At 33.0% G+C, this 57671-nt stretch carries 48 protein-coding genes and 5 tRNA genes; 42 read left to right on the top strand and 11 right to left on the bottom strand.

The window, feature by feature from the left end:
• Positions 1–23 precede the first annotated feature (23 nt).
• From Q0820_RS15615 to Q0820_RS15575, 9 genes are all read left to right on the top strand, one after another.
• On the top strand, positions 24–482 hold the full coding sequence (locus Q0820_RS15615; protein ID WP_298489007.1) for a hypothetical protein: 459 nt from the start codon (positions 24–26) through the stop codon (positions 480–482).
• An 80-nt stretch (positions 483–562) separates the two neighbouring features.
• Entirely contained in the window at positions 563–1102 is a 540-nt protein-coding gene (locus tag Q0820_RS15610) for a Crp/Fnr family transcriptional regulator (RefSeq protein ID WP_298489005.1), read from the top strand.
• A 46-nt stretch (positions 1103–1148) separates the two neighbouring features.
• Positions 1149–1868 (top strand): hypothetical protein, encoded by a 720-nt coding sequence (locus Q0820_RS15605; RefSeq protein ID WP_298489003.1) that lies wholly within the window; start codon positions 1149–1151, stop codon positions 1866–1868.
• 88 nt (positions 1869–1956) lie between these two features.
• Positions 1957–2385, top strand: a complete 429-nt coding sequence (locus Q0820_RS15600; protein WP_298489001.1) for a hypothetical protein — start codon at positions 1957–1959, stop codon at positions 2383–2385.
• Between the two features lie 116 nt (positions 2386–2501).
• The gene (locus Q0820_RS15595; protein ID WP_298489000.1) at positions 2502–3449 is read left to right on the top strand and encodes a tRNA-dihydrouridine synthase family protein; all 948 of its coding nucleotides are present in this window, start codon (positions 2502–2504) and stop codon (positions 3447–3449) included.
• 68 nt (positions 3450–3517) lie between these two features.
• A complete protein-coding gene (locus Q0820_RS15590) occupies positions 3518–3901 on the top strand; it encodes a hypothetical protein (RefSeq protein ID WP_298488999.1) in 384 nt (127 codons plus the stop codon).
• Between the two features lie 23 nt (positions 3902–3924).
• Positions 3925–4503: a DUF1287 domain-containing protein gene (locus Q0820_RS15585; RefSeq protein WP_298488997.1), complete on the top strand. Its 579-nt coding sequence runs from the start codon at positions 3925–3927 to the stop codon at positions 4501–4503.
• A gap of 133 nt (positions 4504–4636) precedes the next feature.
• Complete coding sequence (locus Q0820_RS15580; RefSeq protein ID WP_298488994.1) at positions 4637–5251, top strand: hypothetical protein; 615 nt, start codon at positions 4637–4639, stop codon at positions 5249–5251.
• A gap of 331 nt (positions 5252–5582) precedes the next feature.
• Complete coding sequence (locus Q0820_RS15575; RefSeq protein ID WP_298488992.1) at positions 5583–5855, top strand: hypothetical protein; 273 nt, start codon at positions 5583–5585, stop codon at positions 5853–5855.
• A gap of 6 nt (positions 5856–5861) precedes the next feature.
• Here Q0820_RS15575 and Q0820_RS15570 read toward each other — a convergent pair whose 3' ends face one another.
• The 10 genes from Q0820_RS15570 to Q0820_RS15525 form a co-directional block, all read right to left on the bottom strand.
• Positions 5862–6047, bottom strand: coding sequence for a hypothetical protein (locus Q0820_RS15570; protein ID WP_366941666.1), 186 nt, complete (start codon positions 6045–6047; stop codon positions 5862–5864).
• Positions 6048–6090: 43 nt separating this feature from the next.
• Positions 6091–6852: a tryptophan synthase subunit alpha gene (gene trpA / locus Q0820_RS15565; RefSeq protein ID WP_298488989.1), complete on the bottom strand. Its 762-nt coding sequence runs from the start codon at positions 6850–6852 to the stop codon at positions 6091–6093.
• Positions 6853–6859: 7 nt separating this feature from the next.
• Complete coding sequence (trpB, locus tag Q0820_RS15560; RefSeq protein ID WP_298488987.1) at positions 6860–8041, bottom strand: tryptophan synthase subunit beta; 1182 nt, start codon at positions 8039–8041, stop codon at positions 6860–6862.
• Positions 8042–8244: 203 nt separating this feature from the next.
• The gene (locus Q0820_RS15555; protein WP_298488985.1) at positions 8245–8919 is read right to left on the bottom strand and encodes a phosphoribosylanthranilate isomerase; all 675 of its coding nucleotides are present in this window, start codon (positions 8917–8919) and stop codon (positions 8245–8247) included.
• 5 nt (positions 8920–8924) lie between these two features.
• Entirely contained in the window at positions 8925–9707 is a 783-nt protein-coding gene (gene trpC, locus Q0820_RS15550; protein WP_298488983.1) for an indole-3-glycerol phosphate synthase TrpC, read from the bottom strand.
• Entirely contained in the window at positions 9707–10699 is a 993-nt protein-coding gene (gene trpD / locus Q0820_RS15545; protein ID WP_298488981.1) for an anthranilate phosphoribosyltransferase, read from the bottom strand. Before trpD ends, trpC begins: the two co-directional genes overlap by 1 nt.
• A gap of 86 nt (positions 10700–10785) precedes the next feature.
• On the bottom strand, positions 10786–11352 hold the full coding sequence (locus Q0820_RS15540; protein WP_298488979.1) for an aminodeoxychorismate/anthranilate synthase component II: 567 nt from the start codon (positions 11350–11352) through the stop codon (positions 10786–10788).
• A gap of 21 nt (positions 11353–11373) precedes the next feature.
• Positions 11374–12771 carry an anthranilate synthase component I family protein gene (locus tag Q0820_RS15535; protein ID WP_298488977.1) on the bottom strand — a complete coding sequence of 466 codons (1398 nt, stop codon included), beginning with the start codon at positions 12769–12771 and terminating at the stop codon, positions 11374–11376.
• A 256-nt stretch (positions 12772–13027) separates the two neighbouring features.
• Complete coding sequence (locus Q0820_RS15530) at positions 13028–13606, bottom strand: YceI family protein (protein WP_298488975.1); 579 nt, start codon at positions 13604–13606, stop codon at positions 13028–13030.
• Between the two features lie 30 nt (positions 13607–13636).
• Positions 13637–14047: a MarR family transcriptional regulator gene (locus Q0820_RS15525; protein ID WP_366941665.1), complete on the bottom strand. Its 411-nt coding sequence runs from the start codon at positions 14045–14047 to the stop codon at positions 13637–13639.
• 196 nt (positions 14048–14243) lie between these two features.
• Between Q0820_RS15525 and Q0820_RS15520 the strand changes: the two genes are divergently transcribed.
• The 27 genes from Q0820_RS15520 to Q0820_RS15390 all read left to right on the top strand — a co-directional run bounded on the left by Q0820_RS15520 (position 14244) and on the right by Q0820_RS15390 (position 38944).
• Positions 14244–15623, top strand: coding sequence for a DUF1800 domain-containing protein (locus Q0820_RS15520; protein ID WP_298488970.1), 1380 nt, complete (start codon positions 14244–14246; stop codon positions 15621–15623).
• Between the two features lie 14 nt (positions 15624–15637).
• Positions 15638–16825 (top strand): DUF1501 domain-containing protein, encoded by a 1188-nt coding sequence (locus Q0820_RS15515; RefSeq protein ID WP_298488968.1) that lies wholly within the window; start codon positions 15638–15640, stop codon positions 16823–16825.
• Between the two features lie 54 nt (positions 16826–16879).
• Positions 16880–17191, top strand: coding sequence for a rhodanese-like domain-containing protein (locus Q0820_RS15510; protein ID WP_298488966.1), 312 nt, complete (start codon positions 16880–16882; stop codon positions 17189–17191).
• Between the two features lie 79 nt (positions 17192–17270).
• Positions 17271–18554 carry a DUF2851 family protein gene (locus Q0820_RS15505; RefSeq protein WP_298488964.1) on the top strand — a complete coding sequence of 428 codons (1284 nt, stop codon included), beginning with the start codon at positions 17271–17273 and terminating at the stop codon, positions 18552–18554.
• Positions 18555–18563: 9 nt separating this feature from the next.
• Positions 18564–18791: a PspC domain-containing protein gene (locus Q0820_RS15500; RefSeq protein WP_121069260.1), complete on the top strand. Its 228-nt coding sequence runs from the start codon at positions 18564–18566 to the stop codon at positions 18789–18791.
• A gap of 2 nt (positions 18792–18793) precedes the next feature.
• Positions 18794–19801 carry a TrkA family potassium uptake protein gene (locus tag Q0820_RS15495; RefSeq protein ID WP_298488961.1) on the top strand — a complete coding sequence of 336 codons (1008 nt, stop codon included), beginning with the start codon at positions 18794–18796 and terminating at the stop codon, positions 19799–19801.
• A gap of 89 nt (positions 19802–19890) precedes the next feature.
• Positions 19891–21474, top strand: a complete 1584-nt coding sequence (locus Q0820_RS15490; RefSeq protein WP_298488959.1) for a sodium:alanine symporter family protein — start codon at positions 19891–19893, stop codon at positions 21472–21474.
• Between the two features lie 40 nt (positions 21475–21514).
• Entirely contained in the window at positions 21515–22180 is a 666-nt protein-coding gene (locus Q0820_RS15485; RefSeq protein ID WP_298488957.1) for a helix-hairpin-helix domain-containing protein, read from the top strand.
• 212 nt (positions 22181–22392) lie between these two features.
• Entirely contained in the window at positions 22393–23565 is a 1173-nt protein-coding gene (locus Q0820_RS15480) for an acyl-CoA dehydrogenase family protein (protein ID WP_298488955.1), read from the top strand.
• A gap of 86 nt (positions 23566–23651) precedes the next feature.
• Positions 23652–23846: a 30S ribosomal protein S21 gene (rpsU, locus tag Q0820_RS15475; RefSeq protein WP_291869014.1), complete on the top strand. Its 195-nt coding sequence runs from the start codon at positions 23652–23654 to the stop codon at positions 23844–23846.
• Between the two features lie 89 nt (positions 23847–23935).
• On the top strand, positions 23936–24826 hold the full coding sequence (locus Q0820_RS15470) for a tyrosine-type recombinase/integrase (protein ID WP_298488953.1): 891 nt from the start codon (positions 23936–23938) through the stop codon (positions 24824–24826).
• A 37-nt stretch (positions 24827–24863) separates the two neighbouring features.
• Positions 24864–25166 (top strand): ribosome-associated translation inhibitor RaiA, encoded by a 303-nt coding sequence (gene raiA / locus Q0820_RS15465; RefSeq protein WP_298488951.1) that lies wholly within the window; start codon positions 24864–24866, stop codon positions 25164–25166.
• Positions 25167–25267: 101 nt separating this feature from the next.
• Positions 25268–25341: transfer RNA gene (locus Q0820_RS15460), tRNA-Thr, on the top strand.
• A 28-nt stretch (positions 25342–25369) separates the two neighbouring features.
• Positions 25370–25451 (top strand) — tRNA-Tyr (locus Q0820_RS15455).
• Between the two features lie 150 nt (positions 25452–25601).
• A tRNA-Gly gene (locus Q0820_RS15450) sits at positions 25602–25674 on the top strand.
• Positions 25675–25777: 103 nt separating this feature from the next.
• A tRNA-Thr gene (locus Q0820_RS15445) sits at positions 25778–25849 on the top strand.
• 57 nt (positions 25850–25906) lie between these two features.
• Positions 25907–27094: an elongation factor Tu gene (gene tuf, locus Q0820_RS15440; protein WP_298488949.1), complete on the top strand. Its 1188-nt coding sequence runs from the start codon at positions 25907–25909 to the stop codon at positions 27092–27094.
• A gap of 66 nt (positions 27095–27160) precedes the next feature.
• Positions 27161–27233, top strand: a tRNA-Trp gene (locus tag Q0820_RS15435).
• Positions 27234–27296: 63 nt separating this feature from the next.
• Entirely contained in the window at positions 27297–27485 is a 189-nt protein-coding gene (secE, locus tag Q0820_RS15430) for a preprotein translocase subunit SecE (RefSeq protein ID WP_121069269.1), read from the top strand.
• Positions 27486–27493: 8 nt separating this feature from the next.
• Positions 27494–28045, top strand: a complete 552-nt coding sequence (gene nusG, locus Q0820_RS15425; protein WP_298488947.1) for a transcription termination/antitermination protein NusG — start codon at positions 27494–27496, stop codon at positions 28043–28045.
• Positions 28046–28112: 67 nt separating this feature from the next.
• Positions 28113–28550, top strand: a complete 438-nt coding sequence (rplK, locus tag Q0820_RS15420; RefSeq protein WP_121069271.1) for a 50S ribosomal protein L11 — start codon at positions 28113–28115, stop codon at positions 28548–28550.
• Positions 28551–28569: 19 nt separating this feature from the next.
• Complete coding sequence (rplA, locus tag Q0820_RS15415; RefSeq protein WP_298488945.1) at positions 28570–29259, top strand: 50S ribosomal protein L1; 690 nt, start codon at positions 28570–28572, stop codon at positions 29257–29259.
• A gap of 26 nt (positions 29260–29285) precedes the next feature.
• Positions 29286–29801 (top strand): 50S ribosomal protein L10, encoded by a 516-nt coding sequence (gene rplJ, locus Q0820_RS15410; RefSeq protein ID WP_298488943.1) that lies wholly within the window; start codon positions 29286–29288, stop codon positions 29799–29801.
• A 50-nt stretch (positions 29802–29851) separates the two neighbouring features.
• Entirely contained in the window at positions 29852–30229 is a 378-nt protein-coding gene (rplL, locus tag Q0820_RS15405; protein WP_298488941.1) for a 50S ribosomal protein L7/L12, read from the top strand.
• A 133-nt stretch (positions 30230–30362) separates the two neighbouring features.
• Positions 30363–34172, top strand: coding sequence for a DNA-directed RNA polymerase subunit beta (gene rpoB / locus Q0820_RS15400; RefSeq protein ID WP_298488939.1), 3810 nt, complete (start codon positions 30363–30365; stop codon positions 34170–34172).
• A gap of 58 nt (positions 34173–34230) precedes the next feature.
• Positions 34231–38526, top strand: coding sequence for a DNA-directed RNA polymerase subunit beta' (gene rpoC / locus Q0820_RS15395; protein ID WP_298488937.1), 4296 nt, complete (start codon positions 34231–34233; stop codon positions 38524–38526).
• Between the two features lie 109 nt (positions 38527–38635).
• Positions 38636–38944 (top strand): DUF3467 domain-containing protein, encoded by a 309-nt coding sequence (locus tag Q0820_RS15390; protein WP_298488935.1) that lies wholly within the window; start codon positions 38636–38638, stop codon positions 38942–38944.
• A gap of 51 nt (positions 38945–38995) precedes the next feature.
• On the opposite strand, the gene Q0820_RS15385 is transcribed toward Q0820_RS15390, so the two are convergent.
• Positions 38996–40585, bottom strand: a complete 1590-nt coding sequence (locus Q0820_RS15385) for a peptide chain release factor 3 (RefSeq protein WP_298488933.1) — start codon at positions 40583–40585, stop codon at positions 38996–38998.
• Between the two features lie 378 nt (positions 40586–40963).
• On the opposite strand from Q0820_RS15385, the gene Q0820_RS15380 reads away from it, so the two are divergent.
• From Q0820_RS15380 to Q0820_RS15355, 6 genes are all read left to right on the top strand, one after another.
• Complete coding sequence (locus Q0820_RS15380) at positions 40964–43984, top strand: gliding motility-associated C-terminal domain-containing protein (RefSeq protein ID WP_298488931.1); 3021 nt, start codon at positions 40964–40966, stop codon at positions 43982–43984.
• A gap of 5 nt (positions 43985–43989) precedes the next feature.
• On the top strand, positions 43990–44943 hold the full coding sequence (locus tag Q0820_RS15375) for a type IX secretion system membrane protein PorP/SprF (RefSeq protein WP_298488929.1): 954 nt from the start codon (positions 43990–43992) through the stop codon (positions 44941–44943).
• Positions 44944–44953: 10 nt separating this feature from the next.
• Positions 44954–46885, top strand: coding sequence for an OmpA family protein (locus tag Q0820_RS15370; RefSeq protein WP_298488927.1), 1932 nt, complete (start codon positions 44954–44956; stop codon positions 46883–46885).
• Positions 46886–47151: 266 nt separating this feature from the next.
• Positions 47152–51192: a Calx-beta domain-containing protein gene (locus Q0820_RS15365; RefSeq protein ID WP_298488925.1), complete on the top strand. Its 4041-nt coding sequence runs from the start codon at positions 47152–47154 to the stop codon at positions 51190–51192.
• Between the two features lie 184 nt (positions 51193–51376).
• Entirely contained in the window at positions 51377–56791 is a 5415-nt protein-coding gene (locus Q0820_RS15360) for an FG-GAP-like repeat-containing protein (protein ID WP_298488923.1), read from the top strand.
• Between the two features lie 295 nt (positions 56792–57086).
• Positions 57087–57671: hypothetical protein (locus tag Q0820_RS15355; RefSeq protein ID WP_298488921.1), on the top strand; the 585-nt coding region annotated here is incomplete at its 3' end.

Here is a 57671-nt window from a genome sequence, read left to right as displayed (position 1 = left end):
ACAGGCTTAAAATACATAGCGTTATGAAAAAAAGAGCCTTTAAAAAAATTGTTTTTGCAAACCTATGTATACTTGGGTTACTGTATAGTTCTTGTGCTCCCAAAATGAATACAAAAAGCTCTAATGCTAAAAATACGATGGATGGGGTTTGGAAATTAAGCCATTTTTATCAGGTAGCAAACGCAGATACGCTTATTACCAATACCAATAAAGTACAGCATAAAATATATTTAAATGGTTTTGTAATTTGGAACACAGACCCAGCACCAGATGCATCGGAATGGCATGGGTTTGGAACCTATACTTTTAAAAATGATACTATTACAGAAGTATTAACATCTATGTCTACCTCTATGAAGAGTGATGTTAATACCTATGTTATTCCTATAGAACATAACGGAAAAACCTATAAGCAAGTAAATACGTATACAAGAAACGATACTATTTTTAAAAATATTGAGGTGTATAAAAAGTTAGATTAGGGTATGAAATTTATACGAGAGGTTATATACTTAAGGGTGGTAAAATGAAGCTTCAAGACTACTTAAAAAATATAAAAACAATGTCAGACGAAAAGGCTGACTTAATCTCTTCTTATTTTATAAAAAAATCTTTCCCAAAAGAAACAATTCTTATACAAGAAGGGAAGACCAGCAAACACTCTTATTTTTTAGAATCGGGGATAATAAGATGTTATATCATAGATTTAAAAGGGAATGAAGTTACAACTAGGTTTTTTTCTGCTCCAGATTTTTTAAATGATTATTTATCTTTTTTTGAGCAAAAACCAAGCGAAGAAAATTACGAACTACTAACAGACTGTACTCTTTATAGTATTAGCTATGATAACGTGCAACATTGTTTTCATACCATACCAGAGTTTAGAGAGTGGGGCAGAATGCTTTTAACTTTAAACTATACTTTTATAAACCAAAAAATGATTTCTCTTTATAAAGAAACAGCGCAAGAACGTTATCTTAATTTAGAAAAAAAGAACCCAGAAATTATAGAAAAAGTTCCCTTACACATTATTGCATCTTACTTGGGTATCACTAAGTTTTCTTTAAGTAGAATTAGAAAAGAAATTCAAGAATTGCCATAGGGCAATTTATAATTGTTTGTAGTTCTACATCTTTGTAAAAAAAAAGATGGATGTAGCAATAACACAAGTGCCTATTTGGTTGTCAATACTTTTTATAATTAGCTTTAGTACTATACCTGTTTTTTTAATAAACAAAGCAGTAAAATCTGCTTATGAAAACGGTAATTATAATACGAGTTATTTGGTAAGAAAAAAGATTACTGTGTTTTATATACTTTATCTTATAATAGTAGGTATGGTATCATTAACAGGCTTTTTTACAAAAAATGTGTTACCGCCAAGAATATTTATAGCGACTGTTATACCACTTTTTTTGTTTTACGTAGGGTATGTGCAAAGAACTAAATGGTTTGCTATAGTTTTAAAAAATATTAAATTAGAGCAGTTAGTTTTTATCCATATTTTTAGATTCGTAGGAGTCTTTTTCTTTTTAGTTTATTTTTATAATGCAATACCTAAAGAATTTGCATTTATAGGAGGCGCAGGAGATATTATTACGGCTATCTTAGTTTTTCCAGTTGTAATAGCATTAAAAAAAGGATATTCATTTGCAAAACTAGTAACCTATATATGGAATATTATAGGACTAATAGATATAATCTTAGTACTAGTAACAGCTGTAGTCTTAACGAACGAAGCTGTTCGGAATACTACAGAAGCAGTAGAGCAATTTGGGACTTTCCCTTTTAGTTGGATTCCTGCTTTTGCACCAGCAACCATAATTTTCTTGCATATATTGGTTTTTAAAAAATTAAAAGAAGAGTAATTAAGAAACACGTATTGTAAAGCAACCATTTTAAACTAGTAGCATCTTTTTCTAAAGAGTTTTATAAAACATTTATAGGAAAAATACTATGATGAAAGCAAAATGGATTTTAATTCTGGTTTCTTTATTTTTAATAAACTGTAATATTGGGGATGCTTCTAAAGAAGATTGTTCCACTGTATCCTGTCTAGAAATGGGGTATAGTATAGAGTTGATAAGCAAAGATTCTGAGGCGAATTGGATTATAGAAAAGGTATATACAGAAGAAGATATACAGGTGCTTAACGCAGAAGAAGAAATAGTTCCTTTTAGCCTTCATAACGGTAATATTTGGATTCCCGCATCTAATAGTAATCATGGTATGCATACCCTAATAGTGGATGAATTAGAGATTCCTTATAGCTATGATTTTACAGAGCCAGATGGCAGTTGTTGCGATTTTGGAGATTTAAAGGATGTTATAGTTCCTAACAATGAATTTAAGGTGAGTGACTTTCAATTAGAAATCTTTTTATAATACTATTCGCAATTTCCTCAATAATCGGAGATTTTTATTTTCTTAGGTTTGTACGGGTGTATCTATTTAACCAAAAACAAGATATTCTACTATCTTTGCCACTTCAAAACATAGGAATGTCTTACAAACTATTAGCTTCTCCTTTACAAGGTTTTACCGATTTTAATTTTAGAAATGCACAGCAGCATTTTTTTGGTGGAATAGATACGTATTATGCGCCTTACATTCGGTATAATAAAAAAATGATTATTAAAGGGTCGTATCAAAGAGATTTAGACCCAGAGGTAAATACAGCTTTAGAGGTAATTCCGCAAGTAATGACGGCTGATGCCGATGCTTTTATATTCACCATAAAGTATATAGAATCTTTAGGGTATAAAGAATTAAATTGGAATTTAGGTTGTCCGTATCCTATGGTTACTAATAGCGGAATGGGTTCTGGTCTTATTTGTAATACCGAGAAAATAGACCATATTTTGGAGCGTGCACATAACGAGACCAATGTTACTATTTCTATGAAAATGCGTCTAGGATATGAAACTGCAAATGAGATATTAGAGGCTTTTCCTATATTAGAAAAATATCCGCTTAAGAATGTCGCTATACATGCTCGTCTTGGAAAACAGTTGTACAAAGGCGGTGTAGATTTAGAGGCGTTTCAAAAGTGTGTAGATGTTGCAAAACATACGTTATATTATAATGGTGATATTACTTCGGTAGCGCAGTTTAAAAAAATGCGAGAACGTTTCCCTACCATAAAGCATTTTATGATTGGCCGTGGTCTTATTGCAGACCCTTTTTTACCAAGTATGATAAAGGCCGATACCACAGAATATCCTGCTAATAGATGGAAAATTTTTAAAGAATTTCATGATACCATATACCAGCAGTATGATGCTAAACTTTCTGGCCCAACTCCTATAAAAATGAAAATGTTAGGCTTTTGGGAGTTTTTTGCACAGTCTACCCATGATCCTAGAAAAGTATATAAGGCAATAAAAAAAGCAGGAAACCCTTATAAATACAGAAATGCTGTAGCAGAAATTATTGCAGCACAGAAATAATACTAGGACACTCTAAAACCCCTTAAAACTGGGTTGTTCTTGTGCGCGTAATTGAATATTTTTATAGAATGAAAAATATAAAACATATTCTAGTACTTTTTGTTATGGTAGTTTTAACTGCCTGTAGTGGTTCTGATACCTATAGAGGAGATTGGAAGGCTATTAATAACCAAGGAGAAAAATACCAATTAACTTTTGAGGCTAAGAGTTTTGTTGTTACCAATGCCAAGGGAGAAACTACAAATTACAATTATACCCAAAACAAAGTAAGTATATCTAACGGAGTAGAAACCTATGGTTTAAATTTAGAAGATGGTAGAAAATACCAACTAAATTTTCCGCTTCCAGAAGATGAGTCTGTAGGGGTGTTACTAGATGCTAACGGAAAAGTTTTGTATACTATAGGAAGAGATGAGTACATAACTTACGATGCTATTTTTGCTTTAGACTAAGACAGTTTTATCAGGATATTTTTATGAGAAAAGTATTTTTAGTACTAGTATTTCTATGCATGAACCTTGGCTATTCTCAAGTAGAAGCTAAACTTAATTTGTCTGCCGCTGCTTTAGAGTTAACAAACCAAGAGGTAACCTATGACCCAAGTTACTTTTCTATAGATTATCCAAATGGCGATGTGCCAAGTAATAAAGGTGTTTGTACAGATGTTGTAATACGAGCCTATAGAAAATTAGGAGTAGACTTACAGAAAGAAGTTCATGAAGACATGAAAGCTAATTTTGGGAAATACCCTAAAATTTGGGGATTAAAAACTACAGATAAAAATATAGATCACAGAAGAGTTCCTAATTTAATGACATTTTTTAAAAGAAAAGGAGCAGAAAAAGAGATTTCTGAGAAAGCAATAGATTATTTGCCTGGAGATGTTGTTTGTTGGAATTTAGGTGGTGCAATAACCCATATAGGAATTGTGGTAAACAAAAAGTCTAAAGATGGAAAGCGAAATTTAATAGTACACAACATAGGAGCAGGCCAAGTGTTACAAGATTGCCTTTTTGAGTATAAAATTATTGGGCATTATAGATATAATTGGTAACAGCTATATGTAATAGCTAAACAGTTATATGGGGAATAACCTCTTTTGCCAAATTGCTGTTTTCTAAGAATAGTATTTCGTTTATGTTTGATTGTAAATAAGAATCTTACCGCAAACCCTTAGAACACATTTTATGAAATTAAAACGGCTAAAGTTTATTGGAATACTTTTTTTTAGTTTCTTTTTATTAATAGCAAATACAAGTTGTACCAGTCTTATAGAAGATGAAGTAGATAAACAGAAAGAAGAAGAGGAGGAAGAGGAAGAAGGGGTTGCAACAATGACGGCACAGGTTAATGGCGAAGCATTTGAGTCGTATATCATTGGCGATGGGGAAAGTGTTTCTGCAACCATAAATATAGTATCTACAGGAGGTTACCTCGGAGCTATTTCGGGCTTTGATTTTACTATAGGTTTAAAAAGGCCTAAAGCCATTATTTTTTATTTTATTGGAGACGATTATGAAACGTTAAGTAATGGAGAAATTTACAATACAATTACTCCAGATTTTCTTTCCAGAGGTGCTTATGCGTGGTATAACCAAAACAATGGTGAAGAAGAAGGAAATGAAGGTTTTGGAGATAATAAAGAGCTCGAAGAAGTTTATGTAAAAATTAGTAGTATAGATAAAGAAAAAATGCTCCTTTCTGGAGAATTTAATTATAAAGGAACCTCTTCTGTAACAGGGAAAAAGTATGCAATTACAAACGGAAAATTTTCTAATGTTCCTTTTGAGTTAGAAGAGTAATAGTTTTTTTAATTATTATATTCTTTAGAAGCCAATAGATAAATACACAACACGAAATACCTTTAACGAATTGAAATTACGTCTTTTAAAAAGAGTACTATTGTCAGTTCGAGCGAAGTCGAGAACTATTCGTTAGTTCTAAATAGATTTTAATTCCTCTCCGCCTGATATTTGTACAGAATTTGAGCTGTAATCTAGGTAACTATCTACTGATTTGTAATATTCTTAATTAATATCACTTTTTGTATCGAATATTTCTTTTATATTATATATTTTTTGATTTTTATGTAACAAAATGTAAAAATATGCTACTCATAAGTAAAATACAATTATGGGAGGAGGAGGTTTTGCGTCGCACGCTATTAAGACTATGAAACAAAATAGAACTATGCTTAAAAAACATAGGTCTAAAAAATCTAAACGTTTTAGTTCTTCTAATCATACAGAAGAAAAACCAGCTTATAAAACGGTTAGCCCGGAAAAATTAAAGCATATAAAAGCTAGAATTAAAAAAGAAGGGGATGCAGTTAAAAGAAGAGATTTTATAATTACCGTTGTGGTAATTACAATTTTCACAGGATTATTTTTTCTCTGGGTACTTTAGAAGTGGTTATTTTATAATCGACACTATTTTTAGATAAATAAGTCTTCCAAATAAAATAAAAGGAAAACCATGTAAAAGAATAGCAAACCAATCTTGACCTTTCATACCTATAGCACCACCAGCAATCCATTTTAATTTACCAAGAAGATGAGGTTCTGGAAAAAAAAAGGTGCCATGCCTAAGGTTAGGCACAGCACTATAATTAATTTCCAGTTGTTCACTATTTTCATGTTATTTAGCGAATAGTCTTCACAAAATTGGCAATACCGTTAACTCCTTCTTTATGTAAATGTTTTATAAATGCAGAACCAATAATAGCACCTTTGGTAGATTTTGTAGCCTGTTTAAAGGTTTCCGCATCTTTAATACCAAAACCAACTACCTGCGGATTTTTTAGCTTCATTTTTTCTATTCTACTAAAATAATCTTCTTGGGTGTTTCCAAAACCAGATTGGGAGCCAGTAACCCCAGCAGAACTTACCATATATATAAATCCGTCCGAAGCAGCATCAATCTGTTGTATACGGTCATCACCAGTCTGTGGTGTAATTAAAAAGATATTTAATAAGTCATATTTTTCAAACGTGGCTTTATACTCACGTTCATATACATCTAACGGAAGGTCTGGTATAATAAGTCCGTCTATCCCAATCTCAGCACAGGTAGCACAAAAAGCATCTACACCATATTGTAACATAGGGTTAAAATATCCCATGATAATAAGCGGAATACTTACCGTTTTACGTATATCTTTTAATTGATTAAAAAGAACCTCTGTAGTCATCCCATTTTTAAGGGCAATAGTAGAGCTCTCTTGTATGGTAGGGCCATCTGCCAAAGGGTCCGAAAAAGGAAGGCCAATCTCAATAAAATCTACTCCATTTTTTTCTAAATCCTGAATAATAGTTACAGTATCCTTTAAAGTAGGGAAACCAGCACTAAAATATATAGAGAGTAACTTTTTGTCCTCTTGTAGTTTTTGTTTAATACGATTCATAGTCAATTTATAAATTGAAATATTTTATATAATTATCTAAATCTTTATCTCCACGACCAGAAAGGCTAATTACCACCACATCCTCTGGTTTAAAAGTTTTGTGTTTAAAAACAGCCAATGCGTGGCTACTTTCAATAGCAGGAATAATACCTTCTAATTTGGTTAATTCCAGTCCAGATTGCATAGCTTCATCATCTGTAGCAGAGATAAATTCTGCTCTTCCTGTTTTGTGTAAATGTGCGTGCATTGGGCCCACACCTGGGTAATCTAAACCTGCCGAAATAGAATAAGGCTCAGTTATTTGTCCGTCAGTAGTTTGCATCAATAAGGTTTTACAACCATGGATAACGCCTTCTTTTCCTAATGCTGAGGTTGCTGCACTTTCCCCAGAATCTACGCCCATACCTGCTGCTTCTACAGCAATTATTTTCACATCTTTTTCGTCTAAATAATGGTAATAGGTACCTGCCGCATTACTACCACCGCCAATACAAGCAATAACATAATCCGGATTTTCTTTTCCTTCTTTCTCTTTTAATTGCCATTTAATCTCTTCCGAAATAACCGACTGAAAACGAGTTACCATGTCAGGGTAGGGATGAGGGCCAATAGCAGAACCAATAATATAATGGGTGTCTACAGGGTTGTTAATCCAATCGCGGATAGCTTCGTTGGTGGCATCTTTTAAAGTTCTACTGCCCGATAATGCAGGGCGTACTTCTGCACCCAACATTTTCATACGAGCAACATTCGGTGCTTGGCGTGCAATATCTATCTCTCCCATATACACAATACATTCCACTCCCATTAATGCGCAAACGGTAGCAGTTGCAACACCGTGTTGCCCTGCGCCAGTCTCGGCAATAATACGTTTTTTGCCAAGGCGTTTGGCCATTAATATTTGACCAATAGTATTGTTTACCTTATGTGCTCCAGTATGGTTTAGGTCTTCTCTTTTTAGATAGACTTTAGTATTGTATTTTTTAGACAACCTTTTTGCCAAATAAAGCGGTGATGGCCTACCCACATAATCTTTTAATAGTTGATCAAACTCTTCTTTAAAAGAAGGTTCCGCCATTATTTTTAGATAGTTTTGTCTAAGGTTCTCTACGTTTGGATAAAGCATTTCTGGAATAAATGCCCCGCCAAAGTCTCCGTAATAGCCTCTTTCGTCAACGTTATAATTCATATCGTTTATAAGTATTGAGTACAAAGTAGTAAGTACTCCGTTTTACATTTTATTTATTTTAGGTCGCAAGTCTTAAGTAGTTAGTACTAAGTCTTAAGTAATGAGTCCTAAGTGTTCATGTTGGTAATAATTGTTTTCTAAATTAAAAGTTCTAAGTTATTAGTGTTACTTAATACATTATACTAACTACTTTGTACTTAATACTATTTACTCTGTACTCTACTAATAAACTGCTTTAATTTTTCAATATCTTTTAATCCTGGTTCTATTTCAAACTTGCTATTTACATCTAATGCGTAACAATATTTAGAGGCATCGGTTTGTAAAAATGCATTTATTTTAGCTGCTTCTTCAAGGCCAATTCCACCACTTAAAAAGAAGGGTTTGGTTGAAGGATAATTTTCTAACACACTCCAATCAAAGGTATAACCATTGCCACCTGGAAGTTTTCCTTTAGTATCAAACAAAAAGAAATTACACACATTTTCAAAATCTTTTAAAACCTCAAAATTGAATTCATTTTTTATAGAAAACACTTTAATAATTTCAATTCCTTTGGCTTTTTCTTGTAATTCTTTACAGAATTCTGGACTTTCTTTTCCGTGTAATTGTACCCCTAAAAGATTGTATTCCTGTATTTTGTATAAGATCTCCTGAAGACTTTCATTAACAAATACGCCAACTTTTTTAATGCTGTGTTGTAGCTCTGGCATTTGGCTATTAAAACATCTTTTTGAAGGTTCCCAAAAGATGAATCCTAAATAATCTGGAGTTAAGCTTGCAACTTCGGAGATATTAAGATTCATACCACAAATTTTAAGTTTTGGAGGGCCCTCTTTTTTAAACTCTTTTTTTTGTGTGTAATAATAATCGCTCATCTCAATTATTTTAAATTAGAAATAAAAGAGGTTGCACTTTCGCCAGGATTGTTGGTTTTCATAAAATTTTCTCCAATTAAAAATCCTTCAAAACCAAAAGGCTGTAATTCTTTAATCGCTTCTATAGAACTAATACCGCTTTCGGAAACTTTAACAAAATCGTCCGGAATTAAGGTGGAGAGTTTTTTACTGGTTACTAGGCTTACTTCAAAAGTTTTAAGGTTACGGTTGTTTACCCCTAACATATCTAAACTTGGCATAATAGATTTTTGTAACTCTTCTTGGTTATGCACTTCTAAAAGTACCTCTAAATTTAGGCTTTTTGCAAACTCTGAAAAGGTTTTTATCTCTTCTCTAGTAAGTATGGCTGCAATTAGTAAAATAACATCTGCACCATATGCTTTTGCTTCTAGAATTTGATACGTATCTATAATAAATTCTTTACGTAACAAAGGCATTTTTACAGCTGCTCTTGCTATTAATAAATCGTCTAAAGAACCGCCAAAATATTTGCCATCGGTTAAAACCGACATGCCACAAACCCCAGCGTTTTCATAACCAGTAGCCACATCTTGTACATTTAAAGTGTGGTTTATTACCGATTTTGATGGAGAACGTCTTTTGTGTTCTGCAATAATACCAGTAGCGCTATTTTTTAATGCAGTTGCTAAAGAAACGGTTTCTCTAGAGAAAAGCACAGAACTTTCTAATTGCGAAACAGGAATTAAAGATTTACGTAAAGCTACCTCCTTGCGTTTATCTATAACTATTTTTTCTAATATATTCATTAGGCGCTAAGGTTTTGTAATTTTTTAAGAGTTTGTAATCCTTTGCCACTTAATAAGGATTCTTTAGCAAGTTCAAAACCTTCTTTTGGCGTAAGGTTCTTCACAGTTGCAATAGCAACACCAGCATTAGCACAAACAACATTGTTTTGCGGTTCTGTTCCTTTGCCTTCTAAAACATTCATAAATATTTTTGCAGAAGATTCTACCGTATCGCCACCATAAATTTGCGATTGTTGTATAGGCTGTAATCCAAAATCTGAAGGTTTTATAATTCCCTCGGTATGGTTAGATATGGTTTTGGTATCTCCTGTTAATGAAATTTCATCATAACCATCTAGAGCGTGTAATACGGTAAAGTTTTTATCGGTATTCTGATATAAATACCCGTACATTCTTGCTAGTTCTAGATTAAAAACACCTACCATTTGGTTTTTAGGAAAGGCTGGGTTTACCATTGGGCCTAACATATTAAAAAACGTTTTTACAGCAAGCTCTCTACGGATAGGGGCAACATTTTTCATGGCAGGATGAAACAGTGGTGCGTGTAGTACACAAATGCCTGTATCTGCTAAACACTTTTCTAAAAAGCCAGCATCATTACTAAATTTTATACCAAGATATTCCATTACATTACTACTACCACAGGCAGAAGAAACACCATAATTTCCATGTTTGGTAACTTTAACACCAGCGCCAGCGGTAACAAAAGAGGATAAGGTAGATATATTGAAAGTATCTTTACCATCACCACCAGTACCACATAAATCAATAGGGTTATAGGCAGATAAATCTACTGCAAGGCAAAGTTCTAAAAGAGCATCACGAAAGCCTTCTAACTCTTCTATAGTAATGCTACGCATCATGTATACAGTTAAGAAAGCTGCAATTTGGCTGGTATTATAATCGCCTTTAGCAATATTTACCAATACTTGTTTGGCATCTTCTTTTTCAAGAATATCGTGATTAATAAGTCGGTTTAATATTTGTTTCATTTTTCTTTAGTATTAAATCTTAAGTAATTAGTATTAAGTGTTTTGAGTAGCCTTATTACTTAATACTTTGTACTCTTTACAGTGCTTTAACTCTTTACCCAGTTTTCTAGTATTTTTTTTCCATTAGGAGTAAGTACAGATTCTGGATGGTATTGTACCGCAGAAACATCATATAGTTTATGACGAAGGGACATTACTTGTCCGTTTTCATCAAAAGAAGTAGCTTCTAAAACTTCTGGTAAATCCGGATTAACCACCCAAGAGTGGTAACGCCCCACTTCAATCTCCGTATCTAATCCTTTAAATAAAACATCTTCTGGTTTGGTAATTTTTATTTTAGTAGCAATACCATGATAAACTTGATCTATATTTATTAAAGAACCACCAAAAACTTCTGCAATGGCTTGTTGCCCTAAGCACACCCCAAAGATACTTTTGGTAGGAGCGTATTTTTCTATTATTGGTTTTAGTAAACCAGCCTCATCTGGAATACCAGGTCCTGGAGAAAGTACAATTTTATCAAAAGCATCAACCTCTTCTAAACTAAGTTGGTCGTTACGTTTTACAACAACTTCGCAATCTAAATCTTCTAAATAGTGTACCAAATTATAGGTAAAACTATCGTAATTATCTATGACTAATATTTTTTTCATTTTATTCTCTATTTTGGAAATTTAGATAGATTTTGCTATTTCCAATGCTTTAGTTAAAGCACCTAATTTGTTGTATGTTTCTTGTAATTCATCTTCTGCTTTCGAGGCAGCAACTATACCTGCACCTGCCTGGTAGTGTAGTTGGTGGTTTTTACTTAAGAAAGTTCTAATCATTATGGCATGGTTAAAATTACCTTCAAAATCCATGAAGCCAATGGCGCCACCATAATACCCTCTACTTGTTTTTTCATACTTTTCTATAAGTTGCATTGCCATATGTTTAGGTGCGCCACTTAAAGTTCCTGCAGGGAAAGTATCTGCTACTACTTTCATGGTTGGTATGTCTTCTTTCTTTTGTCCTGTAACTTTAGAAACTAAGTGTATAACATGGGAAAAGAATTGTACTTCTCTATAGTTTTCTACTTTAACCATATTCCCATTTCTACTAAGGTCATTACGAGCAAGGTCTACGAGCATTACATGCTCACTATTTTCTTTGTCGTCTTTAGTAAGTTTTTTTGCAAGAATAGCATCTTGCTCATCATTGCCTGTTCTTTTAAAAGTACCTGCAATAGGATGAATTTCTGCTTTGCCTTCTTTTACAATTAGTTGCGCCTCTGGAGAACTACCAAAGATTTTAAAATCGCCATAATCAAAATAAAATAGGTAGGGGGATGGGTTTACAGAACGTAATGCTCTATATACATTAAACTCATCTCCTTTAAATTCTTGAGAGAAACGTCTAGAAAGTACCAGTTGAAAAACATCGCCACGTTGGCAGTGTTTTTTAGCAAGTTCTACATGTTCTTTATATTCTTCATCTTTTAAGTTAGAAGTTGGTTCTCCTTGGGTAGTAAAATTATAAGAAGCAAAACTTCTGATGTTTAAAATTTGTTCTATTTCGGCAATATTTTCATTGCTATTGTAACAATGCGCAAAAATATAAGCTTCATTATTAAAATGGTTTATAGCTATTATATTTTGATATACGGCATAATAAATATCTGGAATAGTAGCACTATTTTCTTTTTTAGCAAGTTCTACATCTTCATAATACCGTACAGCATCATACGCCATATACCCAAAAAGACCATTGTTTATAAACTTAAAGTCGTTTTTACTGCCTTTAAACTTTCTACTAAAATTATCTAGTATAGAAACAACATTTGTATCTTCTTTAATTTTTATTTCTTCTGAAGTACCATCTGGAAATTGCTGTAAGATTACCTCGTTCTCTACTTTAATAGATGCAATTGGGTTACAGCATATATAAGAGAAACTATTATCATTAGCATGGTAATCGCTACTTTCTAGTAGGATGCTATTAGGAAAACGGTCTCTAATTTTTAAATACACACTAACCGGAGTAATGGTATCTGCAAGAATTTTTTTAAAATGTGTCTCTAATTGATATTTCATTAGATAAAGTATTAAGTTTTTTAAAAAAGGAAAGGCTTGTCGTGATGACAAGCCTTATATATAGTTTTACTACAATGATGCTTTGCTCACGTTGTTTTTCGTAAGTTACTCCACCACCAAGTATTTGTTTTTTTATTCCTCATTATGCATCAAATATATAAAGGATTTTTAAAACAGCCAATAGGCTGTGCTAAAAATAATAAAACCCCGTTACTTTGTTATAAGTAACAGGGTTTTTAAAAATATGTATGTTGTTTTAGAAAGCTAAATCAACCACTAAATCAAACTCATCATAAATAGCTTTGTCTTTTAAATCATCAAAGAAACTAGAAGAGCCATATTTAATGTTGTATTTTGTTCTATCTACTTTTAAAGTAGCAGTTGCTTTATTTTCAAATACAGAAACTACAAAGGTTATTTCTTTAGTAATTCCTTTAATAGTAAGGTCTCCAGTAACAGTGTAAGAATCTTTATTAAAAGACTTTAAATCTTTAAAAACTAATTTAGCAGTAGGGTGTGCCTTAACGCCAAAGAAATCATCAGAAGCTAAATGCCCGTCTAATTTTCCTTTCATTTCTCCATCTAAATCTGTTGTATTAATGGTAGTCATATCAACAACAAATTCTCCACCAGTAAGTTTACTTCCGTTAAAATCTAAAGAACCAGATTTTAAACTTATTGTGCCAGCATGTTCTCCAGTTACTTTGTAACCTTTCCAAGTTACCGTACTTTCACTAGTTTTAATTGTTTTTTTGTCACCATCTATAGGTGAGTGCGCTGTAGCAGAAAACCCAAATACTACTGCGAATGCTAAACTTAATAACTTCTTTTTCATTTTTAATGTAATTAATAGTTAATGTTATATTTAAAATTTATTGAACAATACGTTCAGGTACTCTAGTTCTTCTTTGGAAAAATTTTGGACAATATGTTTGTCATTCTTATGCATTGCAATATCCATGCTAGAAAGTGCTTTTTCTCCTTTTGGGGTAATGTAAATCTCAATTTTTCTTCGGTTAGTTTCACATGTTTCTCTTTTTACATACCCTTTAATTATTAATTTATCTACTAACCTAGTAGTGTTACTCATTTTAGTAACCATACGTTCATTTAAGGTTTTTAAGTTGGCAGGTTTACCACATTGTCCTCTTAAAATACGTAATACGTTAAATTGCTGAATAGAAACATCAAAAGGCTTTAAAGTTGCATTTATTGTTTCATTTACTTTATTGCTGACTAACATTAAATGAATTACCGTTTTACTTGGTAATTCCATTTTTTTATCAGTTTTTATAATTTCTTCAACATTCATGTCTCTACAATAATTGTATATACAAATGTATGTTGATTTATTTAAATAGACGCGTTTTTAGAATTAAATTTTTGTTAAAAAAGAATTTGTTTTTAACACAGGAAGATTAAATAATTAAACTATTAAGTGTAAATTGAGTCTAACTACAAAAGATTCTATTTTGAAAAGTACGCATATAAAGCATTTGTACCAGCGAGCAGGTTTTGGTATTTCTCCTAAAAAATTGGAGAAATTATCTGGTTTAAAAAAGAAAGAAGTAGTAAAACAACTATTTAAATCTTCTAAATCTATTACGCATTTATATATACCTACTCCAGATATAGATGCATTTATACAGACAGATACACCTAAAAGTAATCCTAAAAAATTTAGAGAACTAATAAAGGTAAGTAGGAGTAAGTTAAAGGATTATAATTTAGCTTGGATAGATAAAATGGCAACTTCTAATGAAGAGTTACGAGAACGTATGACTTTGTTTTGGGCTAATCATTTTGTAGTGCGTACCAATAATATAGTTTTTTCCCAACGTTATAATGCAACGCTTAGGAAATATGCTTTAGGTAATTTTAGAGATTTTGTAATTGCTATAGCAAAAGAACCTGCAATGTTAAGCTATTTAAACAACCAGCAAAATAGAAAAGATAAGCCTAATGAAAATTTTGTTAGGGAACTTATGGAGCTGTTTACATTAGGTATAGGCCCATATACAGAGAAAGATATTAAAGAGTCTGCAAGAGCTTTTACGGGCTGGGGGCACACTTTTAAAGGGGAGTTTGTTTTACGTAAGAAACAACATGATTTTGGAGAAAAAGAATTTTTTGGCGTAAAAGGTAATTTTAACGGGGAAGATATTATAGACTTAATATTAAAAAGACCAGAATGCGCCCAGTTTATTGCAAAGAAGATATATCTTCATTTTGTTAATGATGTTCCTAATGAGGATAGAATAGGGGAGTTGGCAATTGTTTTTAGAGAAAACTATAGTATAGATGCGGTAATGCGTTACCTTTTTATGACTAATTGGTTTTATGATGAGGATATGATAGGACAAAAAATTAAATCTCCTATAGATTTATTGGTACAATTAAAAAGGACAATCCCTTTTTCTTTTAAAAAACCAAAAGAGTTTTTATATATACAGCGTTTATTAGGGCAAGTTTTATTAGAACCGCCAAATGTAGCCGGTTGGTCTGAGGGTAAAAATTGGATAGATTCTAATACTATGATGGTTCGGTTAAAATTGCCTTCTGTTTTGTTTATGAATGGTACAATTGCCTTTGATGTAAAAGGAGAATTTGAAGATAGTTTTGAGGATTTTAATAAGAAAAAATCTAATTTTAATAGAAGACTTACAGTAACAAAAAACTGGGAAGTATTTCATGAAAATTATGGGCACTTAAATTACGAGGAGTTGTATCATTATTTAATAAGTACTACAACAAACAAAGGTACTCAGGAATTTTTGCATAGTTTAAAAAAAACAAATAAGCAGGAGTTCTGTGTACAATTAATGTCATTACCAGAATACCAACTATGCTAAAAAAATAAGAAACTATGAAAAGAAGAGACTTTTTAAAAAATAGTGGTTTAGCAAGCACAGCTTTATTTGTGCCTAGTTTTGTACAAGCTTATGGAGCTACTGGTGTTATTCCTAGTCATAAAAAAATAGTAATCCTACAGTTATCTGGTGGTAATGATGGTTTAAATACGTTGGTGCCATATACGAATGATATTTATTTTAAAAATAGAAATACGATTGCTAGAAACAAGAAAGATGTATTAGTAATAAATGATTCGCATGGTTTTCATGAAAGTCTAACAGATTTTAAGTCTTTATATGATGCAGGTTTTGTAAGTGTTATAAATAATGTAGGGTATCCTAACCCAAGTAGGTCTCATTTTAGATCTACCGATATTTGGCATACTGCTAGTGGTTCTGGAGAATATTTACAAACAGGTTGGGTAGGTAGGTATTTAGCCGAAGTAAGTAAAAAGCCATTAGGAGCAATAGAGGTAGATGATACCCTGTCTTTATTAATGAAAGGAGGTTCTATTAATGGTTTAGCAACTAAAGATGCTTCTCTTTTTTATAAAACTACAAAGGACGCTTATTTTGGTAAAATCCTTGATAAATATACAGCTTCCCATTTAAGCGAGCATAATTTGGGTTACTTGTATAAAACGGTAGTTGATGCTAAGTCTTCTGCAGCTCAGATATATGAAAAAACTAGAGTCTATTCTTCTTCTCAAGAATATCCCAATAATGCTTTTGGAAAACAATTAAAGACTATTTTTGAATTTATTAACTCAGGGCTAGAAACGCAGGTATATTATGCAAGCCTTGGCGGTTTTGATACACATGCCAACCAGTTAAATTCTCAGAAAAGACTTTTAGAGGTGTACTCTAAAGGTATAGCGGCTTTTGTAAAAGACTTAAAGAGAACAGGTGCTTTTAAGGATACTATTATTTTAACTTTTTCTGAATTTGGTAGGAGACTAAAACAGAACGCTGCTAAAGGCACGGATCATGGTGCTGCTAATATGGTATTTTTACTAGGAGAAAACCTTAAGCATCCAGGAATGTATAATAAACCAGATGATTTAGTAAATTTAGATAGTAATGGAGATTTACTATACGAGGTTGATTTTAGAAACATATATGCCTCTCTTATTAAAGAATGGTTGGAAACAGAACCTAGTTCTATCCTAAGTGGAAAATTTAAAACCCTAGGTCTTGTTTAAGAGAATGTTTAAATAATGTAGTATTTTTGTTGTATTAAAATAAAGTAGTAAAAAATGGCAGATTTATCACAACAAGAATGGGAAGAGCAACTAGAAAAAGATGATAACGCTTTTATCTTAGATGTAAGAACTCCAGAAGAGGTAGAAGAAGGGTATATTCCAAATTCTACAAACATAGATATATATTTAGGTCAAGATTTTTTAACAGAAGTTGAAAAGTTAGATAAAACTAAGAACTTTTATGTGTATTGCCGTTCTGGTAACCGTAGCGGGCAAGCTTGCGCTATATTAAATAGTATTGGAATAGAAAATGCGTATAACCTAGTTGGTGGTTTTATGAATTGGGAAGGTGAAGTTGCCGAATAAATAAAATAGATTTAGTACATTAAACCTGCTTTTAAGTGGGTTTTTTTATGCCCAATACTTAGATATTACTTTAAAATTTATGCAAGAAGACTTATTACATTTTATTTGGAAACATAAAAAAATACCAACAACTAATTTAAAAACAACAGATAACATACCTGTAACCATTGTAAAAATTGGACAGCATAATTATAAAGAAGGGCCAGATTTTTTTAATGCGCAAGTCCGTGTGGGAGAACAGTTGTGGGTTGGTAATGTAGAAATACATCTAAAATCATCAGACTGGTACGCTCATAATCATGAGGTAGATGATAATTATAATTCTGTGATACTTCATGTAGTTTGGGAAGATGATGCTTCTGTTTTTAGGAAGGATAATAGTAAAATTCCAACAGTAGAGTTAAAGAAGTATATAGAAGAAAAGCTTTTAATAAATTACGAGAATTTATTTACTACTACAGATACTAAGTTTATAAATTGTGAAAAAGATATTAATGAAATAGATGATTTTGTAGCCAATAATTGGCTAGAACGTCTATTTTTTGAACGTTTAGAGCAAAAAACACAAGTTATAAAAGAGCTTTTGTTACAGTCTAATAATGATTGGGAGTATGTTCTTTTTATTCTGCTTTTAAAGAATTTTGGACTAAAAATTAATGGGGATTCTTTTTTTAGTTTACAGAAGAGTTTAAATTCATCTACGGTGTCTAAACTTAAGAATAATAACTTTCAGCTAGAGAGTGTATTATACGGTTTGTTAGGTCTTTTAGAAAAAAAAGACTGTGTAGATGTTTATTATATTAAATTAAAAAAGGAATATGAGTTTGTTAAAAATAAGTTAGAACTTAGCGAAATAGGTATAGAAAAACCTCACTTTTTTAAGCTTAGACCACCTAATTTCCCAACAATAAGGCTTTCTCAATTTGCTAGTTTGTATGGGAAACATCAAAATTTATTTTCAAAATTAATATGTGAAACATCTTTAGAAGATTTGCATAGCATTTTTACTGTTTATGCTAGTGAATATTGGGATACACACTATAGTTTTGGAAAAGAAAGTAAAAAAAGTAAAAAGAAAATTACTAAGAAATTTATAGATTTAATAGTAATAAATACTATTATCCCTTTTAAATTTTATTATGCAAAAAGTCTTGGAAAAGATGTAAATGAAGAGCTTTTAAATATTATTTCAAAAATAGATACGGAAGATAATTCTATTATAAATAACTTTAAAAAAAGAGGTATATCTATAGCATCTGCAAAAGATAGTCAAGCTTTGTTACAATTATATACTAATTATTGTACCAAAAATAAATGTTTGCAATGTGCAATAGGTGTAAATTTATTAAAAGGAAATACCTAATTTTAAGGCATGAATTTTTTTTATAAAATCTTATATTTTTTTCAGAAACGAGGTTTTGAAGTATGCGGGCGTATTGCAGACCGTTTAGGCATAAGAGCAAGAGTAGTAAGAACTTCATTTATATACGTAACTTTTGTTACTCTGGGCTTTGGCTTTGCGTTATATTTATTTGTTGCCTTTTGGTTAAAAATTAAAGATTTAGTGTACACTAAAAGAACTTCGGTTTTTGATTTATAATTATGATAAAACTTTTTAAGTCTAAATTTTATTTGGCACTAACATTAATGTTAGTAGTGTTTGTTTTTGGCGTGTTTGGGTACCGTTATATATCTGGTTTTTCATGGGTAGATGCTTGTTATATGACAATAATAACGGTAACTACAGTGGGTTTTTCGGAAGTACAACCTTTAGATGCTAATGGTAAAATATTTACAATATTTTTAATTATTTCCAGTGTATTTATATTTGCTTTTGCAATATCTGTAATAACGGAATATATATTAAGTAGAAATTCAAAAGAACTTTTAAAAAAGAAAAAAGTGAAAAATACTATTAAAAAAATGTCTAATCATGTGGTAGTTTGTGGGTATGGTAGAAACGGAATGCAAGCTGCAGAAAGATTAAGAGCTTATAAAAAGCCATTTTTGGTAATAGAAAAAGATAAAGAAATCATAGAAAAATATGAAGACGATATTTTATTTATAGAAGGAGATGCAAATGATGATGAGGTATTAATTGAAGCTGGAATAGATAGAGCACAATATTTAATAGCAACCCTTCCGGATGACGCTGCAAATTTATTTGTAGTACTTTCGGCAAGGCAAATAAATAAAAAGTTATATATAATAAGTAGGGCTTCTTTGGTAAACTCTCAGAAAAAACTACAGCTAGCAGGAGCAAACCAAGTAATAATGCCAGATAAAATTGGAGGAGATCATATGGCTTCTTTAGTGGTAATGCCAGATTTAATAACCTTTATGGATAAGTTGTCTGTGGAAGGGGAGCATACAACTAATCTAGAGGAAGTAGCAATTGAAGACTTTGCAGATCAAGTAGATTGTAATTCATTGAGAGACTTAGATTTAAGAAAGAAAACTGGGTGTACAATTATTGGTTATATAGCGCCAGATGGGGAATATATTATAAACCCAGAAGCAGATATGAAGTTGCAGCCAAAAAGTAAAGTAATAGTATTAGGAAGACCAGAACAAATAAAAAAACTAAATGATATGTTTCATATTGCCTAACATTATTTTAGTATAATATTTGATTACGGGCATAATTTTTAGGATATTGCTTGCCGACTAATTAATTCATTAAAAATAATTCAAATATTATGAAGTATAAACTTCTGGCATTTCTTGCCCTTTTTTCACCATTAGTATCTATGGCCCAAGAGGTCGGGATGGATCAAAAAATAGACCAAGCTTTTAAACCAGTTTCCGATTTCTTTTCCGCAGTAATATTCTTTCCTGTATTTGGCGTTCCATTTGTTTTAATATTACTTGTAATGAGTGCTTTATTTTTTACTTTATATTTTGGCTTTCCAAATATTAGGTATTTTGGAAAAGCGATAAATGTAGTAAGAGGAAAATATGATGAAGTAGACCATCATGGTGTAGAAAAGTCAGATGTTAATATCATTGATGGTGATATTGTAGATACCATAGAGGATGAAAGTAGAGAGGGAGAAGTAACGCATTTTCAAGCTTTAGCAACTGCAGTTTCTGGTACAGTAGGTAATGGTAATATTGCTGGTGTAGCTTTAGCAATTGCACTGGGAGGTCCTGGGGCTACTTTTTGGATGATAATTTGTGGACTCTTAGGAATGTCTTCAAAATTTGTAGAATGTACTTTAGGAGTTCAGTATAGAGATGTAGGAGAAGATGGTACTGTTTATGGAGGGCCAATGTATTATATAAGTAAAGGACTTAAAGAAAGAGGGTATACGGTTTTAGGCAAAATAGCAGCAGCAATGTTTGCTGTTTTTTGTATAGGAGGTTCTTTTGGTGGTGGTAATGCGGCACAATCTAACCAAGCTACTATTGTGATAAAGGAATTAATGGGCTTAACAAGTTCTAGTGCAGGAGCAATAATTGGTATTGTCCTAGCAATTTTAGTCGGTATCATTATAATAGGTGGTATTAAAAGAATTGCACAGGTGACAGAGAAAGTAGTGCCTTTTATGGCAGTAATGTATTTAATTGCTTGTTTGTATATAATTTTAAGTAATTTCTCTTTAATAGATGATGCTTTTGGATTAATACTATCGGAAGCTTTTAACCCTACTGCAATTGGTGTGGGTAGTTTAATTGGAGTATTATTGGTAGGGTTTAAAAGAGCAGCCTTTTCTAATGAAGCTGGAGCAGGTTCTGCTTCTATAGCGCATTCCGCTGTTAAGACAAAATATTCAGCATCAGAAGGTTTGGTGGCATTATTAGAACCTTTTATAGATACTGTTGTAATTTGTACAATGACAGCTTTAGTAATTGTTATTTTTAATTTTGGAGGTTTCTTTGAATATGGAGGCGAAGGTTCCGTTATGATTAATGGCGTTGCGTATGAAGGAGCAGGTATAACCTCTATGGCATTTGCGCAGTATATTCCTTACTCTAATGTGTTTTTAACTGTTGCAGTTGTTTTATTTGCCGTTTCTACAATGATATCTTGGTCTTATTATGGATTACAATCATGGAAGTTTTTATTTGGAAGAGGAAAAACAGCAGATATGGTATATAAATTACTGTTCTTAACTTTTATAATTATTGGAGCAGCAGCAAGTATGAAATCTATTTGGGCATTCTCAGATGCCATGATTTTTGCAATGGTATTTCCTAACATGGTAGGGTTATTTTTCTTATTCCCTGTTGTAAAAAAAGAACTAGGCAGATATTTGAGTGCTATTAAAGAGGTTAAATAGTAATACTAAGACTCTTATTTTGAAAAATATAAAATCCCGCATGCAGTTTTCTAAACAAGAACAAAGCGGGATTTTCTTTTTACTATTATTTATTGTTTTGCTTCAAGGTGGGTATTATTTGTATCATAAGAATTATGCAAAACCTTTAGAAGATAAATTTGTGTTAAATCTTGTAGAGCAAAATAAAATGGACCTTTTAAAGAAGGAAGTAGCTTATAAAAAATCTAAAATACATCTTTTTAACCCCAACTTTATTTCAGACTATAAAGGGTATACCTTAGGAATGTCTGTTGATGAAATTAATCGTTTACACACATATAGAAAAACGAATAAGTATGTAAATACAGCTTTAGAGTTTCAGCAAGTAACCAAAATTTCAGATGCACTTCTTAAACAAATAGAACCTTATTTTAAATTTCCAGAATGGAAGCAGGAAAAAACAAAGAAATCATTTGTATCAAAAAAGAGTGAAAAATCTAACTACATTAAAGAGTATAGAGATTTAAATACAGCTACTCCTACGGACTTAATAAAAGTATATGGAATAGGAGAAGTTCTTTCTAAAAGAATAGTTAAGTACAGGAAAAAACTTGGAGGTTTTTCTAATAATAATCAAATATATAAGGTATATGGCTTAAATCCAGAAGTTGCCAATAGAGTTTTAGATAAATTCCAAGTATTAAAAGCTTCGGATATTAAAAATTAAATTTAAAATGGCACCTACTTTGTATTTGTTCAAAAAATTATCATATATATAATTTAAAGCCTTTAAAAGCGTATATTTTAAATATTATTTATTATTTTAATTATATTTTTTTTGATATGACAAAGAATAAAGATTTTTTAATGTTATGAGATTTGTAAAATTAAGTTATATTTGGAACTCAAATAAGAATTTTTTGTATTGTAAATTAAGGCATGGATAAAAGATATTTTAGTGAAGAACACGAGTTGTTTCGTGAGAGTCTAAAAAGTTTTCTAAAAAAAGAAGTTGTTCCTCATGTAGATAAATGGGAGAAAAATGGTGTAATTGACCGTTTTATATGGAAAAAAATTGGAGACATGGGGTATTTTGGATTAACCTATCCTAGTCAATATGGCGGTTTAGAGTTAGATTTATTCTACACGGTTATTTTCTTAGAGGAGCTTCAAAAAATAAATTCTGTTGGTTTTGCTGCTGCAATGTGGGCACATATGTATTTAGCAATGACCCATTTAAATAAAGAAGGGGATGAGCGTATAAAACAAGAATATTTAGCTTCTAGTATTGCAGGAGATAAAATAGGTTGTTTATGTATATCAGAACCTTTTGGAGGGTCGGATGTTTCTGGAATGAGGACAAATGCAGTAAAAGAAGGAGATTACTATATATTAAACGGTTCTAAAACTTTTATAACTAATGGTGTTTATAGTGACTATTTGGTCGTGGCTGCTAAGACCTCTCCAGAACTAGGGAATAAAGGAATAAGTATGTTGTTGGTAGATCGAGATACTCTAGGAGTTTCTGCTACTAAATTAGATAAATTAGGGTGGAGAGCATCAGATACTGGGGAAATAGCTTTTGATAATGTAAAGGTTCCTGCAGCTAATTTGTTAGGGGAAGAGAATAAAGGTTTTTCTTATATCATGCAACACTTTTCTTTAGAACGTTTAATTATGGGAATTAATGCGCATGCTCGTGCAGAATATGCTTTAGATTATGCGATAAATTATATGTCCGAAAGAACTGCATTTGGAAAAAAAATAAATGAGTTTCAAGCATTAAGGCATAAAATGGTAGAAAGATCTGCTGAAATGGAGATGTGTAAAGAGTATAATTACTCTGTAGCCTATAAGTTAAGTCGTGGAGAATATGTAGTAAAAGAAGCTACAATGTCTAAATTGTTATCTACAAAAATGGCAGATGAGGTAATATATGATTGCCTGCAAATGCTTGGCGGCTATGGGTATATGGAGGAGTATCCTATGGCTAGATTGCTTAGAGATAGTAGGTGTGGTCCAATCGGTGGGGGAACATCAGAAATTCTAAAAGAAATTTTATCTAAAATTATTATTGATAAAAAAACATATAAACCAGCAGTAGAAGTTTAGTATAAATATTTGAATCTAAGGTTTGTTATGTTAATATAAATAGTATATTTGCAGCCTTAATCACTAAAGAGAGGAGGTAGTAGCATATGTTAATTATACCAATTAAAGAAGGAGAAAACATAGATAGAGCTTTAAAGCGTTTTAAGCGAAAGTTCGATAAAACCGGTACAATGCGTCAATTGAGAAAGCGTCAGCAGTTCAATAAGCCATCTGTAACTCGTAGAGCACAGATACAAAAAGCGCAATACATACAAGGTTTAAGAGATCAAGAAGAAATCTAGGTCTGTTATTCTATTTAGATATTTAAAATCCTGCTATATGCAGGATTTTTTTATGGGTTAATTTTAAATTATATGCTAACTTTGAGAGTATGGTGTTAGTTCCTTTTTTAGATTATTTAGGATTAGAAAAAAAATATTCTATCCATACTGTTTTGGCATATAAGAAAGATATTCAGGAGTTTATGTCTTTTTGTGAAGAAGAACATTCTATTTCAGATATAGTAAATATAGAGTATACTATTGTTCGTAGTTGGCTTGTTACTTTAAGTGAAAACAAAATTTCTAATAGAACAATAAACAGAAAAATAGCATCTTTAAAAGCATATTATAAATTTCTTCAAAAGGTAGGGGATATAAAGATATCGCCATTAGTAAAGCATAGAGCATTAAAAATTTCAAAAAAGATAGAGGTTCCGTTTTCAGAAACAGAAATGGAAAAAATGTTGTCGCAAATTACTTTTAATGAGGGTTTTGAAGGTGTTAGAGATAAATTAATAATAGACGTCTTGTATGCTACGGGAATGCGTAGAGCAGAGTTAATAAATTTAAAGCTTTCAGATTTAGATTTAAGACAAGGTGTTCTTAGGGTTTTAGGAAAAAGAAAAAAAGAAAGAATAATCCCTTTGTTGGCAAAAACCATAAAGTTATTTAATTCTTATATAGAAGAAAGAAACGCTTTAACAAAAATTAACGATTTCGAGTATCTTTTTCTTTTAAAATCGGGCAATAAAATCTACGAAACTTTTGTTTATAGAATAATAAATGGGTATTTTAGTAAGGTGTCTTCTAAGGTAAAAAAGAGTCCGCATATATTAAGACACACATTTGCAACACATTTGCTAAATAAAGGCGCTGATTTAAATGCGGTAAAAGAATTACTTGGTCACTCAAGTTTGGCATCTACCCAAGTGTATACCCACAATGGGATAGAAGAATTAAAAAAAGTACATTCTAAAGCCCATCCTAGAGGAAAAAAATAATAATACTTAATTGTTTAACTTTTTAAATTAATATTCTATGAAAGTAAATGCACAATCCGTGAACTTTAATGCAGATAAGTCTTTATTGCATTTTGTACAAAGTAGGTTAGATAAGCTAGAAACTTTTTATGATAAGGTTATAAGTTCGGAGGTATTTTTAAAATTAGATAATAATAAATTGAAAGAAAATAAGATTGTAGAGATAAAATTGAACATTCCTAAAGATAATTTTATAGTAAAAAAGCAATGTAAATCTTTTGAGGAAGCTGTTGATTCTGCATGTAATTCACTGGAAAGAAGGCTAATAAAAAAGAAGCAAAAAATAAGAGCACAAGCTTAACTAAATTTTTTTCATTTTTTGTTTTGTTTAAACAAAAAAACGTATACATTTGCAGTCCGTTAGAAATAGCGGACTTTTTTATAACTAAAAAAGTGTAAAAAGCCGATGTAGCTCAGCTGGCTAGAGCAGCTGATTTGTAATCAGCAGGTCGTGGGTTCGAGTCCCTCCATCGGCTCTTTAAAAAGTTCTTTAAATAATGGTTTGGGGAGATACTCAAGCGGCCAACGAGGGCAGACTGTAAATCTGCTGACTACGTCTTCGCAGGTTCGAATCCTGCTCTCCCCACAAAAAATTTTAGAAAGTACTTTTAAAAGGTTACTTTTGCAAAGCTAAAATCAAAATTAGCTTTTAAGTGAAAGATTATTTTAAAATAGTTTTTTGAAGTTTTGAAAATGTTGTAATTTTGCTTTCTGAAATTTTTTAAGAAGTAAATAAGCGGGAGTAGCTCAGTTGGTAGAGCGTCAGCCTTCCAAGCTGAATGTCGCCGGTTCGAACCCGGTCTCCCGCTCAAAACATAAAAAACAGAACAGCCATGGGTTGCTTCTGTTTTTTGTGTAATAAACACCTTTAATGGGCTTTGGTTGTTTAAGGTGTTAAATTGAGCACTTTACGCCGGTGTAGCTCAGGGGTAGAGCGTTTCCTTGGTAAGGAAGAGGTCACGAGTTCAAATCTCGTCATTGGCTCATTTTGAAGATAAAATTTGTACACTAATATAAACTAAAGATTAAAATTCATTAAACATGGCAAAGGAAACTTTTGATCGTTCCAAACCGCACTTAAATATAGGTACTATTGGACACGTAGATCACGGTAAAACTACATTAACTGCTGCTATTACTACGGTATTGGCAAATGCAGGTCTTTCTGAATTAAGAAGTTTCGATTCTATCGATAACGCTCCTGAAGAAAAGGAAAGAGGTATTACAATTAATACATCGCACGTAGAATATGCTACTGCAAATCGTCACTACGCACACGTAGATTGTCCTGGTCACGCCGATTATGTGAAGAACATGGTAACTGGTGCTGCTCAAATGGATGGTGCTATATTGGTTGTTGCTGCTACAGATGGTCCAATGCCACAAACACGTGAGCATATCTTATTAGGGCGTCAGGTAGGTATTCCAAGAATAGTTGTATTCATGAATAAAGTGGATATGGTTGATGATGAGGAGCTTTTAGAGCTTGTTGAGATGGAAGTAAGAGAATTACTTTCTTTCTATGAGTATGATGGTGATAATGGACCTGTTGTTGCTGGTTCTGCTTTAGGTGCACTTAATGGTGAGCAAAAGTGGGTGGATACAGTGATGAAATTAATGGAAGAGGTTGATGCTTGGATTGAATTACCAAAGAGAGATGTTGATAAAGATTTCTTAATGCCAATTGAAGATGTATTTACAATTACTGGTCGTGGAACTGTTGCTACAGGTCGTATTGAAACTGGTATTGCTAATACAGGAGATGCAGTGGATATTATTGGTATGGGTGCTGAGAAATTAGCTTCTACTATTACTGGTGTTGAAATGTTCCGTAAGATATTAGATAGAGGTGAAGCTGGTGATAATGTTGGTATCTTATTAAGAGGTATTGAGAAAACTCAAATTAGTAGAGGTATGGTAATCTGTAAGCCAGGTTCTGTAACTCCACACGCTAAATTCGAGGCTGAGGTTTATATCCTTAAAAAAGAAGAGGGTGGTCGTCATACACCATTCCATAATAACTATCGTCCTCAGTTCTACGTAAGAACAACGGATGTAACAGGTACAATTAATCTTCCTTCTGGGGTTGAGATGGTTATGCCTGGTGATAACCTTACTATTACAGTTGAGTTATTGTCTCCAATCGCATTAAGTATGGGATTACGTTTTGCAATCCGTGAGGGTGGTAGAACAGTAGGAGCTGGTCAGGTTACTAAGATTTTAGATTAAAATAATTTATAGTTTTACATTATAAGGTGTCCGCCATTGGCGGATACCTTTCAGTGTAAAATACACACGGTTGTAGCTCAGTTGGTAGAGCACTGGTCTCCAAAACCAGGTGTCGGGAGTTCGAGTCTCTCCTGCCGTGCAAATTGTAAAAAGAAATATTTGTTTCTTTTTTTTCTAATCAAACTGAAAAAATAATATAGCTATGTTGTCATACATAAAAGAGTCTATTGAGGAGCTAAAAAATAATGTCACACTGCCTCCGCGTTCGGAGTCATCAAACCTTATGGTGGTAGTTGCGGTGTTTTCAATTTTGTTCGCATTAGCTACTTGGGGTGTAGACTCTGCTTTAAGTAAGTTGGTTCAGTTGTATTTTAATAATGTTTTAAACTAAGCTCAAACATGTCTGAAGTTTTAGAGAAGAAGTGGTATGTGGTAAGAGCTGTTAGTGGGCAAGAGCATAAAATAAAAGGGTATATCGAAAGCGAGGTTGCTCGTTTAGGTTTTTCTGATTATTTAGAAGATGTTTTAGTTCCAACAGAGAAAGTTATTCAGATTAGAAACGGAAAAAAAATTAATAAGGAAAGAGTTTATTTTCCTGGTTACATCATGATCAAAGCTAATTTAGGTGGAGAGATGATTCATATTATTAGGTCTATTACAAATGTTATTGGTTTTTTAGGGGAAACTAAAGGAGGGGATCCTGTTCCGCTTAGAAAATCTGAAGTGAATAGAATGTTAGGTAAAGTAGATGAGTTAACTGTGAATACAGATAGCGTTGCAATACCTTTTGTTTTTGGGGAAACTGTGAAAGTAATAGATGGTCCTTTTAATGGTTTTAACGGTACTGTTGAAAAAATTAATGAGGAAAAACGTAAACTTGAGGTAATGGTTAAGATTTTCGGAAGAAAAACACCATTAGAACTAAGTTACATGCAAGTAGAGAAAATTTAATATAATTTGTTACATATTTAAAAGTTGTATCGCTTCCACTGGTACACTTTCAATTTAATTAAAAACAATGGCAAAAGAAGTAGGTAAAGTAGTTAAACTACAAGTTAGGGGAGGTGCAGCGAATCCATCGCCACCGGTTGGACCCGCCTTAGGTGCTGCCGGTGTTAACATTATGGAATTCTGTAAGCAGTTTAATGCTCGTACACAGGATAAACCAGGTAAAGTTTTACCAGTTGTTATCACCGTATACAAAGATAAATCGTTTGATTTTATTGTAAAAACACCACCAGCGGCAGTTCAGCTATTGGAAGCAGCTAAGATTAAAAAAGGATCTGGCGAACCTAACAGAGTAAAATCAGGTAATGTAACTTGGGACCAGGTTAAGGCAATAGCCGAAGACAAAATGGTAGATTTAAATGCATTTACTGTAGAATCAGCAATGAGCATGATCGCAGGAACAGCAAGATCTATGGGTTTAAAAGTTGCAGGTAAAAGACCTTTTTAAAATCTTAAAAGCAATTTAAATGGCAAAGTTAACAAAGAACCAAAAGGAGGCTCGTGCTAAAATAGAAAAAGATAAACTTTATTCTGTTGATGAGGCGTCTGCTTTAGTAAAAGAAATTACCAATACAAAATTTGATGCATCTATAGATTTAGCTGTTCGTTTGGGTGTAGATCCAAGAAAAGCAAATCAAATGGTACGTGGGGTTGTTACACTTCCACATGGAACAGGTAAGGATGTAAAAGTTTTGGCTTTGGTTACTCCGGATAAAGAAGCGGAAGCTACAGCAGCTGGTGCGGATTATGTTGGATTAGATGAGTATTTGACAAAGATAAAAGCGGGTTGGACAGATGTTGATGTAATTATCACAATGCCAAGCGTAATGGGAAAATTAGGCCCTTTAGGACGAGTATTAGGTCCAAGAGGTTTAATGCCTAACCCAAAAACAGGTACTGTTACTATGGATGTGGCTAAAGCAGTTACGGAAGTAAAAGCAGGTAAAATAGATTTTAAAGTTGATAAGACTGGTATCGTGCATACGGCAATTGGAAAGGCGTCTTTCTCTGCTGATAAAATTGCAGGAAACTGTAAAGAGTTATTAGATACTTTAAATAAATTGAAACCAACGGCTTCTAAAGGGGTGTATATTAAATCAATATTCATGTCTAGTACAATGAGTCCTAGTGTTCAATTAGATCCAAAAACAGTTTAATTAACTGGTAGTTTAAAAATTTAATTATGACAAGAGAAGAAAAAGCAAACGTTATACAAGATTTGACTACGCAGTTAGGAGATAGTTCTACTATTTATTTAGCAGATATCTCTGGTCTTGATGCAGTTACTACTTCGGATTTAAGAAGAGCATGTTTCAAGGCAGATATTAGACTTGCGGTAGTTAAAAATACATTGCTTGCAAAAGCAATGGAGGCTTCTGATAGAGAATTTGGAGAACTTCCTGAAGTACTTAAAGGGAATACTTCTTTAATGTTCTCTGAAGTTGGAAATGCACCTGCAAAATTAATAAAGAATTTCAGAAAAAAATCTGATAAGCCTTTATTAAAAGGAGCATTCGTAGAAGAAGCAGTTTATATTGGTGATGAGAATTTGGATGCTTTAGTTAGCATTAAGTCTAAAGAAGAAATGATTGGTGAAATTATTGGATTATTACAATCTCCTGCTAAGAATGTTATTTCTGGACTTAAATCAGGTGGTAGTAAACTATCTGGAATCCTTAAAACATTATCAGAGAAATAGTACGCACTAAAAACAATTATATTTTAAAAATTTATTAAACGATAGTAAAAATGGCAGATTTAAAAGATTTCGCAGAACAATTAGTTAATCTTACTGTAAAAGAAGTAAACGAATTAGCTGATATATTAAAAGATGAATACGGTATAGAGCCTGCAGCTGCTGCAGTTGCTGTTGCTGCTGGCGGTGCTGCTGGTGGTGGAGAAGCTGCTGAAGAAAAATCAGAATTTGATGTAATATTAAAAGCAGCTGGTGCTTCTAAATTAGCAGTTGTAAAATTAGTTAAAGAATTAACTGGTTTAGGGTTAAAAGATGCTAAAGACATCGTTGATAGCGCACCAAAAGCAATCAAAGAAGGTATCTCTAAAGACGAAGCTGAAGGAATTAAGAATTCATTAGAAGAAGCTGGAGCAGAAGTTGAGCTTAAGTAATAGCAACAACATATAGCACTTATGGTTTAGGTCTTTTCGCAAATTTGCGCTTAGACCTAAGCCTTTTTATATATTATGTATATTAAGAAATATACAACCCATTTAGTATTCACGATCAAAATACTGTCCATAGATGTTCAAAAATCAGACTCAGAGAATTAATTTTGCATCCGCTAAGAACACTCCGGAATATCCAGATTTTTTGGATATTCAGATTAAATCATTTCAAGATTTCTTTCAACTTGAAACTAAATCTGATCAAAGAGGAGATGAAGGATTATACAATACCTTCATGGAAAACTTTCCAATAACTGATACTAGAAATCAGTTTGTATTGGAATTTTTAGATTATTTTATAGATCCACCTAGATATTCAATTCAAGAATGTATTGAGCGTGGACTTACTTACAGTGTGCCTTTAAAGGCTAGACTTAAATTATATTGTACAGATCCAGAACATGAGGATTTTGAAACAATTGTACAGGATGTTTATCTAGGTACTATACCTTATATGACGCCTAGTGGTACATTTGTTATAAATGGTGCAGAAAGAGTTGTAGTATCTCAATTACACCGTTCTCCAGGGGTATTCTTTGGGCAATCTTTTCACGCAAATGGAACAAAGCTTTATTCTGCAAGAGTAATTCCTTTTAAAGGTTCTTGGATAGAATTTGCTACAGATATCAATGGCGTTATGTACGCATATATTGATAGAAAGAAAAAATTACCTGTTACTACTTTATTTAGAGCAATTGGTTTTGAAAGAGATAAAGATATTTTAGAAATTTTTGACCTTTCTGAGGAAGTAAAAGTTTCTACAGCAGGTTTAAAGAAAGTATTAGGTCGTAAACTTGCGGCTAGAGTGTTGAACACTTGGCATGAAGATTTTGTTGACGAAGATACAGGTGAAGTTGTATCTATTGAAAGAAACGAAATTGTTTTAGATCGTGACACTATTCTTGAAAAAGATCATATTCAAGAAATTATGGATGCTGATGTTAAGACGGTATTATTACATAAAGAAAATAATGCGCAGTCTGATTATGCAATTATTCATAACACACTACAGAAAGATCCAACAAACTCTGAAAAAGAAGCTGTTGAGCATATATACCGTCAATTACGTAATGCAGAACCGCCAGATGAAGAAACTGCAAGAGGTATAATTGATAAATTATTCTTTTCTGATCAACGTTATAACTTAGGTGAAGTTGGTCGTTATAGAATGAATAAAAAATTACAGTTAGATATTGGAATGGATAAGCAAGTCTTAACCAAAGAAGATATAATAACTATTATTAAATATTTAATTGAGTTAATTAACTCAAAAGCAGAGATTGATGATATTGATCACTTATCTAACCGTCGTGTACGTACAGTAGGAGAACAATTATCTTCTCAATTTGGTGTAGGTTTAGCTCGTATGGCTAGAACTATTCGTGAGCGTATGAACGTTCGTGATAATGAAGTTTTTACACCAATTGACTTAATTAATGCTAAAACATTATCTTCTGTAATTAACTCGTTCTTTGGAACTAACCAGTTATCTCAGTTTATGGACCAAACAAATCCATTAGCAGAGATTACGCACAAGCGTAGATTATCTGCACTTGGGCCTGGAGGTTTATCTAGAGAAAGAGCAGGTTTCGAAGTGCGTGATGTTCACTATACGCACTACGGAAGATTATGTCCTATTGAAACACCAGAAGGACCAAACATTGGTCTTATATCTTCTTTAGCAGTTTTTGCAAAAGTTAACCCAATGGGATTCTTAGAAACACCATACCGTAAGGTAACAGATTCTAAAGTTGATATTGAAGAGTTTAGATACTTAAGTGCAGAAGAGGAAGAAGGAATGAAAATTGCACAAGCAAATATTCCTTTAAAAGAAGATGGTACAATAGATACAGAAAAAGTAATTGCAAGAGAAGAAGGAGATTTCCCAGTTGTAGATCCATCAGAAATACAATACACGGATGTTGCTCCAAATCAAATTGCATCTATATCTGCATCATTAATTCCATTCTTAGAGCATGATGATGCCAACCGTGCATTGATGGGATCTAACATGATGCGTCAGGCAGTACCATTATTAAAACCACAATCTCCGATTGTAGGTACTGGTTTAGAGCGTCAAGTTGCATCAGATTCTAGAGTATTAATAAATGCTGAAGGAGAGGGTGTTGTTGAGTATGTAGATTCTCAAAAAATTACTGTAAAGTATGATCGTACAGATGACGAGAGACTAGTTAGTTTTGAAGAGGATTCTAAGACGTACAAATTAGTTAAGTTTAGAAAAACAAACCAAGGAACAAGTATAAATCTTAAACCTATTGTTCAAAAAGGGGACAGAGTTAAAAAAGGACAAGTTCTTTGTGAAGGATACGCAACTGAAAAGGGAGAATTAGCATTAGGTAGAAACTTAGTGGTAGCATTTATGCCTTGGAAAGGATATAACTTTGAGGATGCAATTGTAATTTCTGAAAAAGTTGTACGTGAAGATGTATTTACATCTATACATGTAGATGAGTATTCTTTAGATGTTCGTGATACAAAATTAGGGGCTGAAGAATTAACACATGATATTCCAAATGTTTCGGAAGAAGCAACAAAAGATTTGGATGAAAATGGGATGATTCGTATTGGAGCAGAGGTTAAACCTGGTGATATTCTTATTGGTAAGATTACACCAAAAGGAGAATCTGATCCAACTCCAGAAGAAAAATTATTACGTGCTATTTTTGGTGATAAAGCTGGAGATGTAAAAGATGCTTCCTTAAAAGCTTCGCCATCTTTAAGAGGTGTTGTAATTGAAAAGAAATTATTCTCTAGATCTATAAAAGATAAGCGTAAGCGATCTGAAGATAAAGAAGCAATTTCTAAATTAGAATTAGAATACGAAGTAAAGTTTCAACAACTAAAAGATATCTTAATTGAAAAATTATTTATCATAGTTAATGGAAAAACATCACAAGGAGTATTAAACGATTTAGGGGAAGAGGTTTTACCAAAAGGTAAAAAGTACACCATGAAGATGTTAAATGCTGTAGATGATTTTGCACACTTAGTTGGTGGAAGTTGGACTACAGATAAAGATACAAATGCACAATTAGCAGATTTATTACATAACTACAAGATTAAGTTAAACGATCTTCAGGGTAACCTAAGAAGAGATAAATTTACTATATCTGTAGGGGATGAATTGCCAGCAGGTATTATCAAATTAGCTAAAGTTTATGTTGCTAAAAAACGTAAATTAAAAGTTGGTGATAAAATGGCGGGTCGTCACGGAAACAAAGGTATTGTTTCTCGTATAGTACGTCATGAAGATATGCCGTTCTTAGAAGATGGAACGCCAGTAGATATTGTACTAAATCCATTAGGGGTACCTTCTCGTATGAACATTGGTCAAATTTATGAGACTGTATTAGGTTGGGCAGGTCTTAAACTTGGTAAAAAGTTTGGAACTCCTATTTTTGATGGAGCTACTTTAGATCAAATTAATGCATATACTGATGAAGCAGGTATTCCAAGATTTGGACATACTTACCTTTATGATGGTGGTACTGGTCAGCGTTTTGATCAACCAGCAACAGTAGGTGTAATCTATATGTTAAAATTAGGACATATGGTAGATGATAAAATGCACGCTCGTTCTATAGGACCTTACTCTTTAATTACGCAACAACCATTAGGTGGTAAAGCACAATTTGGTGGTCAGCGTTTTGGAGAAATGGAAGTATGGGCACTAGAGGCATATGGAGCATCTGCAACATTACGTGAGATATTGACTGTTAAGTCTGATGACGTTATAGGTAGAGCAAAAACATATGAATCTATTGTAAAAGGCGAAACAATGCCAGAACCTGGTTTACCAGAATCTTTTAACGTATTAATGCATGAACTTAAAGGTTTAGGTTTAGACATTAGATTAGAGGAATAAGTAAAAATCGATAAAACGATTTAAGAACACATTGTTAATTTAGTATCACCATTACATTATGGCTAGAATAAAAGATAATAACCCAATAAAAAGGTTTAATAAAATTTCCATCGGATTAGCATCTCCTGAAGCAATTTTAGGAGAATCTAAAGGTGAGGTTTTAAAGCCTGAAACTATTAACTATAGAACGCACAAACCAGAGAGAGATGGTCTTTTCTGTGAGCGTATTTTTGGTCCTGTTAAGGATTATGAGTGTGCTTGTGGTAAATATAAAAGAATCCGTTATCGTGGTATTGTTTGTGACCGTTGTGGGGTAGAAGTAACAGAGAAAAAAGTACGTAGAGATAGAGTAGGGCACATTAATTTGGTGGTTCCTGTAGCGCATATCTGGTATTTCCGTTCTTTACCTAATAAGATTGGATACCTTCTTGGATTACCATCTAAGAAATTAGATATGATTATCTATTACGAGCGTTACGTGGTTATACAACCAGGTATTGCTAAAGGTCCAGAAGGCGAAGAAGTTAAGAAAATGGATTTCTTAACAGAAGAGGAGTATTTAAATATTGCGGAGGAATTACCGCAAGAAAATCAATATTTAGAAGATTCTGACCCAAATAAGTTTATCGCTAAAATGGGAGCGGAGTGTCTTATAGATTTATTAGCAAGAATTGACTTAACGGAATTATCTTATGAGTTAAGACATAAAGCAAATACAGAGACTTCTAAGCAAAGAAAGACCGAGGCTTTAAAAAGACTTCAGGTTGTTGAGGCTTTAAGAGAATCTCAAGAAAATAGAGATAACAGGCCAGAATGGATGATTATGAAAGTAATCCCTGTAATTCCGCCAGAATTACGTCCATTAGTACCATTAGATGGTGGTCGTTTTGCTACTTCAGATTTAAATGATTTATATAGAAGAGTTATTATCCGTAATAACCGTTTAAAGCGTTTAGTGGAAATTAAAGCTCCAGAAGTAATTCTTAGAAATGAGAAACGTATGCTTCAAGAATCTGTTGATTCTTTATTTGATAACACACGTAAAGCCTCTGCAGTTAAAACAGAATCTAACAGACCATTAAAATCACTTTCAGATTCATTGAAAGGTAAGCAAGGTCGTTTCCGTCAAAACTTACTTGGTAAGCGTGTGGATTATTCTGCTCGTTCTGTAATTGTTGTAGGACCAGAATTAAAATTATACGAATGTGGTCTTCCTAAAGATATGGCTGCGGAACTTTACAAGCCTTTTGTAATTCGTAAGTTAATTGAAAGAGGTATTGTAAAAACAGTTAAATCTGCTAAGAAGATAATAGATAAAAAAGAACCTGTAGTTTGGGATATCTTGGAAAATGTTCTTAAAGGACATCCAGTATTACTAAACCGTGCTCCTACATTGCACCGTTTGGGTATACAATCTTTCCAACCTAAATTAATTGAAGGTAAGGCAATACGTTTACACCCATTAGCTTGTACGGCATTTAACGCCGATTTTGATGGGGATCAAATGGCGGTTCACTTACCATTAGGGCCAGAGGCTATTTTAGAAGCACAACTATTAATGTTAGCTTCTCAAAATATTTTGAACCCAGCAAATGGTTCTCCTATTACTGTACCTTCTCAGGATATGGTTTTAGGTCTTTACTATATGACTAAGGAAAGAAAGTCTACACCAGAAGTTCCTATTAAGGGAGAAGGGTTAACTTTCTATTCTTATGAAGAAGTAGAGATTGCTTTAAATGAAGGAATGGTAAATCTTAATGCCGGAATTAAAGTTCGTGCTAAAGATTTTAATGAAGAAGGAGAATTAGTAAACAAGATTATACCAACAACAGTAGGTAGAGTATTGTTTAATATGAGAGTTCCTGAACAAGCAGGATATATTAATGATGTCTTAAACAAGAAATCATTAAGAGATATTATTGGTGGAATTTTAGCTGTAACGGATGTTCCTACAACAGCAGATTTCTTAGATAGAATTAAGACTTTAGGATATGACTATGCCTTTAGAGGTGGATTATCTTTTAGTTTAGGTGATATTATTATACCAAAAGAGAAACATGAAATGATTGCAGATGCTAATGGTCAAGTAGACGGCATTATGGCAAATTATAACATGGGTCTTATTACTAATAACGAACGTTATAATCAGGTTATTGATGTTTGGACTTCTACCAATGCACAGTTAACAGAGTTAGCTATGAAGCGTATTAGAGAAGATCAGCAAGGATTTAACTCGGTATATATGATGCTTGATTCTGGTGCGAGGGGTTCTAAAGAGCAAATCCGTCAGTTAACAGGTATGCGTGGATTAATGGCGAAACCTAAAAAATCTACTGCAGGTGGTGGAGAGATTATTGAAAACCCGATTCTTTCTAACTTTAAGGAAGGTCTTTCCATTTTGGAATACTTTATCTCTACGCACGGTGCACGTAAAGGTCTTGCCGATACAGCACTTAAAACTGCTGATGCAGGTTACTTAACACGTCGTTTAGTTGATGTTTCTCAAGATGTTATTATTAACATTGAAGATTGTGGAACATTAAGAGGTGTTGAAGTACAGGCACTTAAAAAGAATGAAGAAGTTGTAGAAACTTTAGGAGCTAGAATTTTAGGTAGAGTTTCTTTACATGATGTATATAATCCTTTAACAGAAGAACAATTACTTACTGCTGGTCAGGAAATAATGGAATCTGATGCGAAGAAGATTAATGAATCACCAATAGAAAAAGTTGAAGTACGTTCTGCTTTAACTTGTGAAGCTAAGAAAGGTATTTGTGCTAAATGTTATGGTAGAAACTTATCTACAAATAAGATGGTACAAAGAGGTGAGGCTGTTGGTGTTGTTGCGGCACAATCTATTGGAGAACCAGGTACACAGTTAACACTACGTACTTTCCACGTAGGTGGTATTGCAGGTAACATTTCTGAAGATAACAAGCTTATCGCTAAATTTGGAGGTGTTGCAGAGATAGAAGATTTAAGAACAGTTACTGGAGAGGATTCTGAAGGGAACCCAGCAACAATTGTAATATCTAGAACATCAGAAATTAAAATTGTAGAGCCTAAGTCTGGAATTATTTTAAGTACAAATAACATTCCTTATGGTTCTCAATTATTTATTGAGAATGGAGCTAAAATTGCGAAAGAAGATGTAGTTTGTTCTTGGGATCCATATAATGGTGTAATTGTTTCTGAATTCCCAGGTCAAATTTCTTACGAGAATATTGAGCAAGGGGTTACTTATCAAGTTGAAATTGATGAACAAACAGGTTTCCAAGAGAAAGTAATTTCTGAATCTAGAAACAAAAAATTAATACCAACATTATTAATTAAGAATGGCGATGAAGTTTTACGTTCTTATAACTTACCAGTAGGTTCTCACTTAATGGTAGATGATAATGATAAGATTAAAGAAGGACAAATTTTAGTTAAGATTCCTCGTAAATCTGCTAAAGCTGGTGATATTACAGGTGGTCTTCCAAGAGTTACTGAGTTATTTGAAGCTCGTAACCCATCTAACCCAGCAGTTGTATCTGAGATTGATGGTGTGGTTTCTTTTGGTAAAATTAAAAGAGGTAACCGTGAGATAATTATTGAATCTAAATTAGGAGAAGTTAAGAAGTATTTAGTAAAACTTTCTAATCAAATCTTAGTTCAGGAAAATGATTATGTAAGAGCTGGTATGCCACTTTCTGATGGTTCAATTACTCCAGAAGATATTCTTAAAATTAAAGGCCCATCTGCTGTACAGCAATATTTAGTTAACGAAGTACAAGAAGTATATCGTTTACAAGGGGTGAAAATTAATGATAAACACTTTGAGGTTGTTGTAAGACAAATGATGCGTAAAGTGCGTATTGTTGATCCAGGGGATACTATTTTCTTAGAAAACCAATTAATTCACAAGCAAGACTTTATTGTTGAGAATGATGAAATATATGGTAAAAAAGTTATTACTGATGCAGGAGAGTCTGACACTATAAAAGCGGGTCAAATTATTACTGCCAGAGAACTTAGAGATGAAAATTCTATCTTAAGAAGAGAAGATAAAAACTTAATTGAAGCAAGAGATGCAGTAGCTGCTACAGCAACTCCAATACTTCAAGGTATTACACGTGCATCTTTACAGACGAAATCATTTATATCGGCTGCTTCCTTCCAGGAAACAACTAAAGTATTAAATGAAGCTGCTGTAAGTGGTAAAGTAGATACTTTAGAAGGATTGAAAGAAAATGTAATTGTAGGTCATAAAATACCTGCAGGAACAGGAATGCGAGATTATGATAATATCATTGTTGGATCTAAAGAAGAGTACGATGAAATTATGGCTCGTAAAGAAGCTTTAAAGTTTTAAATTAAGAATAACCCTCGATGAAAATCGAGGGTTATTTTTTTATAGTTATTTTCTATACTAACTTTACAATAGTAGAGTTTTATAAGAGTATTAATTTAGAAATAGTATTATGAGTGAAGAATCTAAAAAACAACAAATAAATATAGAATTAGATGAAAAAACTGCAGAAGGAACTTATTCCAATCTTGCAGTAATTAATCATTCTGTTTCTGAGTTTGTTGTAGATTTTATAAGTATGATGCCTGGCGCTCCAAAAGCGAAGGTAAAAAGTAGAATTGTGTTAACGCCACAGCATGCTAAAAAGTTCTTAAGAGCTTTAAGTGATAATGTAGATCGGTTTGAAAAAGCCCATGGAGTTATTAAAGATTATGAGCAGCAACCTATTCCAATGAATTTTGGACCAACTGGTGAAGCATAAAAAAAGCGATGAAATTTAATTTCATCGCTTTTTTTATTTTAGAAAATCCTGCTAATCAAACTCAGAAGTAAAATGTAATTTTACATTAGGATATTTCTGCTGTGTCATTTGTAGAGAGAAATTTGAATCAGCTAAGAAAACTAGTTGCCCTTTTTTATCTTTTGCTAAAAACTTCTGTTTAACGCGGATAAACTCTTTAAATTCATCTGTTTTGTTGTTAGATTGGTCTACCCAACAGGCTTTATGTACTGGGAAGTTTTCATAGCTGCATTTTGCACCATATTCATGCTCTAAACGATACTGAATCACTTCAAATTGTAAAGCTCCAACTGTACCAATTACTTTTCTGCCATTTAATTCTAAAGTAAAAAGCTGTGCTACACCTTCATCCATTAATTGGTCAATTCCCTTGTAAAGTTGTTTAGATTTTAAAGGGTCAGCGTTATTTATATACCTAAAATGTTCTGGAGAGAAACTAGGAATACCTTTATAGTTTAATTGTTCTCCTTCAGTAAGAGTGTCACCAATTTTAAAGTTTCCAGTATCATGAAGCCCTACAATATCTCCAGGATAAGAGATGTCAACAATTTCTTTTTTTTCCGCAAAAAAGGCATTAGGACTTGAAAACTTTAATTTTTTACCTTGACGTACATGTAAATATGGTTTGTTTCTTTCAAAAGTTCCAGAAACTATTTTTACAAATGCTAATCTGTCTCTATGCTTTGGATCCATATTGGCATGTATTTTAAATACAAAACCAGAAAGCTCTTTTTCATTAGCATTTACTAATCTTTCTTCCGCTAATTTTGGTCTAGGAGGTGGGGCAATATTTATAAAACAATCTAATAGTTCGCGCACCCCAAAGTTATTTAGTGCAGACCCAAAAAAAACAGGTTGTTGTTCTGCTTTTAAATAAGCTTCTTTGTTAAATTCTGGGTAAACGCCACTTACTAATTCTAGATCATCTCGTAATGTGTTTGCAGCTTTTTCTCCAATTAGTTTTGTTAGTTCGGGGCTTTGTAAATCATCAATAGCAATAGTGTCTTCTATGTTTTTTTTACTATCACCACTAAATAGGTTTACATTTTTTTCATATATATTATAAATACCTTTAAAGTCGTACCCCATACCTATAGGAAAACTTAGAGGAGTTACTTTTAAGCCGAGTTTTTGTTCTAAATCATCTAATAAATCAAAAGCATCTTTACCCTCTCTGTCTAATTTATTAATAAAAACTAGCATTGGTATGTTACGCATTCTACAAACTTCTACTAATTTTACAGTTTGCTCTTCAACACCTTTTGCAACATCAATAACAACAATAACACTATCAACAGCGGTTAGTGTTCTAAACGTGTCCTCTGCAAAATCCTTGTGACCAGGAGTATCTAAAATATTAATCTTTTTGTCATTGTATATAAAAGCTAAGACAGAAGTTGCAACAGAAATACCTCTTTGTCTTTCAATTTCCATAAAATCACTGGTGGCAGTTTTTTTTATTTTATTATTTTTTACAGCTCCGGCTTCTTGTATAGCGCCTCCAAATAATAATAACTTTTCTGTTAAAGTGGTTTTTCCTGCATCTGGGTGAGATATTATCCCAAATGTTCTCCTTCGTTGTATTTCGGTCTTAAAATCCATGGTATAAATTTGGTGCAAAAGTAAGGTAAAATATAAAACTATTTTACGGAGTTGTTCTTAATATAAGAAAGTAATATCATCTAATTTTTTTAAATCAATCATCGACAAAACGCACTTTTTGTCGATGAAATGCATTGTTGCAAAATTTAAAAAAAATCCAATTTTATCGACAAACTGTTTCTGTACTGAGAATGAGTAACCTTTTAACGAGGATATTAGTTTTTTAAAGAATTTACACAATTTATGGAGAGAAAAGAATTTGATGAAAAGATTTTTACATTTATCTTGCGTTATAATATACAATGCTCCCAGCATCTTACTATTTATAAATTTTCTTACTAGCCATGGTGATAAGTAAAACTAAAATTACTACCACTTATGGAACTTTTTACGAGCTTATTTAAGAATAATCTTTTTTTTAAAAAAAGAATAATCTGTACATTATTAATGTTTCTTCCATTTGTAAATTTTGCAAATGATATAGAGTGTTTACCTGATAATTTTGTTTACATTCTTCCGGAAGATTTTAATTACCCTACATCTTATGTTGACGGAGATTTAGAAAGTTTAGATGTTGATATAAGTTATAAATGGAATTTACCAGCAGGAAGTGTAATAGTTAGTGTTATTGGAGCTAGTACTACATCTGATAATGAGTTTATTTTATACAATACTCAAACCACTAAATTTAAATTTTCAGGAACAGTGGCTGTAGTAGGTATATTACACCACTCCGATGTTATATATCCATCAACCAGAGATGGTATATTGGATTCTGGAAATACATCTTATTCATTCATTAGTAATTTAGTAGGTGGTTTTGAGGCAAATAATGAAGGAAATAATTATTATGTTGAAAATTCAGGAGGAATAACGATTAAAAATCCAGGAGGTTTTGATTGGATTTCTAATACAGATATTAATGAAGTAGAATTTTATTCTACAGATACTAACCCGCTAAATACTCATGGAATTAGTATTAGAGTAGCTCCAATAGTATGTATAGATACGGATGGAGATGGTGTTCCAGATGTAGCAGATTTAGATGATGATAATGATGGTATCTTAGATATGGATGAGGATCCAAATTTAGATGGAGATAATGATCCATCAACAGATCCATTAGATACAGATGAAGACGGTATTCCAAACTATTTAGATATAGATGCAGATAATGACGGTATTCCAGATAATGTAGAAGCACAAACTACGGACGGTTATATAGCACCAAATGAAGATGATGCAGCTACTTATACAACTAATGAAGGATTAAACAGTGCGTATCCAAATGGTTTAACACCAGTTAATACAGACGAAGAAGATACACCAGATTATATAGACCTTGATAGTGATAATGATAGTGTTCCAGATAACAATGAAGGAAACGATTTTAACTTTGATGGAATTCCGGACCAGACTTATACAGGAGTAGATACCGATGGCGATGGATTAGATGATGGTTATGAAGGAAGTGATGTAAATGATGGTTTTGATGTAAATGATGAAATTAATGATCCAGCAAATGATTTACCAGATACTGATGGTACAGAAGATGTAAATTATAGAGATTTAGATGATGATGGAGATGGAATAGACACACCAGGTGAAGATGCAGATGGTAATGGTGATCCTACTAATGATGATACCGATGGCGATGGTACTCCAGATTATTTGGACGCAACAGATAATCGTCTGGATACGGATGGAGATGGTGTTCCAGATGTAGCAGATTTAGATGATGATAATGATGGTATCTTAGATATAGATGAGGATCCAAATTTAGATGGAGATAATGATCCATCAACAGATCCATTAGATACAGATGAAGACGGTATTCCAAACTATTTAGATATAGATGCAGATAATGACGGTATTCCAGATAATGTAGAAGCACAAACTACGGACGGTTATATAGCACCAAATGAAGATGATGCAGCTACTTATACAACTAATGAAGGATTAAACAGTGCGTATCCAAATGGTTTAACACCAGTTAATACAGATGGTGAAGACACGCCAGATTATATAGACCTTGATAGTGATAATGATAGTGTTCCAGATAATAATGAAGGGAATGACTTTAATTTTGATGGAATTCCAGACCAGACTTATACAGGAGTAGATACCGATGGGGATGGATTAGATGATGGTTATGAAGGAAGTGATGTAAATGATGGTTTTGATGTAAATGATGAAATTAATGATCCAGCAAATGATTTACCAGATACTGATGGTACAGAAGATGTAAATTATAGAGATTTAGATGACGACGGAGATGGAATAGATACACCAGATGAAGATTTAGATGGCGATGGTAATCCTACTAATGATGATACGGATGGAGATGGCACACCAGATTATTTAGACCCAACAGATGATCGTCCAGACACGGATGGTGATGGCGTTCCAGATTATGTAGATTTAGATGATGATAATGATGGTATCTTAGATATGGATGAGGATCCAAATTTAGATGGAGATGATAATCCGTTAACTAATCCATTAGATACAGATGAAGACGGTATTCCAAACTATTTAGATATAGATGCAGATAATGACGGTATTCCAGATAATGTAGAAGCACAAACTACGGACGGTTATATAGCACCAAATGAAGATGATGCAACAACATATGAAAATAACAATGGATTAAATACTGCTTATCCAAAAGGACTGACTCCTGTAAATACAGACGGAGAAGATAATGAGGATTACTTAGATTTAGATAGTGATAATGATAGTGTTCCAGATAATAACGAGGGTAATGACTTTAATTTTGATGGGGCTCCAGACCACACCTATACAGGGATAGATACCGATGGCGATGGTTTAGATGATGGTTATGAAGGCAGTGATGTTAATGATGGTTTTGATGTAAATGATGAGATTAATGATCCAGCAAATGATTTACCAGATACTGATGGTACAGAAGATGTAAATTATAGAGATTTAGATGATGATGGGGATGGAATCAATACACCAGATGAAGATGCAGATGGTGATGGCGACCCAACGAATGATGACACCGATGGCGATGGTATTACAGATTATTTAGATCCAGTTGATGATTCTCCTAAAATCGTTGAAATAGAAATTAATCAAATAGTATCACCAAACTCTGATGGTAAAAACGATTTTCTGTTTATACGTGGTGTAGAGAATGCAGTTAATAATTCTTTAAAAATATTTAACCGTTGGGGAGTAGCGGTTTATGAAGGAGAAGAATATAATAATCAAAATAATGTTTTTGACGGAAGATCAAAAGGTAGGTCAACTGTAAGTGGAGGAGAATACTTACCAGCTGGAGTATATTTTTATATATTTGAATATGATAACCAAAACGATAGTCTTAAACATGTAACCAATAGTGGTTATATTTATGTAAGTAATCAATTATAAAACACATGATTATTAAAAAAAGATTTTTAGCATTAATACTTTTAGGTTTTATTTTCTTAGAAAATGTTCAGGCACAACAAGATGCTCAGTATACGCAATATATGTTTAATACGATGAGTGTTAATCCTGCATATGCGGGCTCAAGGGGGCAATTAAGTGTTGCTGCTCTGTATAGAGCACAATGGGTAGGTTTAGATGGCGCACCAAAGTCGCAAACTCTTAATGTGCACTCACCTATAAGAAATAGTAAATTAGGATATGGTTTTTCTATTGTTAATGATGAAATTGGAGATGGCGTAGTACAGGAAACTTATTTTGATGCTGTTTTATCCTATACAATAGACGTATCCTTGGAGGGAAAATTATCTTTTGGTTTAAAAGCAGGAGGTAATATGCTTAATTTAGATTTTAATGGTCTACGTAATTTTGATGATGATGTAGTACGAACAGATAATATAGAAAATAGATTTTCTCCAAACTTTGGATTAGGAATATATTATCATACCGATAGGTTTTACGCAGGTTTATCTGCTCCTAATTTATTACAGACAGAGCATTTTGATAATTCTCAAACGGAAGCAAATTCAGTGCAGTTTGTATCTAAAGAAAGAATAAATTTTTATTTTATTACGGGCTATGTTTTTGATTTAAATGGAGATTTTAAATTTAAACCAGCATTGTTGACCAAAGTTGTGGGTGGAGCTCCGTTGCAAGTAGATTTTTCTGCGAATTTTATGTATAACGATCGTTTTACTTTTGGAGCAGCATATAGATGGGATGCAGCAGTAAGTGGTATGGTAGGGTTTCAATTATCAGATCAATTTATGTTAGGTCTTGCTTACGACAGAGAAACAACAGATTTAGGAGGAACACAATTTAATGATGGTTCTTTTGAGGTGTTTTTACGTTATGAGTTAGTTAAATCATTTAGAAGATTAGTTTCACCTAGATTCTTTTAAAATATAAAAAATGAAAAAAAGTATACAAATACTCATTTTTGTCTTTTCATCTCTAATTGCAGTAAATTCTATTTCGCAAGAAAAAAGAGTTATAAAAGCAGATAGTGAATATGAAGAATATTCGTTTAGCCCAGCTATAGATATTTATAAAAAAGTATTAGATAAAGGATATGTTTCTGCAGATTTGCTAAAAAATTTGGGAAACTCATACTATTTTAATGCAAATTATAAACAAGCTTCAGATATATATAAGAGATTAATAGACGATTACGGTAAAGATGTTGGTCCAGAATATTTTTTTAGATATGCACAAACTTTAAAATCATTAGGAGATTATGAGGGGTCTAATGCAGTAATGGATAAATTCTCGGAAATAACAGATAATGATGCTAGAGCAAATGGTTTTAAGGAAGAAAAAAATTATTTAAAAGAAATTAAAAAGAACTCTGGTAGGTATACTATAAAACCTTTTGAATACAATACTTCATATACAGAATTTGCTCCATCTTTTTATAAAGAGGGGTTAATATTTTCTTCGGATAGAGATACAGGAAATTTAGCAAGGTATAGGCATACATGGAACTCTAAGGATTTTCTAGATTTGTATGATACAAATGATTCTTCTGTTGTTAAATTAGGGAAAGAAGTAAATACGCGTTTACATGAATCTACATCTGCAATTACTAAAGACGGAAGTACACTTTATTTCACAAGAAATAATTTTAAAAATGGTAAATATATAAAAGACGATAAAGGAGTTATTCGACTTAAAATATTTAAAGCAACATATATAGATAGTACCAGTGTTTGGTCTAATATAGAAGAGTTGCCTATTAATAGTGATTCTTATTCTGTAGCCCACCCAGCTTTGAGTAATGATGAAAGTACTTTGTATTTTGCATCAGATATGCCAGGAACATTTGGTGCATCAGATATATATAGAGTTCGTATAAATGAAGATGGAACTCTTGGTAGCCCTGAAAATTTAGGGAGTAATATAAATACAGAGGCTAGAGAAACATTTCCTTTTATAACTACTGAGGATGTTTTATACATGTCATCAGACGGGCACCCAGGACTAGGAGGATTAGATGTTTTTGCAACTAATGTTTCGGACGGAAAACTAAATGGTTCTGTGGTTAATGTAGGGGAACCTGTTAATAGTAAAATGGATGATTTTACTTTTATTTTTAATTCGGATACAAAAGAAGGTTATTTTGCATCTAATAGAGAAGAAGGGAAAGGAGCAGATGATATATATAGTTTTATAGAGAATGAACCTTTACTTTTGGATTGCCATCAGGCAGTAACTGGAACAGTAAGAGATAAAATTTCTAACGAGGTACTGGCAGGTGCAGCTATAAAAATCATTGACGAAAATAATACAGAAATATCTTCTGCTATAACAGATTCTAACGGTACATATTCTATAGACTTAGATTGCAATCAAGGTAATTTTGTTAGAGCAATAATGGAAGGTTATGTGCCTGCAGAGGAATATTTAGGGAAATCTGATGGTAAAGCTAAAATTATTGATTTTTATTTAGAAAGAGATAAGGTTTCTGGAGGATATGGAGATGATTTAGCTAAATTATTGCAGCTAAGTACTATATATTTTAACTTTGATAAATATGACATTCGTAAAGACTCAGAAATTGAAGTGCAAAAAGTAATTGCCGCAATGGAGAAATATCCTAGCCTTAAAATAAAAGTTAACTCGCATACAGATAGTAGAGGTAAAGATTCTTATAACCTATGGTTATCAAAAAAGAGAGCACAGGCAACTGTAGATTACATGATATCTAAAGGAATATCTAAAGATAGACTAGAAGGAGAAGGATACGGTGAAACCAAACTTATAAACAATTGTGCTAATGGTATTCGTTGCAAAGGAAAGGACCATGAGCTTAATCGTAGGTCGGAGTTTATTATTTTAAAATAGTGTAAATTTAATATTTTAAATAGATTTCCAAAAAGGTTGTCTAAAAAGACTAGTTTTTTAGTATTAGTTTTAATATGTAAGATGCATATTGTAGTTATTCATGAGGCAAAAAGTATTTCTTTGACCTCCATCGTTAACGCAATTCATGTAGTAATAGGGCGTTTTCACAACATTTTTTAGATTAGATATTAGCTTTCATATACATTTGATATGAGATTAAATCTAAAAATCTATCCAAATAGGTTTTTCATTGCGTAATTTGAAGAATGATGAAAACAGTTAGTAAAAGTATTTATATTATTTTATTATTGTGTATTTGTTATGCTAGTGAGGTAAACGGACAGTGTGGTTATGGGTGGAATGATTCAGGTATAACTCCAGTAAACCCTACAGCAGCATCTCAGTTTACTCCTAGTATAAAAGCAGGACAATATTTTTTAATGAATGTTGTTAATGGAGGGGATTATACTCTTAGTACATGTGGACTAGCATCTTGGGATACTCAAATTTCTGTTTATAATGAATCTACAGCTGCTTTCATTTCATATAATGATGATTTTTGTGGTACTAGCTCAGAAACTACTTTTATGGCAACATTTACAGGTCAAGTAAGAGTAATTGTAACTAGGTTTAACTGTAATCCTCATAATGGACGGTCAACACAAGTAGAATATTATGGTGGTATCTCTCAGCCAGAATTACTTGTAAACGATGTTCTAGTGGATGAAGATGCTGGTACAGCAATTTTTACGGCAACTCATAACGGTTTGGATACCTCAGGGAGTTTTTCTGCTAATTATTCAATAGTAGCTGGGTCTGCAACTCAAGGTACAGATTATACAACAAGTTCAGGTTTGTACACAGGTACTTTAAATTTTAATGGTACAGCAGGTGATACTGATCAAATAACAGTTAATATTACAGATGATTTTGATGTAGAACCAAATGAGACCTATACGATTCAATTTACTTCTGTAACAGACACCTCGGTTGACATAACAGATACAGCAACAGGAACTATTATTAATGATGATGCGGCTGCTGTAATTCAAGTGTCAAATATTTCTGTTCAAGAAGATGCTGGGACAGCAACATTTACGGTTAATCATGCAGGTGGATCACGACCTGGAGCTTTTACTGTTGATTATTTGATAACTGCAGGAACAGCAACAGAAGGAATAGATTATACCACAGGCTCAGGCTTATATACGGGAACATTAAATTTTAATGGTACTGCAGGTGATACCGATCAAATAACAGTTTTAATTACCGATGATAGTTTCTATGAGTCATCAGAAACCTATACCATAAGTTTTACATCGGTAACCGATAGTTCTGTTGATATAACAGATACGGCAACAGGAACAATTAATGATAATGAAGTAGTTTTAACAGAAGTTCCTCTTACACTATTTAATGAGTTTAATGGGTATTATGATTATTCTGTAACAGGAGGTTCTCTTAGAGATGCAAATAATCCTACATATTGCTCTATAAAAACAACTTCAACCGTTAATGGTTTAACAAGCGTTATTCCACCTACAGGTGTAATAACTAAAGCATTTTTATTATGGTCACATTCTAATCAAGTACCAGATACGGAAGTAACTTTTGAAGGTCAGGCAGTGAATGCCGACTTTGTTTATGGAGCTTCAATGAGTGGTGGGAGACTTTTTTATGGAATGATGAGTGATGTTACATCAATAATTGAAGGAATAGTAGACCCAACGACTAATGTATACGATTTTACGGATTTAGATGTTGATAATACAAATGTTTTTGCAAATTATTGTAGTACAGGAACTGTATTAGGAGGATGGTCTTTGTTAGTTTTTTATGAAGAAGATACTTTGCCAGCTGTGTCTATAAATATGTATCATGGTTTTAAAGGAGAAAGTAATACATCGCAATCTTATACTTTAGACGGGTTTTATGCTATTGGATCTACAGATGCAAAAACAACAGTTCTATCTTGGGAAGGAGACAGTACTTTAGATGGTAGTAGCTCTGGTACAACAAATCCAAATGGAGAAGCACTAACCGTTACGGATCAAGGTGGAACAACGACAATACTCTCTGGCGATGGCGGACAAACAGGTAATAATGCTTACAATTCAACAATTTTTAATAACACACCATCGGGTATAATTAATTATAATGATTCCTACGGCTTAGATTTAGATACATTTGATATTTCATCCTATATCTCAGCTGCAGATTCACAAATTACGGTAGATGTTCATACCGGACAAGATTTTGTTATAGCCAACATGGTTTTAGTTAAGGTTCCTAGTAATTTAATTGTAGGAAATATATTTGAAGATATTAATTATGGAGGTGGTTCAGGTAGAGATATGACCATTGCAAATGGAATAGGAGTAAATAATGCCAGAGTAGAATTGTATGATAACGCTGGTGTATTTCAAGAGTTTACGCTTAGCGATTCCACCGGAGAATATTCTATGGGTGGTATGGAAAATGGGAGTTACAGTGTAAGAGTGGTAAATAATACGGTTAATTCTAGTAGAATAGGCGGGGTCAGTTGTACCACTTGTTTACCTGTACAAACATATAGAGAAAATTATGTTGCTGGTGTTGGTTTTAGTGGTGTTATTAATGAAGTTGGAGGGGCTAATCCGTCTGGTGAAGATGTGGCTGCAGGAATATTAACAAATGCCCAAACAGTTTCAACGGTTTCTATTGCTAGTGAAGGCGTTATTGGATTGGATTTTGGCTTTAACTTTAATACTATTGTCAATACCAATGAAGATGGGCAAGGATCTTTAGAGCAATTTATAGTTAATGCTAATAATTTAGACGAAACAGGTTTAAATATTGAAGCCAATAGTATTTTTGACCCGCTTGTAGGAGAGGATACTTCTATTTTTATGATACCACCTACTAGTGATAGTATGGGACGTACCGCGGATACAGGTTATGCAAGTGGCTATTTTAATATTTTAGTCTCCGATGGTAATCCTTTAACTACTATTCTTGGGGATAATACGATTATAGACGGAAGAACACAGACAGCGTATTCTGGAAATTCAAATTCGGGGACTGTAGGTTCTGGGGGAAGTTTAGTAGGTAGATCAGGGATAACTCTTCCGGATTTTAATCGACCAGAAATACAAGTGCATAAGAATAATGGCGATGTTTTAAATACACAAGGTACTAATGTCGTTATACGTAATATATCAGTATATGCAGGAAATAATGCGGGCATTCGAATTCAAAATGGAAACACTAGTGTTTTAGAATCTTTATTGGGAGTTAATGCGATAGGAAATAATGCGGGTAATATAGATTATGGTATAGAAATTATAGGAGGCGTTGCTATAGTAAATGGGAATTATATAGCTACTAATGTAGACGCGGGAGTGTTTATAAATGGAGGGACCTCAGTAACCATTCAAAATAACCATATAACCTCTAATGGTAATGGCGTATGTGATGATAATATTACAATTAGTAGTGGTTCGGGAATAGTCATTGAGCAAAATCTTATTGATAGTGCTGCTAGTTTGGGAATAGATGGCGATGGAAGTGCAGGAAGTATTTCGATAATAGAAAACACCATAACAACTTCAGGACAAAACGGAGGAATTTGTATGGCTAATGTAGAGAATGCAGGGATATTACTAGATGGTAGTAATTCTTTGGTTTCTAACAACATAATTTTCAGTAATGGAGGTTCAGGTATTGTATTATCAGGAGGGAATACTTCAGGAAATTTAATTACACAAAATTCTTTTTACGCAAACGGAACAGCGGGAGCTGCACTTGGAATCGATTTAGATGCATCAAATTTTGTGGGAGATGGCGTAACGTTAAATGAATTGAATGATGTTGATAATGGGCCAAATGGACTTATAAACTTCCCTTTACTGTCTAATATTTTTCTTTCAGGATCTCAAATAATAATATCAGGGTGGTCTGCACCTGGAACTACCATAGAATTTTTTGTAACAGATGTAAGTGAAGGTACTGCTAGTGCAGGAGATAACCAATTGGGTCAATCGGTAGACTATGGAGAAGGGCAAATATACTTAGGTAGTTTTATAGAGGGTAGCAGTGCAGATTTAGACAATGGAACATCACTTTATACGGATAATGATGGCAATACAGATAATACAAATGAATTTAAGTTTCAAATGACTGTCCCTCCTAGTGTAGGTATTGGTAGTTTAATAACCGCAACCGCAACATTAAGTAATTCTACTTCTGAATTTTCTCCCTTTAGCACAGTAAAAAGTTATTCTGTTATTACTAATAGAAGAATAACTTATAGAGTTAAAAAAGAATAAAAATATTTTTGTAATACTTGGATTACAAATGTATTTTTTGTAGATTTTTTTTTAATTTATCTAACCTCTAAATTTTAGATATATACCATGTTTATTAGTGCCTACACAACATTAATTGTTGTTAGTAAGCGTATGCATTTATTTTTGTTATAGTTCCCGCTAAATCTATAATGAATACTTTACCATGCTTAAAAGCACATTATATAATTCTAGAAAGAACATATACCTACTTACATGTATTCTATCTATTTGTTTTATAAAAAACACTAACGCCCAAACCACTTTCATAGAGAGTGCAGCATCTTACGGTTTAAATTTAGGCGGAAATAAAGATGGAGGACATGCTTGGTCCGATTTTGATGGCGATGGGGATATAGATGTTCTTGTTCTTCAGAATAGTACCTCTCTGCGAAATTACCTTATGCGTAATAATGGAGATGGTACATTTACCAATGTACAGACTACATTAGCGCCAGGAATGATAGCAGGTGATAGAGCAGAAAGGCAAGCAGCATGGGGTGATTTAAATGGAGATGGAAAGCCAGATTTTATGATGACTAGTTCAGGTACGAATACATCAGTAGTGGCAATTCAGATATTTATACAGAATGCAAATGGAACCTTTGGAGATGGAGCAGGAGGCACAACTCCAATAACGGTTGGCGAAAATAATAATGCTACAATAACAATTGGTGCTATAAATTGTGAAGGAGCTGGTTTTTTTGATTTTGAAGGAGATGGCGATTTAGACATCTTTTTTGATAGTCATAATTACGGAATAGAACTTCTAAGAAATAATTATATAAATCATACTACACATACGGTTGTTAATCCCGCAGCTAATGCACTTTTTACACATATTACTACGGGTAATGGTAATGGCGTTGTAAATTTTGGATTGAATCAGTTTGCAACGGATGGTGACTATGGTTCTGCAGCCGATGTTAATGATGACGGTTGGGTAGATATTTTTATGCGTAAACGTAATGAAAATGATTTTTTCTTAAATCAAGGAGGTACTTTTACTAGTGGCTCAGACTTAGCCCAAGCAGCAAATAACAATAAAGGAGCTAACGGGCTATGGGATTTAGATAACGATGGCGATTTAGATGCTGTATGGACAGAAAACGGACTTACGCAAATATTTAGAAATGATGGACCAGGTGTTTGGACTCCTTTAGGAGCTACAACTTTTCCAGGTTTACCACAACCAAGTAATTTAGATAGCGGTACTTCATCTAATGGTATAGATGCGGTTACTGGAGGAGATATAGATAATGATGGAGATATAGATATTTTATTCGTGGGTGATGCTCCTGGTAATGGAGCTAATAATAGAAGTTACCTATTTATAAATCAATTAAATAGTCCAACACCAGCACCAGGAGTAATTGGTAGTGGTACTGCAATGACTTTTAGTTTAGACTCAGAAACTTTTAATACCAGAGATGGAGAAGGAACTACAATGATAGATATTGATGATGATGGCGATTTAGATATTTACATGAATATTAATGGTAGTGCAAATCAACTATTTATAAATGACTTACCAGCAGCAAACAGAAACAATCATTTAATGATTGATGTAACCGAGGATAGAGGCGCTAATGGTTCTACAGGAGGATTGCCAGAGAGGGTGGCTCTTGGTACTAATGTTTTAATTAGAGACTGCGCAGGTAATATCATTAGTGGTTTACGACAAGTAAATGGTGTTTATGGGCATGGAACACAAAGTCCAGAAGAAGTTCATTTTGGGCTTCCTTTAGGAGAAAATGAAACCTATATTATAGAAGTAAGGTATCCAAATTTTTATGATGCTTCAGATCCAAATGGGTACTCAAGATTAATATCCACCATAATAGCACAACCAAGTACAATACCCGGAACAAATCACTACGATTTATCTACAACAGATGCAGAAATTGTAGAAAATATAAATCCGCCAAATGCAGAAGACGATATCGTTGTTGTTCCCCAAGGAAACACCGTTTCTATTCAAATTAATTTATTTGATAATGATACAGAACCCGACGGTGAAAATTTCTTTATTGATAGTGTTGTACAACCTGCTATTGGTAGTGTGGTAATTGATGATGCAGATTTAGGTTTGGTTACCTATACCTATAGTTCAGGAACCTTTTTTACAGGTACAAGTTTTGAGTATACAATAACAGATTCTACGGTATCTATATGTCCGGCATTAGGGAAAAGTGATACTGCAAAGGTATATATAGAAGAGCCCTGTAGAGACCCTACAGGTACAGATACCGATGGAGATGGAATTAATGATGTATGTGATGTAGATGATGATAATGATGGTATTTTAGATGTAGTAGAAAATCCAAGAACTGTTTTATGGGTAACTCAGAATTCTCCAAATACAGAAGAACAAAATACAATTGATAAATTAATAGCCTTAGGCTATAACGTTACTGTAGTAGATGATAATGTGGGCGGAAATGCTAATGATTATGCAGTAACTTTCTTATTTGAACGAGTAAACAGTGGAACAGCCTATGCTAATGTGGCAAATTTAACTACCACGAATAATGGAGTTATTACCAGTGAAAATGCACTTTATGATGAAATAATTGGAACAACAGGTGCTACAGGGAATACAGCTACAAACTTTATAAATATTATAAATAATACACATCCAATTACATCAGGATTATCTAATGGTAATTACGATGTAGGTGATGCTGATTTTTATGTAAACGGAGTAGTTTCAGGAACAGAATTAGGAAGACACCCTAATGGACAAAAAGATTTTGCGGTATGGGAACCTGGTGACGAACTAGACTCAGGTATAGCACCAGGAAGACGAACCATAATACCACTTACTACAGGGTTTAATACTGCAGGAGAAGATTTATTGGTAAATGCTATTATTTGGACTTCTCAAATAGATACAGATAAAGATGGTACACCTAATTATTTAGACTTAGACAGTGATGGTGATGGTTGTACAGATGCAGATGAAGCATACTTTAGTCTTATAACTAATGCGGATACAGATGATAATGGAACCTATGGTTCTGGAACTCCAACCGTAAACTCCAACGGCCAAGTAACAGCAGCTGCTTATAATGCAACAAATATATATTACCTGGATAGTACTGTAAATACATGTGAGGATACAGATAATGATGGTGTTCCAGATGATATAGATTTAGATAATGATAATGATGGAATTTTAGATACTAATGAAGGGTGTTTAACCGAGTCAGTTGATTTTTCAATTAATAGAAGTGATGTTTCTCTTTCATTGGATAACGGTTTAGATGGTATTGTTATAGATATTACAAGTATTGATAACAGTTTTAATTTTAATATCAACGGTGTTCAGTTAACCACAGGAGAAATAGAATTTCACAGACCAATTAGAACTGTTGAATTTGCAGATGGCACATATTACGGAGGTGGTGGAGTGTCTAATATATGGTCAATTGCATGGAATAACCCTACAAATCCAGACACACCCTTAATACGTCTTATAGTTAAAAAGAACAGAACTGTTGAGTTATATGGATCTAAAACATGGAATGGCCCATTAGAACCTATGGTTTTTGTAAATGGATTAACGGTAAATCCTTTTTTATGGAATGCTGTTACCAATAATTTTATATTAGATCAAATTGAAAACGGAAATACTGTTATGACGGGAAGGTTATCCAGTCTTGTTCAAAATTGTTTAGTAGATACTGATAATGATGGTATTACTAATGACTTAGATTTAGATAGTGATGGCGATGGAATTCCAGATAACGTAGAAGCGCAAACCACTTTGGGATATACGCCACCCAATAACGATTCTTCAGCAACATATGCAACCAATAACGGAGTTAATTCTGCTTACTTAGGAGGATTAACCCCAACTAATACAGATGGAGCAGACGAACCAGATTACTTAGATTTAGATAGTGATAACGAAGGTCATGGAGATACTACAGAAGCAGGGATAGCCTTAGCAGGAGAAGATACAGATAATGATGGTCTAGATGATGGAATAGATACCGATGTAACAGGGTATAATGATCCAGGAGGAACCATAGATAATCCAATAACCCCATCATTTACTTTACTAGATTCTGATAATGATGCAGGCACAGGAGGCGATGTAGATTTTAGAGATGCTTTAGATGACAGACCAGATAATGATAATGATACTATTGTAGATGCGCTAGATTTTGATGATGATAATGATGGAATTTTAGATACAGATGAAGGTTGCGGCAACCTAATAATTAATCCATCCTTTGAGCAACAAGATTTTACAGATGCTGCTATTTTCCCGGGAGGATTTACAGATGCTTCAGGAACTTTTATAGGCGCAACATACAATGCCAATACTTTAGCAGGTTGGACATATACGCAAAACCTTGATGGTTGGGTAGGTGGAGAAAGTCCTGCATGGTCATCTAATACTTTTGCAGAAGAATACCATGGTACGCAGTACTTAGACGTTATGGGAAATAATAATGTTACCAGCGGTATAAATAATATTTTATCCCAAGTAATAAATACTACTGTTGGGAATACGTACAAGTTTTCTTTCTTTTGGGGAGAAGATGTAGGTCATGCCACTGGAGCTCAAGTAACATTAGATGTAGATGTTATAGATGCTTCAAGTAATTCTCTTATCAATCAAACCTTATTAACAAAAGCAGAAGGCGTTGTTGCAGGAATAATGGGGCCAAAAAAGTGGTTTTATTATGAAAGAACCTTTGTGGCAACAACAGCGCAAACAACTATTTCTTTTGAAGCTACTCCTAGTTATACTGCTGATGGAGCTGCATTAGATTTTGTAACGGTAGAAGATATCACTACTTGTAAAGATACCGATAATGATGGCGTTCCAGATAGTATAGATTTAGATAGTGATAATGATGGTATCTATGATGCTGTAGAAGCAGGTCATAACCAAGACCATACAAACGGAGTAGTTAATGGAGTGGTAGGTATAGATGGGGTGCCAAATGCAGTACAAAGCGAACCAAATAATGAGACTGTAAATTATTCATTAGCAGATTCTGATGGAGATAATAATATAGATGCTATAGAGGTAGATTCGGATAGCGATGGCTGTAATGATGTGCAAGAAGCAGGTTATACGGAAAGCGGAACAGAAATAGGGGAGTTAGAGGGAACTGGATATAATGTTGTAAATGGATTAGTAACTGGTAATTCTGATGGATATACTACTCCAGTTGATATTAATACGAATTTAGTTTTCGATTATAAAGAAGCAGGTACAGCTCCTGTTATTACCACAGAACCTAGTAGTTTAACTATCTGTCCAGGATGTAGTGGCACTATGACCGTCGCTGCAACAAACGGAGATATATTTCAGTGGCAATTATTTAACGGTACAACTTGGGATAATTTACCTAATTCTGGTATACATAGTGGTGTAAATACCAATACCTTATCTATAACAAATCCAACATCTAGTGATAATGGGAATCAGTACAGAGTTTTAGTTTCTAATTCTATGTTTGTCTGTACAATGGATACTTCTATTACTGCAGTTTTAAACCTTAGAGTTGCAACAGTAATTACAAATAGAAGAATAACGCATAGGGTAAGGAAAAACTGATTTGCATAAAAAACTAAACGCTTGAAACTTTTGTTTTTGTTGAGGTTATCGATAAAAGGAATAAAGTTTTTTAAGTGTTTTATTTTACTAAAACCTCACTTTTTAAGAGGTATACAATACTAATGTACACTTACACAACATTTATTTTCCAACGGAGGATGTAAAGTTATTTTTGTAGAGTGTAGTAAGATCATAGTGTAAAAGTTATGGTTTCTTAAAAGAAAGATTACAGGTATATACTTAAAATATATAGAAAAATTATAGTACTAAAATGGCCAAAACTAAAAACCTACAAATGAAAAAGTTTCTATTACCGATGTTGTTATTTATATCGGGAATTGCGTTTTCGCAACAAACAGTTCTTTTAGAGGATCAATGTAATTGCGAAGTGTTAAGTGGTACAGATGTTACAGCTCCAGGTGTTGGTACACCTACAGGTGCAGATTTAGGGGATATTTATGTAAATACAGATACGGGTACAATATATTTCTGGGATGGAAATACTTGGGAGTTAACCTCTACAGATAGTCAGCAATTACAAAATTTTAGTTTTGACTCTGCTACAAATTTATTATCCTTAGATATAGAAAATGGAAATACCGTTTCTGTAAATTTAGAAGATTTAGCAGATCAGAATGCTGCTGAGGTAAATTTAAATAACCCTTTAGATGTAGATGGAGATAGTGTAAATGAGACTACAGTAGAAGAAGCAATAGCAGATTTAGCAGCAAACAATGCATTAGATTTAGATATAGATCCTACTAATGAACTTACAACAAGTAATCTAGGGCCACCAACAGGGCCTCCAGCAAATAATAATCCAGGAGTAACTTATTTAGATACAGCAACCAATGAGTTGTATGTATATGATGGTGCTAAC

Source organism: uncultured Maribacter sp. (assembly GCF_947495965.1).
Lineage (GTDB): Bacteria > Bacteroidota > Bacteroidia > Flavobacteriales > Flavobacteriaceae > Maribacter_B.
This window is presented reverse-complemented; position numbering and strand designations above follow the sequence as displayed.

Excerpts from the sequence above, each read along its gene's own strand:
- Q0820_RS15615 (WP_298489007.1), top strand. The coding sequence starts at position 24 with ATGAAAAAAAGAGCCTTTAAAAAAATTGTTTTTGCAAACCTATGTATA.
- Q0820_RS15610 (WP_298489005.1), top strand. The coding sequence starts at position 563 with ATGTCAGACGAAAAGGCTGACTTAATCTCTTCTTATTTTATAAAAAAA.
- Q0820_RS15605 (WP_298489003.1), top strand. The coding sequence starts at position 1,149 with ATGGATGTAGCAATAACACAAGTGCCTATTTGGTTGTCAATACTTTTT.
- Q0820_RS15600 (WP_298489001.1), top strand. The coding sequence starts at position 1,957 with ATGATGAAAGCAAAATGGATTTTAATTCTGGTTTCTTTATTTTTAATA.
- Q0820_RS15595 (WP_298489000.1), top strand. The coding sequence starts at position 2,502 with ATGTCTTACAAACTATTAGCTTCTCCTTTACAAGGTTTTACCGATTTT.
- Q0820_RS15590 (WP_298488999.1), top strand. The coding sequence starts at position 3,518 with ATGAAAAATATAAAACATATTCTAGTACTTTTTGTTATGGTAGTTTTA.
- Q0820_RS15585 (WP_298488997.1), top strand. The coding sequence starts at position 3,925 with ATGAGAAAAGTATTTTTAGTACTAGTATTTCTATGCATGAACCTTGGC.
- Q0820_RS15580 (WP_298488994.1), top strand. The coding sequence starts at position 4,637 with ATGAAATTAAAACGGCTAAAGTTTATTGGAATACTTTTTTTTAGTTTC.
- Q0820_RS15575 (WP_298488992.1), top strand. The coding sequence starts at position 5,583 with ATGGGAGGAGGAGGTTTTGCGTCGCACGCTATTAAGACTATGAAACAA.
- trpA (WP_298488989.1), bottom strand. The coding sequence starts at position 6,852 with ATGAATCGTATTAAACAAAAACTACAAGAGGACAAAAAGTTACTCTCT.
- trpB (WP_298488987.1), bottom strand. The coding sequence starts at position 8,041 with ATGAATTATAACGTTGACGAAAGAGGCTATTACGGAGACTTTGGCGGG.
- Q0820_RS15555 (WP_298488985.1), bottom strand. The coding sequence starts at position 8,919 with ATGAGCGATTATTATTACACACAAAAAAAAGAGTTTAAAAAAGAGGGC.
- trpC (WP_298488983.1), bottom strand. The coding sequence starts at position 9,707 with ATGAATATATTAGAAAAAATAGTTATAGATAAACGCAAGGAGGTAGCT.
- trpD (WP_298488981.1), bottom strand. The coding sequence starts at position 10,699 with ATGAAACAAATATTAAACCGACTTATTAATCACGATATTCTTGAAAAA.
- Q0820_RS15540 (WP_298488979.1), bottom strand. The coding sequence starts at position 11,352 with ATGAAAAAAATATTAGTCATAGATAATTACGATAGTTTTACCTATAAT.
- Q0820_RS15535 (WP_298488977.1), bottom strand. The coding sequence starts at position 12,771 with ATGAAATATCAATTAGAGACACATTTTAAAAAAATTCTTGCAGATACC.
- Q0820_RS15530 (WP_298488975.1), bottom strand. The coding sequence starts at position 13,606 with ATGAAAAAGAAGTTATTAAGTTTAGCATTCGCAGTAGTATTTGGGTTT.
- Q0820_RS15525 (WP_366941665.1), bottom strand. The coding sequence starts at position 14,047 with ATGGAATTACCAAGTAAAACGGTAATTCATTTAATGTTAGTCAGCAAT.
- Q0820_RS15515 (WP_298488968.1), top strand. The coding sequence starts at position 15,638 with ATGAAAAGAAGAGACTTTTTAAAAAATAGTGGTTTAGCAAGCACAGCT.
- Q0820_RS15510 (WP_298488966.1), top strand. The coding sequence starts at position 16,880 with ATGGCAGATTTATCACAACAAGAATGGGAAGAGCAACTAGAAAAAGAT.
- Q0820_RS15505 (WP_298488964.1), top strand. The coding sequence starts at position 17,271 with ATGCAAGAAGACTTATTACATTTTATTTGGAAACATAAAAAAATACCA.
- Q0820_RS15500 (WP_121069260.1), top strand. The coding sequence starts at position 18,564 with ATGAATTTTTTTTATAAAATCTTATATTTTTTTCAGAAACGAGGTTTT.
- Q0820_RS15495 (WP_298488961.1), top strand. The coding sequence starts at position 18,794 with ATGATAAAACTTTTTAAGTCTAAATTTTATTTGGCACTAACATTAATG.
- Q0820_RS15490 (WP_298488959.1), top strand. The coding sequence starts at position 19,891 with ATGAAGTATAAACTTCTGGCATTTCTTGCCCTTTTTTCACCATTAGTA.
- Q0820_RS15485 (WP_298488957.1), top strand. The coding sequence starts at position 21,515 with ATGCAGTTTTCTAAACAAGAACAAAGCGGGATTTTCTTTTTACTATTA.
- Q0820_RS15480 (WP_298488955.1), top strand. The coding sequence starts at position 22,393 with ATGGATAAAAGATATTTTAGTGAAGAACACGAGTTGTTTCGTGAGAGT.
- rpsU (WP_291869014.1), top strand. The coding sequence starts at position 23,652 with ATGTTAATTATACCAATTAAAGAAGGAGAAAACATAGATAGAGCTTTA.
- Q0820_RS15470 (WP_298488953.1), top strand. The coding sequence starts at position 23,936 with ATGGTGTTAGTTCCTTTTTTAGATTATTTAGGATTAGAAAAAAAATAT.
- raiA (WP_298488951.1), top strand. The coding sequence starts at position 24,864 with ATGAAAGTAAATGCACAATCCGTGAACTTTAATGCAGATAAGTCTTTA.
- tuf (WP_298488949.1), top strand. The coding sequence starts at position 25,907 with ATGGCAAAGGAAACTTTTGATCGTTCCAAACCGCACTTAAATATAGGT.
- secE (WP_121069269.1), top strand. The coding sequence starts at position 27,297 with ATGTTGTCATACATAAAAGAGTCTATTGAGGAGCTAAAAAATAATGTC.
- nusG (WP_298488947.1), top strand. The coding sequence starts at position 27,494 with ATGTCTGAAGTTTTAGAGAAGAAGTGGTATGTGGTAAGAGCTGTTAGT.
- rplK (WP_121069271.1), top strand. The coding sequence starts at position 28,113 with ATGGCAAAAGAAGTAGGTAAAGTAGTTAAACTACAAGTTAGGGGAGGT.
- rplA (WP_298488945.1), top strand. The coding sequence starts at position 28,570 with ATGGCAAAGTTAACAAAGAACCAAAAGGAGGCTCGTGCTAAAATAGAA.
- rplJ (WP_298488943.1), top strand. The coding sequence starts at position 29,286 with ATGACAAGAGAAGAAAAAGCAAACGTTATACAAGATTTGACTACGCAG.
- rplL (WP_298488941.1), top strand. The coding sequence starts at position 29,852 with ATGGCAGATTTAAAAGATTTCGCAGAACAATTAGTTAATCTTACTGTA.
- rpoB (WP_298488939.1), top strand. The coding sequence starts at position 30,363 with ATGTTCAAAAATCAGACTCAGAGAATTAATTTTGCATCCGCTAAGAAC.
- rpoC (WP_298488937.1), top strand. The coding sequence starts at position 34,231 with ATGGCTAGAATAAAAGATAATAACCCAATAAAAAGGTTTAATAAAATT.
- Q0820_RS15390 (WP_298488935.1), top strand. The coding sequence starts at position 38,636 with ATGAGTGAAGAATCTAAAAAACAACAAATAAATATAGAATTAGATGAA.
- Q0820_RS15385 (WP_298488933.1), bottom strand. The coding sequence starts at position 40,585 with ATGGATTTTAAGACCGAAATACAACGAAGGAGAACATTTGGGATAATA.
- Q0820_RS15380 (WP_298488931.1), top strand. The coding sequence starts at position 40,964 with ATGGAACTTTTTACGAGCTTATTTAAGAATAATCTTTTTTTTAAAAAA.
- Q0820_RS15375 (WP_298488929.1), top strand. The coding sequence starts at position 43,990 with ATGATTATTAAAAAAAGATTTTTAGCATTAATACTTTTAGGTTTTATT.
- Q0820_RS15370 (WP_298488927.1), top strand. The coding sequence starts at position 44,954 with ATGAAAAAAAGTATACAAATACTCATTTTTGTCTTTTCATCTCTAATT.
- Q0820_RS15365 (WP_298488925.1), top strand. The coding sequence starts at position 47,152 with ATGATGAAAACAGTTAGTAAAAGTATTTATATTATTTTATTATTGTGT.
- Q0820_RS15360 (WP_298488923.1), top strand. The coding sequence starts at position 51,377 with ATGCTTAAAAGCACATTATATAATTCTAGAAAGAACATATACCTACTT.